This is a genomic window from Pseudomonas sp. GW821-FHT07F01 (genome assembly GCF_059418825.1).
In genome coordinates this window covers 560,943-617,213 of sequence record NZ_JBWKQO010000003.1, presented here as the reverse complement: position 1 = coordinate 617,213, position 56,271 = coordinate 560,943, and the positions used below count along the sequence as shown (strand labels likewise).

Genomic DNA, 56,271 nt, shown 5'->3' with positions numbered 1-56,271 from the left:
TTCTGGCACGAGCCGCTGCTGCTGGTGGCCGGCGCCGCCTGGTACGGCCTGCTGTCGGTGCTGTGGCAGGCGCTGTTTTCCAACCAGCCGGTGCAGCAGAGCCTGGCCCGGCTGTTTCGCGAACTGGGTTACTACCTCAAGCTCAAGTCCTCGCTGTTCGAGCCCATCCGCCAGCTGGACGTGGAGGCCCGGCGCCTGGAACTGGCCAAGCAGAACGGCAAGGTGGTGGCGGCCCTCAACGTCGCCAAGGAAATCATCCTGCACCGGGTGGGCAACGGCCGGCCGGGGTCGAAGGTCAGCCGCTACCTGAAGCTGTACTTCCTGGCCCAGGACATTCATGAGCGCGCCAGCTCTTCCCACTACCCGTACAACGCCCTGACCGAGGCGTTTTTCCACAGCGACGTGCTGTTCCGCTGCCAGCGCCTGCTGCGCCAGCAGGGCAAGGCCTGCCGTGCCCTGGCCGAATCCATCCAGTTGCGCCAGCCGTTCGTCTATGACGCCACCTTCGCCGAGGCCCTGGGCGACCTGCACGCTTCCCTGGAACACCTGCGGATCCAGAGCAACCCGGCCTGGCGCGGGCTGTTGCGCTCATTGCGAGCCCTGGCGGCCAACCTCGGCACCCTCGACCGCCTGCTCAGCGACGCCAGCAACCCCGACGCCCTGGCGGACGCCACCGACAGCAGCCTGCTGGACCGTTCGCCACGCAACTTCAAGGATGTCTGGACCCGCCTGCGCACCCAGCTGACGCCAACCTCGCTGCTGTTCCGCCATGCCCTGCGCCTGCCCCTGGCGCTGAGCATCGGCTACGGCATGGTGCATTTGATCCACCCTTCCCAGGGTTACTGGATCATCCTCACCACCCTGTTCGTCTGCCAGCCCAACTACGGCGCTACCCGGCGCAAGCTGGGCCAGCGGATCATCGGCACCGCCATCGGCCTGACCATCGCCTGGGCGCTGTTCGACCTGTTCCCCAGCCCCTTGGTGCAGTCGCTGTTCGCCATTGCCGCCGGGGTGGTGTTCTTCACCAACCGCACCACCCGCTACACCCTGGCCACGGCGGCCATCACCCTGATGGTGCTGTTCTGCTTCAACCAGGTGGGCGACGGTTATGGGCTGTTCCTGCCGCGGCTGTTCGATACGCTGCTGGGCAGCCTGATCGCCGGGCTGGCGGTGTTCCTGTTCCTGCCGGACTGGCAGGGCCGACGCCTGAACAAGGTGCTGGCCAACACCCTGACCTGCAACAGCATCTACCTGCGCCAGATCATGCAGCAGTACGCCGCCGGCAAGAGCGACGACCTGGCCTACCGCCTGGCCCGGCGCAACGCCCACAACGCCGACGCCGCGCTGTCCACCACCCTGGCCAACATGCTCATGGAACCCGGGCATTTCCGTAAGGAAGCGGACGTGGGCTTCCGCTTCCTGGTGCTGTCCCACACCTTGCTCAGCTACCTCTCGGGCCTGGGCGCACACCGCGAGACCCGGCTGCCGGACGAGGTTCGCGAGCACTTGATCGAAGGCGCCGGGGTCAGCCTGGCGGCCAGCATCGACGAGATTGCCCAGGGTCTGGCCAACAAGACCCCGATCGATATCCAGAGCGATGCCGAAGAAGCCCTGGCCAATGAGCTGGAGCAGATGCCCGACGAGGTCGACGAAGGCCAGCGCCTGGTGCAGACCCAACTGGCGCTGATCTGCCGTCAGCTGGGCCCGTTGCGGACCCTGGCGGCGCATCTGATCAAGGACACCAGCGACAACGCAAAACCGTAGGAGCCGGCTTGCCGGCGAAAGGGGCCGCAAGACTCATGCACGGTCCGGAGTCGCTTTCGCTGGCAAGCCAGCTCCTGCACCTTCGGTTACATGCCGTGCTGGCGCAGCAGGCGGTCGTAGCTGCCGTCAGCTTTCATGGCAGCGATTTCCTTGTCGAACCTGGCCACGATCTGCGCATGCTCGGGGTTCTTCAGGCTGACCAGGATATGCAGGCTGTTCTCGCTCAGGGGCTTGGGCAGGAACTCCACCGCATTGCGTACCCGCGGTGACTCCCGGGCCAAGTAGTAGCGGGCCACGTATTCGTCCTCCAGGGTCAGCTTGACTCGATCCGCCGCCAGCATGCGCACCGCCATGGCGAAGTTGTGCACCGGCACCTTCTGCAGGTCGGGGTCATTGTCGAATTCGGGGGAATAGGCGTAGCCACGCACCACTGCCACCGGGTACTCATGCAGCTGCTTGAGGTTGCTGTATTCCAGCGGCGCGTCCTTGCGCTTGATGAAGCGCACGCGGTTGACCATGTATTCCGCGGAGAACTGCCCCAACTGGGTGCGCTCTTCGTTGTACCAGGCATTCACCAGCACGTCGTAGCGCCCCTCGCCGATGCCCAGCAGGGCCCGGGCCCAGGGCACCTGCTCGAATTCGCTGGAATAGCCGGCACGGGACAGGGCGGTGCTGACAATGTCGGTGGCCACGCCGCCATTGACCAGGGTCGCGTCGGTAAAGGGTGGCCAGGCATCGGCGACCAGCCGCAGCCTTTCGGCAAAAGCGCTCTGGCCCAGCAACAGCAATCCGATCAAAGCCAAAGCTCGATGCAGTCGCAGCATGCTAATAGATCCTTAGCGGGCCCTGGGCCCAGCGCGTTCCAGCCCATACTCCAGGGTCGCGGCCTGTGCGGCACAGGTCGGCCCAGCTCCTAACATTAGCTCATCAGAACCCATGCACAGGTCTTGAAAACAGATTACACAAAGAAGACAAATACCAGTGATCTCAGTAGTGGCATTTTGACCCATCTCACAGAAACAATTTCTGCGTGACAACCGGCAAGACATCCCGTGGCGATGTGCTTACTATTTCGCGCAGCACTCAATACAGGATATGAAGATGACCATCGAATGGGTCTGCAAACACCACACCGACCTGGGCAAGGAACAGTTGTACGCGATTCTGCAATTGCGCACCGAAGTCTTCGTGGTGGAACAGAAATGCCCTTATCAGGAAGTCGACGGCCGCGACCTTGAAGGCGATACCTGCCACCTGATGGCCTGGGACGGCGACCGGTTGCTGGCCTACCTGCGCCTGCTGGACCCGACTTCCCAGGGCGGCGACGTGGTCATCGGCCGCGTGGTCATCGCTGAACAGGCCCGTGGCCAGGGCCTGGGCCACACCCTGATGGAGCAGGCGCTGAAGCAGGCCGAGCGGCACTGGCCGCAAACGCCGATCTACCTCTCGGCCCAGGCTCATCTGCAGGCCTATTACGGCCGCTACGGTTTCGTGGTGGCGGGCGAAGCATACCTGGAGGACGGTATTCCTCACATCGGCATGCGTCGCTCCTGAGCCTCAGGGATAGCCCAGCACGGCCTTGATCTGCCGCAGGTTGGGCTCGATCCAGCCCTTGTCGATGGCGCCCCAGTTGTGGATCCGGTAACGCCCGGCATGGTTGCGCGCGCCGTCCTGCTGCTCGAACTCGCAGAGGATGTCCAGGTCCGCCAGGGCCGCGATGGTGTCCTGGGCGGTGCGCCGCGGCATACCGGTGACCTCGGTCAGCGCCGGCACGCTGCTGGCCAGGCCGCTGTCGATCAGGTACGCCACATACAGGCGGCGGTAGAAACTGCTCTTGGTCTTGCTCACATCCATCGCCCACTCCTTGCCTTCAGGGGTTAATCCGGCGCTCCCGCCTTGCCTTGCAGGTCGCGCCAGGTCAGGTAGACCCGCAGGTCGAACTCCAGCTGGTGATAGCCCGGCAGCATATGCTCGCAGAGCTTGTAGAACGCCTTGTTGTGATCCGATTCCTTGAAGTGGGCCAGCTCGTGCACCACGATCATCCGCAGGAATTCCGGCGCCGCCTCCTTGAACAGCGAAGCGATGCGGATCTCTTTCTTGGCCTTGAGCTTGCCGCCCTGCACCCGGGAAACCGTGGTATGCAGGCCCAGGGCACGGTGGGTCAGGTCCAGACGGTTGTCGAACAGCACCTTGTCGATGGCCGGCGCATTGCGCAGGTATTCCTGCTTGAGCTCCAGAGCGTAGCTGTACAGCGCCTTGTCGCTCTGTACGGCGTGCCGGCCCGGGTAACGCTGGCTCAGGTAGTCGCCCAGGCGCTGTTCATCGATCAACTGGCGCACTTGCTGCTGCAAGGCAACGGGATAGGCCTGGAGGTATTTGAGTGCGGTCATGAAGGGGCAACGCAGGGCATAAAAGGCGCCAGTGTAGCGAATTCAGGCCTGTAGCGCGCTCCAGTCAAAGGGCTGGGAAAACTGGCTGGCGATACTGGCGGTCAGCGGCCGAGCCACCAGGAAACCTTGCACATACTCGCAGCCATTGGCCTTGAGCCACTGGTATTGCTCGAGGGTTTCCACGCCCTCGGCGATCACCAGCAGGTCGAACTGCTTGCACAGGTCGATCACGCAGCGGGCAATGGCGGCATCCCTTGGCGAGGTCAGCAGGCGGGCAATCAGGTGGCGATCGAGCTTGAGGGTGTCCAGTTGCAGGTCACGCAGGTAGGCCAGGCAACAACTGCCCGAGCCGAAGTCATCCAGGGCCACCCGCACCCCCAGCTGACGCAGGAGCTGCAACTGTTTGCGGGTGTCATCCAGGTTCTGGGTCAAGGCGGCCTCGGTAACCTCCACCTCCAGTTGGCGCGGTTGCAGGCCATGGCGCGACAGCACCTGGCGCAGCTCGGCCACCAGGTTGGGCATGTTGAACTGGGTGGCACTGAGGCTGACGCCCAGCACCAGGTCGGGGCTGAACACCTGCTCCCAGTCCTTGCGCTGGGCCGCGCCCTGTTGATAGATCCAACTGCCCAGGCGGCTGATCAGCCGTGCCTCCTCAAGCAGGGGCAGGAACAGCCCCGGAGGCACGTCGCCCACACTCGGATGACGCCAGCGCAGCAAGGCTTCGAAACCGCGCAGGCGCCCGTCGGCAATGGCCACCTGGGGCTGGTACACCAGGGTGAATTCCTTGCGCTCCACGGCGCTGCGCACGCTTTCCTCGAGCATCAGCCGCGAACGGGCGCGGCCATTCATCTCGTGATCGTAGTAGCGGTACTGCTGGCGGCCGGCGCGCTTGGCTTCGTACATGGCGATGTCCGCCGCCCGCAACAGGCCGTCCAGGTTGGAGCCGCAATCGGGGTAGATGGCGATGCCGATACTCGCCCCCAGCACCACCTCCAGGCCATCGATCTGCTGGTTGATGGACAGGCGTTCGATCAGCTTCTCGGCGATCTTCGCCGCTTGCTCGGGGAAGCTCAGCTCCAGCAGCGCGGTGAATTCGTCGCCGCCCATGCGCCCGAGAATGTCGAAGGAGTGCAGGCAGTCCTTCAGTTGTTCGGAAACCCAGCGCAGCACCCGGTCGCCGGCGTCGTGCCCCAGGGAGTCGTTGACCCGCTTGAAGCCGTCGAGGTCCAGGTAGAGCAGGACCAGGGACTTTCCCGAGCGGTCGCTGCGCAGCAGGATGTTTTCCACCGTCTGATAGAAGCCGCGGCGGTTGAGCAGGCCGGTCAGCGGGTCGGTCACGGCCTGGTATTCCAGTTGCTGGTGCAGGTGACGCACTTCGGACATGTCCAGCAGGGTGACCACCATCGCCTTCTGGTCACTGGGCAAGGGCGCACAGGACAAGGCCACGCTGATCAACTGGCCGGGCACGGTGCGCATCTGAGCGTCGTGCAGGCGATAGGTTTCGCCCCGGCGATAACAGGCGTAGAGCTCGGAGTCGCTCCAGTCGGGAACGTGGGGCTTTTGCAGGTAGTCGAGAAAGGGCGAGCCTTCCAGCTCCTTGACCTGGGCATTGAGCAGGCGCGAGGCCGCCGGATTGGCGAAACGCACGCACCCGCCCTCGTCCACCACCAGGATGCCCTCGGCAGCGTTGTCCAGCACCGAGGCATTGAAGGCCCGTGCCACCTCCAGGTCGTGGCTGAGGTGCTGCAGGGCCCGGCGGTTGCGCTGATGCTCCAGCAGGGCCTGGACCTTGGGCTTGAGAATCTGTGGGTCGAACGGTTTGAACAGGTAGTCCACGGCGCCACTGGCATAGCCCTTGATCACAGCGTCCTGAGACTGTTCGTTGGCGGTGAGAAAGATGATCGGGGTCAGCCGGGTACGTTGGCTGCCACGCATCAGGCGGGCGACTTCGAAGCCATCCATGCCGGGCATCTGTACATCCAGCAACACCAGGTCCACTTCATGTTCGAGCAGCAGGCCCAGGGCCTCGACCCCCGAGGCGGCGGTCATCACCTGCCAGTCCTGGCGCTGCAACAGAGCACGCATGCTGAGGAGGTTTTCAGGATAGTCATCGACGATCAGAAGAGTGGAGTGGCCTTCGGCTGCCTCTGGTTGCACGCATTCCATGCTGCTTCTCTTGTCTGTAATAAGACTGAACGGATTTAAAAACCCGGTAAAACCTGAGGTTTCACTCTAGACCCGGATCCTCAAAAGCAGAAGCTGTCAGCACGCCATCACTTCGCCAATGGCCGCAGCTCCCGACTAACGGTCACAGAGTTGCCGCATAAAAACCGGGATAGATGGCATTTCGACATTTTGCTGACGCCATATATCCGCCATACGGGCCTCGCCAAGCGCCGCTTCTGCGCTATAAAGACCCCCTAAGAAGCGCAGGCTAAAGCCTTCGGCCACCTGCATCAGCCATGCCTTGCGGAAAACCACCATGATCGACCTGGCAACCTGGAACCTCAGCGTTCCCGTCGGCAGCCCGCCGGCGACCATCGACACCCCGACACTGGTCAAGGGGTTCAAGGACCAGTATTTCCACTCCGATACCGGCACCCTGTTCTTCTGGTCGCCGGTGACCGGCTCGAAAACCGAGAACGCCATCTACCCGCGCACCGAGCTGCGCGAGACCTACTCCAACGGCACCTTGCGCAACTGGACCTACCCCGAAGCGGACAACCTGCTGTACGCGACCCTGGCGGTGAACCAGGTGCCCTCCTCGGGCAAGATCGTCATCGGCCAGATCCACGCCTACAACAGCACCAAGCCGCTGGTGAAGGTCGAGTACCAGTACAAGACCAGCAAGGGCAGCGGCAACATCGTGGCCAAGGTGCGCCTGCACCCGGACGACGAGGAAGGCCGTGTCATCACCATTGCCGAGAACGTACCCATGGACCGGGAGTTTTCCTACCTGATCCACCTGAGCCCGGGCGGCGCCCTGGGCGTCAGCGCTGCCGGCTATCAGTGGGACAGCCAGTTGAGCGCGACCTGGCGCGACAAGCCGCTGTACTTCAAGGCCGGGGTTTATGTGCAGGACAACACCGGCTATACCAGCGAAGGCGGCAAGGTGACCTTTTCCAAGCTGGACATCGACCACAACAAGACCTGACACCCCTCCCTGCGTAGGAGCCAGCTTGCCGGCGAAGGCGCCCTTGAGCCCGACATCCGCCCAAAGGCGCTCATCGCTGGCCAGCCAGCGCCTACGAAGGCAAGAATTCCGGATACAAAAAAGCCCGCATCGCTGCGGGCTTCTTCGTTCGACGCTTAGGCTCAGTTGACCTTGGCGTTCAGCTCACCCTTGAGGTAACGCTGGAACATGGCTTCCAGGGAGATCGGCTTGATCTTCGAGGCGTTGCCGGCGGTGCCGAAGGCTTCGTAACGGGCGATGCAGACATCGCGCATGGCGGTCACGGTGGCGCCGAAGAACTTGCGCGGGTCGAACTCGCTGGGGTTGGTGGCCATCAGGCGGCGCATGGCACCAGTGGATGCCAGGCGCAGGTCGGTATCGATGTTGACCTTGCGCACGCCGTACTTGATGCCTTCGACGATTTCTTCAACCGGCACGCCGTAGGTTTCCTTGATGTCGCCGCCGTACTGGTTGATGATCGCCAGCCACTCTTGCGGAACCGACGAAGAGCCGTGCATCACCAGGTGAGTGTTAGGGATGCGCTTGTGGATTTCCTTGATACGGTCGATGGCCAGTACGTCACCGGTAGGCGGCTTGGTGAACTTGTAGGCGCCGTGGCTGGTACCGATGGCGATGGCCAGGGCATCCACCTGGGTCTTCTTGACGAAGTCCGCGGCTTCTTCCGGGTCGGTCAGCATCTGGCTGTGATCCAGCACGCCTTCGGCGCCAATACCGTCTTCTTCACCGGCCATGCCGGTTTCCAGGGAACCCAGGCAGCCCAGTTCGCCTTCTACCGACACGCCGCAGGCGTGGGCCATGGCTACGGTTTGCTGGGTAACACGGACGTTGTATTCGTAGTCGGTCGGGGTCTTGCCGTCTTCACCGAGGGAGCCGTCCATCATCACCGAGGAAAAGCCCAGTTGGATGGAGCGCTGGCAGACGTCAGGGCTGGTGCCGTGGTCCTGGTGCATGCACACCGGGATATGCGGAAACTCTTCGATGGCAGCCAGAATCAGGTGACGCAGGAAAGGCGCGCCGGCGTATTTGCGGGCGCCGGCCGAAGCCTGGACGATCACCGGGGAGTCAGTCTTGTCAGCGGCTTCCATGATGGCGCGCATCTGCTCAAGGTTGTTGACGTTGAAGGCTGGAACGCCGTAGCCGAACTCGGCTGCGTGGTCCAGCATCTGGCGCATGCTGATGAGTGCCATTGTGTGTGTCTCTCCCGGTCGAGGGTCGTTAATCGTGCAAGCCTGCCGTAGCGGCGACTGCTATTCAAGTGATTGCAGATCGGGGGTCAACCCGCTCTGTTCCATTCGTTAAAACCAAATCTCTACAGCCACGCAGGAGCCGGCTCGCCAGTGAAAGGGGCCTTGAACCTTGCACAGGTCTGGAGGCCGCCTCCGCTGGCAAGCCTGCCCCTACATGGCCTTGCAGCCGCGGCCGATCAGGTCATTGGTGGCGACCCAGTAGACCAGGCCCTCCTCGCCCTTGACGTGAAACGCCAGCATGTCGTCGCTGTACAGCGAGCCCGAACCGCTGGGCTCAAGCTTCAGGCGGCGTACCTGGTCGTCGCCCCCCAGGCGCACGTCGACGGCCTTGCGGCTGTCGTCGGTGTAGCGCCAGAGCACCTGGGCCTGGCTGTCGCAGGTCCAGGTGGTCCAGTTGTCAGTGGTCGGCGACTTGAGCAGGTTCAGGTTGGCACAACCTGCCAACAAGCCCAGCATCGCCACGGCGATCAAACCTTTCATCAATGTTCCTCGGCGGGCGGCCAACAGGCCCCGGCGCGTTGCGTTAACCCATCTGACCCGTCAAGGGCAACCCTGTTCCCTGGCCTTTGACGGCGTCTCGTACTTCTCCAGGCCCTCAGGGCCCAGGCGCTTGTTGATCACCGGAGCCGTCTCGGCCTGCCAGTCAGCCTGGTAGCAGCCTTTCTGTACCTCGCCGGCATCCTCCGCAGGCGTTGCCTTGGGGGCACTGGAGCAGCCCGCCAGCAACGCCACGGCGATCAACAGTGGCAACGTCTTGACCATCAGAACACTCCTTTGCCCGGCCAATCGAGGCCTCAGGCCTTGGCCCGGGCTTCCAGGACTTCAACCGCCGGCAGCACCTTGCCCTCGACGAATTCGAGGAAGGCGCCGCCACCGGTAGAAATGTAGGAGATCTGCTGCGCTACGCCATATTTGTCGATGGCTGCCAGGGTGTCGCCGCCGCCGGCAATGGAGAACGCGGCGCTGTCAGCGATGGCCTGGGCCAGGACCTTGGTGCCATTGCCGAACTGGTCGAATTCGAACACGCCCACCGGGCCGTTCCAGAGGATGGTCCTGGAGGATTTCAGCAGTTCGGCGAACTGCGCGGCAGTCTGCGGGCCGATGTCGAGAATCATGTCGTCATCGGCCACATCGGCGATCAGCTTGACGGTGGCCGCAGCGCTCTCGGCAAATTCCTTGGCCACCACCACGTCCACCGGCAGCGGTACGCTGACCTTGGCGGCGATGGCGCGAGCGGTGTCCAGCAGGTCCGGCTCGTACAGCGACTTGCCCACCGGATGCCCGGCAGCGGCGAGGAAGGTATTGGCGATGCCGCCACCGACGATCAACTGGTCGCAGATCTGGCTCAGGCTGTTGAGCACGTCCAGCTTGGTCGACACCTTGGAGCCGGCAACGATGGCCGCCATCGGCTTGGCCGGGTTGCCCAGGGCCTTGCCCAGCGCGTCCAGCTCAGCGGCCAGCAAAGGACCAGCAGCAGCCACTTTGGCGAACTTGGCCACGCCATGGGTCGAACCCTCGGCGCGGTGCGCGGTGCCGAAGGCGTCCATCACGAACACGTCGCACAGGGCAGCGTATTGCTGGGCCAGCTCGTCGGCGTTCTTTTTCTCGCCCTTGTTGAAGCGCACGTTCTCGAACAGCACGATGTCGCCGGCCTTGACCTCGACACCACTCAGGTAATCGGCCACCAGCGGTACTTCGCGACCCAGGGCGCGGCTCAGGTAGTCGGCCACCGGCTTGAGGCTGTTCTCGGCGGAAAACTCGCCTTCGGTCGGGCGGCCCAGGTGCGAGCAGACCATCACTGCCGCGCCTTTTTCCAGGGCCAGCTTGATGGTCGGCAGCGAAGCCAGGATTCGCGCATCGCTGGTGACAACACCGTCCTTGACTGGGACGTTGAGGTCTTCACGGATCAGCACGCGCTTACCTTGCAGATCGAGGTCGGTCATCTTCAACACGGTCATGGGTCGCAATTCCTGGGTTACTGTTCTTCAGAAACAGAGAGTTGAGTGTCAGTGCGTGGAGCGGCTGTGTGCAGGTAGTGCCCAGCTACGTCCAGCATTCGGTTGGCAAAGCCCCATTCGTTGTCGAACCAGGCCAGGATGTTCACCAGCCGGGGGCCGGAAACACGGGTCTGACTGGCATCGACGATCGCCGAATGGGGATCATGATTGAAATCACAGCTGGCATGCGGCAGCTCGGTGTAGGCCAGCAGGCCCTTGAGCGGACCGCTGGTGGCAGCCTCGCGCAGGATCCGGTTGACCTCGGTGGCGTCGGTATCGCTCACGGTCTGCATGGTGATGTCCAGGCAGGACACGTTCACCGTCGGCACCCGCACTGCTTTGGCCTGAATTCGCCCGGCAAGTTCCGGCAACAGGCGCTCGATACCCCGCGCCAGACCGGTGGACACCGGGATCACCGACTGGAAGGCCGAACGGGTACGCCGCAGGTCTTCATGGTGATAGGCGTCGATCACCGGCTGGTCGTTCATCGCCGAGTGAATGGTGGTGATCGATACGTACTCCAGGCCAATGGCCTGATCCAGCAGGCGCAACAGCGGCACGCCGCAGTTGGTGGTGCAGGAGGCGTTGGACACCAGCCGTTCGTCGCCGCTCAGGCAGTCCTGGTTCACCCCATAGACGATGGTGGCGTCGACATCCGCCTCGCTGGCCATCGGCTGGGAGAACAGCACCCGCGGCGCGCCCGCGTCGAGGAAACGCTGGCCGTCTTCGCGGGTGTGGTAGGCACCGGAGCATTCCAGCACCAGATCGACGCCCAGGGACGCCCAATCGATGCCTTCGGGGGTGGCACTGCGCAACACTTTCACGCAGTTGCCATTGATATGCAGACAATCGCCATCGACCTTCACCTCACCGGGAAAACGCCCGTGGGTGGAATCGAAGCGTGTCAGGTATTCAACGCTGGCCATGTCGGCCAGATCGTTGATGGCAACGATCTCGAACCCGGCCGCAGCCCCTCGCTCGAACAGAGCACGCAAGACGCAACGACCAATCCGGCCGTAGCCGTTGAGTGCAACTTTGTAGGGACGCGGTTGAGGCATGGGGTTCTCAATGACCGGTGGTGAAACCATCAGCTTCGTGCTGCCTGCGCCATCGTCATCGCGAGCAAGCTCGCCCCCACAAGGACGGTATACATCCCTGCAGGAGCGAGCTTGCTCGCGATTGCGTCAGTACAGACAACCCGGCTTCCGGGTTTAGTCTTCCAGCAACTCTTCAGCCTGGCCCAGGATGTTGTCCAGGGTGAAGCCGAACTCTTCGAACAGTGCCGAAGCCGGAGCCGATTCGCCGTAGGTGGTCATGCCGATCACGCGACCTTCCAGACCCACGTACTTGAACCAGAAGTCGGCATGAGCCGCTTCGATCGCGATACGTGCGCTGACCTGCAGCGGCAGAACCGATTGCTTGTAGCCAGCGTCCTGAGCATCGAACACGCTGGTGCAAGGCATGGAAACCACGCGCACCTTGCGGCCTTGCTCGGTCAGTTTGTCGTAGGCCTGAACGGCCAGGCCGACTTCCGAACCGGTGGAGATCAGGATCAGTTCAGGCTCGCCTGCGCAGTCCTTCAACACATAGCCACCGCGGCTGATGTCGGCGATCTGGCCGGCATCGCGGGTTTGGTGCTGCAGGTTCTGGCGCGAGAAGATCAGCGCCGAAGGGCCGTCTTTACGCTCCAGCGCGTTTTTCCAGGCCACCGCCGATTCAACGGCATCGGCCGGGCGCCAGGTGTCGAGGTTCGGCGTGGTACGCAGGCTGGTCAGTTGCTCGATCGGCTGGTGCGTCGGGCCGTCTTCGCCCAGACCGATGGAGTCGTGGGTGTAGACATGGATCACACGCTTCTTCATCAGCGCCGACATGCGCACTGCGTTGCGGGCGTATTCCATGAACATCAGGAAGGTCGCGCCGTAAGGCACCAGGCCGCCGTGCAGGGCAACGCCGTTCATGATGGCGGTCATGCCGAACTCGCGCACGCCGTAGTACATGTAGTTGCCGCTGGCATCTTCAGCGCTGACACCCTTGCAACCTTTCCACAGGGTCAGGTTGGAACCGGCCAGGTCGGCCGACCCACCGAGCACTTCCGGCAGCAGGGGGCCGAAGGCATTCAGGGTGTTCTGGCTGGCCTTGCGGCTGGCGATGGTTTCGCCCTTGGCGGCCACTTCGGCGATGTAGGCGTCGGCCTTCTCGGCGAAGTCGGCAGGCAGGTCACCGCTCAGGCGACGTACCAGTTCGTTGGCTTCGGTTGGGAAGGCAGCGGAATAGGCCGCGAAACGCTGGTCCCACTCGGCTTCGGCAGCGCGACCTTTTTCCTTGGCATCCCACTCGGCATAAATGTCGGCCGGGATTTCGAACGGGCCGTAGTTCCAGTTCAGCGCCTGGCGGGTCAGGGCGATTTCCGCGTCGCCCAGTGGCGCGCCGTGGCAATCTTCCTTGCCCTGCTTGTTCGGCGAACCGAAACCGATGGTGGTCTTGCAGCAGATCAGGGTCGGCAGCGGGCTCTTGCGCGCGGTGTCGATGGCGGTCTTGATCTCTTCCGGATCGTGGCCGTCGACGTTGCGGATCACTTGCCAGTTATAGGCTTCGAAACGCTTGGGCGTGTCGTCGGTGAACCAGCCTTCGACTTCGCCGTCGATGGAGATGCCGTTGTCATCGTAGAAGGCGATCAGCTTGCCCAGGCCCAGGGTGCCGGCCAGGGAAGCGACTTCGTGGGAAATGCCTTCCATCATGCAGCCATCACCCAGGAACACGTAGGTGTGATGGTCGACGATGTTGTGGCCTGGACGGTTGAACTGCGCCGCCAGGACTTTCTCCGCCAGGGCAAAGCCCACAGCGTTGGCCAGGCCCTGGCCCAGCGGGCCAGTGGTGGTTTCCACGCCTGGGGTGTAACCGAACTCCGGGTGGCCCGGGGTGCGGCTGTGCAGCTGGCGGAAGTTCTTCAGGTCATCGATCGACAGGTCATAGCCGGTCAGGTGCAGCAGCGAGTAGATCAACATCGAGCCGTGGCCATTGGACAGCACGAAGCGGTCGCGGTCGGCGAAGGATGGGTTGCTCGGGTTGTGCTTCAGGTAGTCACGCCAAAGTACTTCGGCGATATCCGCCATACCCATAGGGGCACCTGGATGGCCGCTGTTGGCTTTTTGCACGGCATCCATGCTGAGGGCACGAATGGCGTTGGCACGCTCACGACGGCTTGGCATCGCTGATCTCCTGGGGATTGAATAAAACGAAACGGAAAAAAGGCCTGCATTTTCCCTCAGGCGTCAGGCGGGGGCAATGACAGATAGTCACTCAGGCATGTTTTTCCCCTGTTGAAGACACAATCCATTGATGAAACCCCTTCGCCACTCGTTGACTGTAGAAGCAGAGGCTCTGGAAAACCCCCTACAGGCACCAATATCAAAACTTTTTGATATTGGCCTTGCGAGCATTTGCGGGCATCTCTAGACTGCTGCCCCATGAACCTGCCCGCGCCTGCCATCAGCCATGACGATTGCGACGAACTGGCGGCCCTGTGCAAGGCCGGCGGCGACCCCCTGCGGCTGAATGTATTGCGTGCGCTGAGCAACGATTCGTTTGGTGTGCTGGAGCTGGCGCAGATCTTCGCCATCGGCCAGTCGGGCATGAGCCACCACCTGAAGGTCCTGGCCCAGGCCAGCCTGGTGGCGACCCGCCGTGAAGGCAATGCGATTTTCTATCGCCGTGCCCTGCCCCATACCGGGCTCCTGGGCGGCAAACTGCACGCAGCCTTGCTGGAAGAGGTCGACCAGCTGAACCTGCCGGGCGAGGTACAGGCCCGGATCAGCCTGGTGCACCGGCAGCGGGCTGCAGCCAGCCAGGACTTCTTTTCCCGGGTGGCGGAAAAATTCCGCGCCCAGCAGGACCTGATCGCAGGACTGCCCCAGTATCGCGACAGTGTGCTGGCGCTGCTGGACAAACTGAGTTTCGACCCAGTGGCCACGGCCATTGAAGTCGGCCCCGGCGACGGTGGATTTCTCCCCGAGCTGGCCCGACGCTTTGCCCGGGTTACCGCGCTGGACAACAGCCCGGCGATGCTGGAGCTGGCACGCCAGCTGTGCGAACGCGAAACATTGGCTAACGTCAGCCTGCAATTGGCCGATGCACTGAACGGTGTACAGCTGCAGGCCGATTGCGTGGTGCTGAACATGGTCCTGCACCATTTCGCCGCGCCGGCCGAGGCCCTCAAGCAGATGACCCAATTGCTGCAACCAGGCGGCAGCCTGTTAGTGACAGACTTGTGCAGCCACAACCAGAGTTGGGCCAAAGAGGCTTGCGGCGATCTCTGGCTAGGGTTCGAACAAGATGATTTGGCCCGTTGGGCCACCGCTGCGGGACTGACTCCCGGGGAAAGCCTGTATGTAGGCTTACGTAATGGTTTCCAGATCCAGGTTCGCCATTTTCAGCGACCGGCTGGCGACACTCACCATCGGTAAATTTAGGAAACCTTCAAGATGAGCGAATACTCCCTTTTCACCTCCGAGTCCGTGTCTGAAGGGCATCCGGATAAAATCGCTGACCAGATTTCCGATGCGGTGCTGGACGCCATCATTGCCCAGGACAAGCACGCCCGCGTAGCGGTCGAGACCCTGGTCAAGACTGGCGTGGCCATTGTTGCCGGCGAAGTCACCACCAGCGCCTGGGTCGACCTGGAACAGATCGTTCGCGATGTGATCTGCGATATCGGCTACACCAGCTCCGACGTCGGCTTCGACGGTGCTACCTGCGGCGTGATGAACATCATTGGCAAGCAGTCCCCCGACATCAACCAGGGCGTCGACCGCGCCAAGCCGGAAGATCAGGGCGCTGGCGACCAGGGCCTGATGTTCGGCTACGCCAGCAACGAAACCGAGGTGCTGATGCCGGCGCCGATCACCTTCTCGCACCAACTGGTCCAGCGCCAGGCCGAAGCCCGCAAATCGGGCCTGCTGCCTTGGCTGCGCCCGGACGCCAAATCCCAGGTCACCTGCCGCTACGAAGGCGGCAAGGTGGTCGGTATCGATGCCGTGGTGCTGTCGACCCAGCACAACCCCGAGGTGTCCTACAACGACCTGCGCGAAGGCGTGATGGAGCTGATCGTCAAGCACGTGCTGCCTGCCGAGTTGCTGAGCAAGGACACCCAGTTCCACATCAACCCGACCGGCCAGTTCATCATCGGTGGCCCGGTAGGTGACTGCGGCCTGACCGGCCGCAAGATCATCGTCGACAGCTACGGCGGCATGGCCCGTCACGGCGGTGGCGCGTTCTCCGGCAAGGATCCATCCAAGGTCGACCGTTCCGCCGCTTACGCCGGTCGCTACGTGGCCAAGAACATCGTTGCCGCCGGCCTGGCCGAGCGCTGCGAGATCCAGGTGTCCTACGCCATCGGCGTGGCCCAACCGACCTCGATCTCGCTGAACACCTTCGGCACCGGCAAGATCAGCGACGACAAGATCATCAAGCTGGTACGCGAAGTGTTCGACCTGCGCCCCTACGCAATCACCACCATGCTCGACCTGCTGCACCCGATGTACCAGGAAACCGCTGCCTACGGTCACTTCGGCCGGGCTCCGCAAACCAAGACCGTGGGTGACGACACCTTCACCACCTTCACTTGGGAAAAGACCGACCGCGCCGACACCCTGCGCGCCGCTGCCGGCCTGTAAGCTTCACCTGGCAACATCCAAAGCCCCGCCCGGCTCGCCCGGCGGGGCTTTTTTGTCGCCTGAGGTTTCTTGCACATCCCGCAAACCGCTGCTGGTACGGGGCCGAGCGAGCAAGGACACAGGTGTTCCCTGACGGGGAAACACCTCGCAACCACCTTCGTCCCGGCCGTCAGCCAATCCCCTCTAGCCTTTAGCGCATGACCCACAGAGCAAGGATGCTCCCCATGCTGCCAAGAGCCGTTGTGCTGCTGAGCCTCACTCCATTCTTCGCCCAGGCCGCCTGCCCCGACTGGCCGGTTCCCCGTGCCACCGATGAAATCACCACCCTGCAGCAGCAACTGCAGCGCTGGGATAGCAGCTATTACCGTGACGGCCGATCACTGGTGGCGGATGAGCTCTACGATCAGGCCCGCCAGCGCCTGCTCACCTGGCGCCAGTGCTTCCCCCAGGCTCCCCGGGCAACGGACCAGCCCCTGCTCGGCGCCGGGGGCAGCATCCGCCACCCCATCCCCCACACAGGAGTGGAAAAACTCGCCGATGCCAATGCCGTGACGGGGTGGCTCAAGGGCCGCGACGACATCTGGGCGCAACCCAAGGTCGACGGCGTAGCGGTGACCCTGATCTACCACCAGGGGCAGTTCCAGCAAGCACTCAGCCGTGGCGACGGCGTGCATGGCCATGACTGGACCCGTGCAGCCTGGCAAATCGAGGCCATACCCAAACGACTGCCACGGCCCGTTGACCTGTTGCTGCAAGGAGAGCTCTATCTGCGCCTGGAGCAGCATGTCCAGGCTCGCTCCGGCAGCCTCAAGGCGCGCAACCGGGTGGCAGGCTGGATGGCGCGCAAACAGCTGACGGCGGCGGAGGCCGCGCAGATCGGGCTGTTTGTCTGGGACTGGCCCCAGGGCCCGGCTACGTTGAGCGAACGCCTGGAGCAACTGGCAGACCTGGGCTTTGTCGAACCCCGCGAGTACAGCCGGCCCGTAGGCGGCTTCGCCGATGCACAACAGTGGCGGGCCCGCTGGTATCGCTCGCCACTGCCCTTTGCCAGTGACGGCATCATCCTGCGGCAAAGCCGGCGTCCCGTCGCCGAACGCTGGCAGGCCAAGGCCCCATACTGGATTGCCGCCTGGAAGTACCCCTACGCCCAGGTGCTGGCCAGCGTTCGTCAAGTCGATTTTCGTATCGGGCGCACGGGGCGCATCACTCCCCTGCTGGAGATCGAGCCGGTGACCCTGGACGACCGGCAGATCCGCCGTGTCAGTCTCGGCTCACTGCAACGCTGGCGATCCCTGGATATCGTTCCCGGCGATCAGGTAGCCATCAGTCTCGCCGGGTTGAGCATCCCGCGCCTGGATGAAGTGGTACTCAGAAGCACTCTGCGCCAGAGCATCCAGCCCCCGCGAGAAGCCGACTTTCACTTCCTGAGTTGCTGGCAGCCATCACCCGGCTGCGAGGAACAATTTCTGGCCCGACTGACCTGGCTCAGCAGCAAACAAGGCCTGAACCTGCAGAATATCGGCAGCCGGACCTGGGCCCGGCTGGTTGAAACAGGCCGTATCAAAGGCCTGCTGGATTGGCTGACCCTGGATCAGGCAGAGCTTGCTAACATTGCCGGCTTTGGTGATCGCAGCAGCAAGCGTTTGCTCGAGAGCCTGCACAGTGCCAGGCAACAGCCTTTCCCTCGCTGGCTCAAAGCCCTCGGCATCCCGCCCAGTGGCTCGGCCGACCTGAGCGGGCCATGGCAGGCCCTGGCCATGAAAAGCAGCCTGGACTGGCAGAATGAAGCCGGTATCGGAGCGGAGCGGGCCGCACAACTGGTGGCGTTTTTTCGCGCTCCAGAGGTCCTGGCCTTGCAAGGCGCCCTGAACAGCGCCGGTATCGAAGGTTTTTAGCCCGATGGCACGTGGAACCACCCAAGCCGGAATACGCTCCAACAGCCCATTCCCGGTACAACAGTCAGTATTTTTATTGGTTATTTCTTGATCTTTTTCACCTGGAGCCTTCAATGAAACTTTTTCCATCGCTCGCCACCCTGACCCTCTGCAGCCTGATGAGCGCGCCACTGCTGGCCGCCGAGCAGGCCCCCGAGCTGACCGGCTGCGCCGCCAAGCGCCAGGCCATCATGAACCAGATCGAACAGGCCAAGGCCCACGGCAACAGCAATCAGCAGGCCGGCCTGGAGCGCGCCCTGAGCGAAGTGACCGCCCACTGCACCGACGCCTCGCTGAAGAAAGAGCGGGAAAACAAAGTGCTTGAGGCCAAGCATGAGGTCAGCCGGCGCCAGGCCGACCTGGAAAAAGCCATGAAGAAAGGTGACTCGGAGAAGATCAACAAGCGCAAGGACAAGCTTGCCGAGTCCCGCAAGGAACTGCAGCAAGCCCTGGACGAACTGGACAAGTAATCAACCTGATGCCGCGGCCCTGCTCAGCAGAGCCGCCAATCAGTGATTGCGAAACTCTTTGTGGCAGGCGCTGCAAGCATCCTCGACCTTCTGTACCGCCGGCCCCAGATTGCTGGCCTTGTAGGGCTGGACCTGGCTGATCGTCACCAGCTCACCGGTGGAGGCTTCCAGGGTGCGGGCCAACTCCTGGAAACGCGCCTGCTTGCGCCAGACGTCATCGGTGGCGCTGCTGTGATCCTCTTCCTTGACCTCGGGGAAGTGCTTCCACGGCTCATGGGACAGGCTGTCGAGTTTCACCGCGCCTTCGGCAAAGCGCGCGCCGTCGAAAGGAATCCGCCCACGCAGCATGCCCCCCAGGTCCTCGCCGGTCTTGAGCATCTGCTTGAAGATCGCCTTGCGCTGGCCCAGGGGAGAATTGGGATCGACACCGCCACAGGCGGAAAGCATCAGGCAGGCCAGCAATACAACAGAAAGTCTTTTTAGCGTCATGGTGGCTTCAGGTCTGGTCACGGAAACGGCGGCCAGTATCCTCGCCTCCCCGGCAAAGACCAATAGCCCTATTAATAATATGGGTTGTCCCCCATCACCAATGCGGCGGGCAGCCTCTCAAGGAAATACAGCATGAACCCGAGCCCGCTCCGCTGGCCTCGCCATCTGCTCTGGGCCCTGCCGGCCCTGGCGCTGCTCGCTGGCTGCAACGGCGGCGACAATACCAAGCCAGCCCCCACCCACGCCCTGGCCACCTACAACAGCGCCACCTGGGACGCCCTGCCCAACGTCGCCGACAACGACCTGCTGGCCGGTTTCGGCTCCTGGCGCAGCGCCTGCACCCGCCTCAAGGCCGACCCGGTGTGGGGCGCCACCTGCGCCGCAGCCGCGACGGTGCCGCAAACCCCCGAGGCCATCCGCGGCTTTCTCAAGGAGCACCTGCAGGTCTACGGCCTGCGCTCGGGCAGCGGCAGCAGTACCGGCCTGATCACCGGCTACTACGAACCGGTCTATCCCGGCAGCCTGACCCAGACCCAGGTTGCCAATGTGCCGGTATACGGCGTGCCGGAGGACATGATCATCGTCGCCCTGGACAGCCTCTACCCGGAGCTCAAGGGCAAGCGCCTGCGTGGCCGGCTCGAAGGCCGGGTACTCAAGCCCTATGACGATGCGGCGACCATCGAAAGCAAGGGAACCAAGGCCCCGGTGATTGCCTGGCTGACCGACCCCATGGACCTGCAATTCCTGCAGATCCAGGGGTCCGGGCGAATCCAGCTGGATGACGGGCGCCAATTGCGGATCGGCTATGCCGACCAGAACGGCCACCCCTACCGTCCCATCGGCCGCTGGCTGGTGGATCAGGGCGAGCTGAAGAAAGAGGACGTGACCATGGGCACCATTGCCGCCTGGGCCAAGGCCCACCCGGCGCGGATTCCCGAGCTGCTGGGCAGCAACCCCAGCTACGTGTTCTTCAACCGCAACCCGGATAGCAATGAAGGCCCGCGGGGCTCGTTGAACGTACCGCTGACGTCAGGCTATAGCGTGGCCGTGGACCGCAAGGTGATCCCCCTGGGCAGCCTGCTGTGGTTGTCCACCACCCGCCCGGATGGCAGCAGCCTGGTACGGCCGGTAGCCGCCCAGGACACGGGCGGCGCAATCACCGGTGAGGTGCGCGCCGATCTGTTCTGGGGCACGGGCGATGCGGCGGGGCAGCTGGCCGGAGACATGAAGCAGCAGGGCCAGATCTGGATGCTCTGGCCCAAGGGCGTAGCGCTGCCCAAGGTGCCGGAAGTGCCCGACGCCCCTTGAGCCCCTGCGGGAGCCGGCTTGCCGGCTCCTGCAAAAGGGTGTCTCAGACTGAAACGAAGAAGAAACTGGCGATCAGGCCCATGCCCACGAACCACACCAGGGACCGCAGGATCGCCCAGTCCGCCAGGTAGCAGATCATGTACAGCAGGCGGCTGGTGATAAACAGCACCGCCAGCACGTTGATCGTCACCAGCTCGGCGTTACCTGCCACATGGGCGATGATCACCGCCGCAGCGAATGCCGGGGTCACCTCGAAACCGTTGAGCTGCGCGTTGTGGGCACGCTTGGGCAAACCCTCCAGAGTACTCAGGAACGCCCGTGGGTCATGGTTGTAGCGAAGCCCGTATTTGCCGGCGCCCTTGGCGATGGCAGTACAGAGATAGGGCAGGATGATTGCAATCAACACACACCAGAAAGCGACAGTCATGGAGCAAATCCTTTTTTAGAGTTTTTAGGGAGCCTTCAGAACTTCATCACCAACATGCCAATCAGCACCAGTCCACAGGCTAAGAGCCGTGGCCGGCCGAAAGGTTCTTTCAGGTAGCGCATGCCGAACAGCACCACCAGGATCACACTGATTTCACGCAACGCAGCCGCTTCGGCGATCGATCCCAGTTGCATGGCCCAAAGCACCAGAGCGTAGCTGAACAACACGCAAAACCCGACGCTCAGCCCCAGGCGCCACTGCTCGCGCCAGAACAGGGCAAAGGCCGGGCGCTTCCAGACCACCGCCACCAGCGGAAAGGGCCAGGCGCTGAGCAGCGTGACCCAGGTCAGATAATCCAGCGGGTGCGACCAGCGGCGCAGCGCCTGGCCGTCAATATAGGTGTAGCAACCGATGCACAGGCCGATCAGCGCCACCACCGGCAGCATCGACCAGGGCAACCGCGCCCCACCGCCGCCCTGCCAGAGCAGGCAGAGCATGCCGAAGGGAATCAGCAGAATGCCCAGGACCTGCTGAGTGCTCAGCGCCTCGCCGGCGAAGACCAGGGTCAACGCCAGCACCACCAATGGCGAAAGTCCGCGCATCAACGGGTACACCAGCCCGAGATCCCCCACGCGATAGGCCTGGATCAGCAGATATCGATACAAGAGCTCGAATGCCGCCGAGGCGATGATCCAGGGCCAGATCTCCAGTGGTGGGGATTCGAGAAAAAACAGCATGATGGCCACGAACAGCAGGGCCACGGTGTCCATGCAGGCCACCACCAGCAAGCGCTCGCCACTGAACTTGATCAGGGTGTTCCAGGCTGCGTGCAACAACGCCGCCACCAAAACCAGACTTGTCGCCAGCACCTTGCACTCCCTGGTTGCCTGAAAAAGCCGGATACCGCACATCCGGGCAGAAGCCGGGAATCCTCGCATGCCTGCGGCCCTGCTTGCACGGGCTACCGGCGCATTTGGCAGTGCCAGCAGCCAATTCGGCAACATGGGCATGTTCGAGGTACTTTTCCCCCACGTGCCTGCAACGTCGGGTCGAGGCTGTGGTCAATGGCTGCGGTCAGGCGACGATGGCGAAAACTGTGTCCCTCGCCGACGCCGGTACATCAAACCCTTAGCCTGAAAGCATTCAGGTCGCTTTTTCTGTAATCATCCAAAGGAGTCCGGATGCTTGAACTTGTCGCTGCCTTTATCTGCCTGACGACGCTGCTCACCTACGTCAACTTCCGCTTTATCGGCTTGCCACCGACCATCGGCGTGATGGTCACCGCCCTGCTGTTCTCGCTGCTGCTGCAAGGCCTGAGCTACCTGGGCTACCCCGGCCTGGAAGAACATGTGGAAGAATTGATTGGCAAGATCGACTTCGGCGATCTGCTGATGAACTGGATGCTGTCGTTCCTGCTGTTCGCCGGCGCCCTGCACGTCAACCTCAACGACCTGCGCAGCTACCGCTGGCCCATCGGCCTGCTGGCCACGGTCGGCGTGCTGATCGCCACCTTCGTCATCGGCAGCCTGGCCTACTGGATCTTCGGCCTGTTCGGCTGGCACGTGAGCTTTCTCTACTGCCTGCTGTTCGGCGCGCTGATTTCCCCCACCGACCCGATTGCCGTGCTGGGCGTGCTGCGTACCGCCAACGCTTCCAAGCCACTGAAGACCACCATCGTCGGCGAATCGCTGTTCAACGACGGCACCGCGGTAGTGGTGTTCACCGTGCTGCTGGGCATCGCTCAACTGGGGGAAACCCCGACCGTGGCTGCCACGGCCTGGCTGTTCGTGCATGAGGCCATTGGCGGCGTACTGTTCGGCGGGCTGATCGGCTACCTGGTGTATCTGATGATCAAGAGCATCGAGCAGCACCAGATCGAAGTGATGCTGACCCTGGCCCTGGTCATCGGTGGTTCGGCGATGGCCAGCGAGCTGCACGTCTCGGCGCCGATTGCCATGGTGGTGGCCGGCCTGATCATCGGCAACCTGGGACGCAACCTGGCGATGAACGACATGACCCGGCGCTACCTGGACGGTTTCTGGGAGTTGCTCGACGACATGCTCAATGCCCTGCTGTTCGCCCTGATCGGCCTGGAGCTGTTGCTGCTGCCGTTCAACTGGCTGCACCTGGCGGCCGCCAGCCTGCTGGCCGTGGCCATCGTGCTCTCTCGCGTGCTCACCGTGGCCCCGGCAATCCTCCTGTTGCGGCGCTGGCGCAGCGTGCCCCGGGGCACTATCCGCGTGCTGACCTGGGGCGGCTTGCGCGGTGGCGTCTCGGTGGCGCTGGCGCTGGCCCTGCCCCTGGGGCCGGAGCGTGACCTGGTGCTGAGCATCACCTACATCGTGGTGCTGTCGTCGATCCTGCTGCAGGGTCTGACCATCGGCAAACTGGTGCGCCATGTCACACAGGATGCCCCGGCGGCCAAGGCCGAGGCCCACTGATCATTTCTTGATCTGCCGCGGATCGGGCGCCGGTGCCCGGTCCGCGTTCCTGTTCGGCTTGCCACTTTCACTGCGCACCTGGGCATGGCTGATCAGGGCGAAGATGAAACTGCCTCCAATGATGTTCCCGGCCAGGGTCGGCCCGGCGAACACCATCCAGAAATCCCGCCACGGCAACTTGCCGGCAAATACCAGGTAGGACACTTCCGCCGAGCCCACCACGATGTGAGTGAAATCCCCCAGCGCCATCAGGTAGGTGATCAGGATGATGATCCACAGCTTGGCGCTCTCCATGGACGGGATCATCCAGACCATGGTGGCGATCATCCAGCCGGAGATGATGCCCTTGGCGAACATCTGCGCTCTGTCGTTCTCCATGACCTTGCGGCCGATTTCCAGAAAGGCCTGATCGGTCTTGCCGTCGAAAATCGGCAAGTGCAGCATCACATAGGCCACCAGCAGGGTGCCGCACAGGTTGCCCACCAGCACCACGCCCCACAAGCGCAGCAAGCGCCCGAAGTTGTTCAGGCTCGGCTTGCTCATCACCGGCAGCACGGCAGTCAGGGTGTTTTCCGTAAACAGTTGCTGGCGCGCCAGAATCACCGCCAGAAAACCCGCGCAATAGCCAAAGCTGGCAATGACCTTGAAGGCCTCGCCGTCGGGCAGGCGGGAGTTGAGCAGGCCCATGCCCATCAGCGACAGGCCCATGGTCAGGCCGGCAGCCAGGGCCGACCACCAGAGGGCTGCGACACTGCGCTCCAGTTCCTGGTCGCCCTGGGTGCGGATGATTTCATGCAGGACCGCCGCGCGGGGCGGCTGGTTATGGTCGACCTCATGCTGCTCTTGAGCAGAGAGGCCGGGGGTCTTGCCATCTTTTTGCGCGTCCATAAGGCTCCTGAACCAGGCGGGTCATTTAGCTACGACACGCTGGGCTCAGGGCTGTTCCTTTCTGCGCAAGGCATCAGGCGTCGGAAGCGTCATCCTTGAACTGGTCTTTGACGTATTTGATTTCGGTGCGGCCGTGAGGCGCCGGCAGGCCGTCTTCCCCCAGGTTGACGAAGACCATCTTCTCCACCGTGAGAATGGATTTGCGAGTGATCTTGTTGCGCACTTCGCACGTCAGGGTGATCGAGGTGCGACCGAATTCGGTGGCGGTGATACCCAGCTCGATGATGTCGCCCTGGCGCGAGGCGCTGACGAAGTTGATTTCCGAGATGTACTTGGTCACGACTCGCTGGTTGCCCAGCTGGACAATGGCGTAGATCGCCGCTTCTTCGTCGATCCAGCGCAACAGACTGCCGCCGAACAGCGTGCCGTTGGGGTTGAGGTCTTCGGGTTTTACCCACTTGCGGGTGTGGAAATTCATATGCACTCCTGACCGTCCTGCCAATTGATGCCCGGCATAATGGCAGACCGGGCAGTCATGCTCTATGCAACATCGACTATGGTCGCGATTAACGATCTTCATCCAGGTGACATAAACACTTTTGGAAGTCTGGCTCAGGCGGCTATAATCGCCACCGTTTCAAAACGGTCATCTGCACTTGGTACCGTTTTCCCGCCACCTGTCCGAGGGGCGCTGCAGCAGGCATGACCTGTCAGGCTCGGATGGGGCGTTGTTGGTACAGGGCTCCCTGTATGGACACTAAACGCACAACGGCGCCCATTCGCACACTACGAATGGAGGCTCTTGATGAGCGCTGTAAACACGCCTGCAGGTTTTACCGACTACAAAGTCGCCGACATCTCCCTGGCTGCCTGGGGTCGTCGCGAAACCATCATCGCCGAATCGGAAATGCCGGCCCTGATGGGTCTGCGCCGCAAGTACCTGGCTGAACAGCCACTCAAGGGCGCCAAGATCCTCGGCTGCATCCACATGACCATCCAGACCGCCGTGCTGATCGAAACCCTGGTTGCCCTGGGTGCCGAAGTACGCTGGTCGTCCTGCAACATTTTCTCGACTCAAGACCAGGCCGCAGCCTCCATCGCCGCTGCCGGCATTCCTGTGTTCGCCTGGAAAGGCGAGACCGAAGAAGAGTACGAGTGGTGCCTGGAGCAGACCATCCTCAAGGATGGCAAGCCTTGGGACGCCAACATGATCCTCGACGACGGCGGCGACCTGACCCAGCTGCTGCACGACAAGTACCCACAAGTACTGGACCGCGTTCACGGCGTGACCGAAGAAACCACCACCGGCGTGCACCGCCTGCTGGACATGCTGGCCAAGGGCGAGCTGAAGGTTCCTGCGATCAACGTCAACGACTCGGTGACCAAGAGCAAGAACGACAACAAGTACGGCTGCCGTCACAGCCTGAACGACGCCATCAAGCGCGGCACCGACCACCTGCTGTCCGGCAAGCAAGCGCTGGTCATCGGCTACGGTGACGTGGGCAAGGGCTCGGCCCAGTCCCTGCGTCAGGAAGGCATGATCGTCAAGGTTTCGGAAGTGGACCCGATCTGCGCCATGCAAGCCTGCATGGACGGTTTCGAGCTGGTTTCGCCGTTCATCGACGGTATCAACCACGGCACCGAAGCCAGCATCGACAAAGCCCTGCTGGGCAAGATCGACCTGATCGTGACCACCACCGGTAACGTCAATGTTTGCGACGCAAACATGCTCAAGGCCCTGAAAAAGCGTGCCGTGGTCTGCAACATCGGCCACTTCGACAACGAAATCGACACCGCTTTCATGCGCAAGAACTGGGCATGGGAAGAAGTGAAGCCACAGGTGCACAAGATCCACCGCACCGGCCCTGGCGATTTCGATGCACAGAACGACGACTACCTGATCCTGCTGGCCGAAGGCCGCCTGGTGAACCTGGGCAACGCCACCGGTCACCCAAGCCGCATCATGGACGGTTCGTTCGCCAACCAGGTCCTGGCACAGATCTTCCTGTTCGGCCAGAAGTACGCCGACCTGTCGCCGGCCCAGAAAGCCGAGCGCCTGACTGTTGAAGTACTGCCGAAGAAACTCGACGAAGAAGTGGCCCTGGAAATGGTTCGCGGCTTCGGCGGCGTGGTCACTCAACTGACCAAGCAACAGGCTGAATACATCGGCGTAACCGTCGAAGGCCCGTTCAAGCCAGACGCCTACCGCTACTAAGAGCAGCTGCAGGCGGCAAGTCATCAGCGGCAAGCAAAGAGCCAAAAGCTCTGCTTGCTGCAACTGACCTGGTGCTTGCCCTAATCGCTATAGCAGTTTCAAGCAGCAGGCTGCAGGCACGAGAAACCAGCGCACCTCCGCTTTTTCTTGGCGCTTGCCGCCTGTTACTTGCAACTGGAGGTCCCCTCCATGTCCAAAGATCGTCGCTACAGCTTCGAGTTCTTCCCCACCAAGACCGATGCTGGGCATGAAAAACTGCTCGCCACTGCCCGTCAGCTGGCCGGCTACAACCCCGATTTCTTTTCCTGCACCTACGGTGCCGGCGGCTCGACCCGTGATCGCACGGTCAACACCGTGCTGCAACTGGAGAGCGAAGTTAAAGTCCCTGCGGCGCCGCACCTGTCCTGCGTCGGCGACAGCAAGGACGACCTGCGCGGCCTGCTGCAGCAGTACCAGGCAGCCGGCATCAAGCGCATCGTCGCCCTGCGTGGCGACCTGCCTTCGGGCATGGGCATGGCCAGCGGTGAACTGCGCTACGCCAATGACCTGGTGAGTTTCATCCGCGAGGAAACCGGCAGCCACTTCCATATCGAAGTCGCCGCCTACCCGGAAATGCACCCGCAAGCGCGCAACTTCGAGGAAGACCTGGTCAACTTCGTGCGCAAGGCCAATGCCGGTGCCGACAGCGCGATCACCCAGTACTTCTTCAACGCCGACAGCTACTTCTACTTCGTCGAGCGCGTGCAGAAGATGGGCGTGAACATCCCGATCGTGCCGGGCATCATGCCCATCACCAACTACAGCAAGCTGGCGCGCTTCTCCGACGCCTGCGGCGCAGAGATTCCGCGCTGGATCCGCAAGCAGCTGGAAGCCTATGGCGATGACAGCGCCAGCATCCAGGCCTTCGGTGAACAGGTAATCAGTGACATGTGCGAACGCCTGCTCCAGGGCGGCGCCCCCGGACTGCACTTCTATACCTTGAACCAGGCCGACCCGAGCCTGGCGATCTGGAACAACCTCCAGCTGCCACGCTGACAGGCTGCAACCCAAGCTCCGGGCCCTGGTGAAAACCGGGGCCTTTTTGTTTGCAGCAGCCTTGAGCTAGAGCGTCCGGAACTGCCTCTAGCAATTGCATGATCTCTCGTCGTAATCTCCAGCAATGTCCGTCATAGCCCGGTTGCTGACCACCTTTCTCTGCACTTGCCTGAGCCTTGCCGCCCATGGCGAGAAGCTGCGCATTGTCACCGAACCCTGGGCGCCCTATGTCTATGAGGAAAATGGCACGGCCAAGGGCCTGGACTACGAAACCACCGCCATTGTCTTCCAGCGCCTGGGCATAGAGGTGCAGTGGCAGTTCCTGCCCTGGAAACGCTGCCTGGCGATGCTGGAAACCGGCCAGGCCGATGGCGCCCTGGACATCTTCCACAGCGACCAGCGCGACGGCACCCTGCTCTACCCCAACGAGCCGCTCTCGGACGTGGAGTTCGTGATGTTCTATGCCAACCAGCGCCCACACCCGTTCAAGCGCCTGAACGAACTCAAGGGCCTGACCATCGGCACTTCCCCCGGCTATCTGTACAGCGACGATTTCAGCAACTCGACCCTGTTCAACCGCGAACCGGCCCCCACCCACGAAGCCAATTTCGGCAAGCTGCTGCTGGGGCGGATCGACCTGCTGATTACCGACAAACGGGTCGGCCAGCACCTGCTGGACAGCCTGGGGCTGCGTGACCAGGTCAGCCAGAACCCCACTGTCATCAGCCGCCAGAGCCAATACCTGGCCGTGCGCCGCAATGCCGGCATGGACCTGCTGGTACAGCGCTTCGGCGCCGAACTGAAGCGCTTCAAGCGCGAACCGGCCTATGCCCAACTGAGCGCCAAGTACGGTGCTGAACCTGCTCTGCCGCCGGTCAGGTCTTCATCAACCCGCGAGTCAGAAAAAACCGTTGAGCAGCAGGAAAGCAGCGCACACTGATTGCTCTGTTATACTCCGGCCTCCCGCCAGGCTCACGCCCGGACGCTGGACCCTGTTCAAGGCCTCTCCACCCCGCTACGGCGCAGCCAACCGGCCCGCGCGAGCCGCCGGTGAATGACCCTTCAGGCCAGCAGGACCGGACGGGATTGCGTCCTCTTAAACGCCATTCACGCCCGGCAAGATTATCCCTTTGGGCCAAGCCCTCACTAAAACAGGATTACTCATGTCCTTTGCTTCCCTCGGTCTCTCCGAGGCTTTAGTCGGCGCCATCGAAGCCGCCGGCTACACCCAGCCTACTCCGGTGCAACAGCGGGCCATTCCCGCCGTGTTGCAAGGTCGCGATCTGATGGTCGCGGCACAGACAGGTACTGGTAAAACCGGCGGTTTCGCCCTTCCGATCCTGGAACGGTTGTTTCCCAACGGTCATCCGGACAAATCCCAGCGTCATGGCCCGCGCCAACCCCGCGTACTGGTCCTGACCCCCACTCGCGAGCTGGCCGCGCAAGTGCATGACAGCTTCAAGCTGTACGCCCGCGACCTGAAGTTCGTCAGCGCCTGCATCTTTGGCGGCGTCGGCATGAACCCGCAGGTCCAGGCCATGGCCCGTGGCGTCGATGTGCTGGTGGCGTGCCCCGGCCGTCTGCTGGACCTGGCTGGCCAGGGCAGCGTCGACCTGTCCCACGTGGAAATCCTGGTTCTCGACGAAGCCGACCGCATGCTCGACATGGGCTTCGTCCATGACGTCAAGAAAGTCCTCGCCCGCCTGCCGGCCAAGCGCCAGAACCTGCTGTTCTCCGCGACCTTCTCCAAGGACATCACGGACCTGGCCGGCAAGCTGCTGCACAACCCCGAGCGCATCGAAGTGACCCCGCCGAACACCACGGTGGAGCGTATCGAGCAGCGGGTCTTCCGCCTGCCGGCCAGCCACAAGCGTGCGCTGCTGGCGCACCTGATCACCGCCGGCGCCTGGGAACAGGTCCTGGTGTTCACCCGGACCAAGCACGGCGCCAACCGCCTGGCCGAGTATCTGGACAAGCACGGCCTGAGCGCTGTGGCGATCCACGGCAACAAGAGCCAGAACGCCCGTACCAAAGCCCTGGCCGACTTCAAGGCTGGCGAAGTGCGGATCCTGGTCGCCACCGATATCGCCGCCCGCGGCCTGGATATCGACCAATTGCCTCACGTGGTCAACTTCGAACTGCCTAACGTCGACGAAGACTACGTGCACCGTATTGGCCGTACCGGCCGTGCCGGTCGCTCCGGCGAAGCCATCTCCCTGGTGGCTCCGGACGAAGAGAAACTGCTGAAAAGCATCGAGCGCATGACCAAGCAGAAGATCGCCGACGGTGACCTGATGGGCTTCGATGCCAGCGCAGTGGAAGCCGAGAAGCCGGAAGTGCGCGAGCGTCCGGACGTGCGCAACCCGCGCAATCCCCGTGGCCCACGCGGCGATGGCCCGAACGGCGGTGGCGGTGGTGGCGGTCGCAAGGACAAGGGCAAGGACAAGGGCGGCAAGGAAAAACCCGCCCGTGGCGAACGCCCGGCCCGCGAGCAGAAGCCTCGTGAAGGCACCCCGGCCCGCGAACAGCGTCAACCGACGCCCCGTGCCGATCGCGCACCGGACGAGTTCCTCGACGACGACGTGGACAACTTCGGTAACCGCGCTGACTACGTCAGCCCGTACCAGAACAAGAACAACCAGGGCCGCGGCCGCCGCCCAGGGGCTCCGGCCCAGGGTGCAGGCGCTGGCAATCCGCCACGCGGCGGTGCCGGTGGTGGCCAGGGTCGCTCCGGCAACCCGCGCAACAGCAACGGCAGCACCACCGGCACCGCGCCGGCCAAGCGCAGTGGCGGCCCGCGCAACGGCGCCCCTCGTGACAGCCAGGGCCGTCGCGACGAGCCGCGCAATCGCCGCCCGAACCGTGACGATCAGCCACGCCAGGAACCGGCCGTGCAGAATCCTCGGGGCAACCAGCCGAAGATCATGCACAAGGAATCCAAGGCCGATCGTTTCCCGACGCCTGAGCAGCTGGATCAGTTGCCAAGCCGTCCACGGGGCGAAAAGCCGGCGCTGCTGACCCGCAACCGCTGAGCCTCGCGCTGAAATGAAAAACGCCCCTGGCCGCAAGGCCCGGGGCGTTTTTCATGGCGGCTGGTCGAGGGCGTTTCTGTAGCCGCTGCCGCAGGCTGCGAACGACGGGTAACCCGGCGCGAGGATCTGACCGGTTTACCGCATTTCATGACGGGCAATAAAAAACGCCCCCGGTTTGTGGTCGGGGGCGTTTTTTTGCTTTCGCAGGTTGCGACCAGTCCTATAAGGGCTGTGCGGGGGAGATCGCGAAGGCCCTGCGGGCCTTGTCGCAGCCTGCGGCAGCGGCTACAGACGAAGCATTACTTCGCTTTCACGCCTTCGAAGCTGATGTACAGGTCAACATTGTTGGAGGCCGGGCCCAGGTCCATCATCTTGCCGAAATCCTGGCGATTGATGCTGGTGGTACCTTCGAAGCCGGCACGGTAGCCGCCCCATGGGTCCTTGCCTTCACCCAGGAAGGTGGCCTTGACCACGACTGGCTTGGTCACGCCATGCAGGGTCAGGTCGCCGGCCACGTCAGCGGTCAGCTTGCCGTCGGCGTTCTTGCCGGTGGGCTTGACGCTGGTGGAGACGAACTTGGCGTCGGCAAACTTGCCAGCGTCCAGGAAGTCCTTGCTGGTGATGTGCTTGTCACGTTCGGCGTGGTTGGTGAACACGCTGGCGGTGCGCACGTTGACTTCGATCTTGGCGTCTTCCGGCTTGGCCGCGTCAAAGCTGAACTTGCCGTCCAGGTCCTTGAAGGTACCGGTGATGAAGCTGTAGCCCAGGTGGCTGATCTTGAAGTCGACGAAGGCGTGCTGGCCTTCCTTGTCGATCACGTAGTCCGCTGCCATCACTTGACCGGCCGCCAATACAGCAGATCCGATTGCCAGAGCGGCGAGAGTCTTTTTCAACATGCTTTCTATTCCTTTTGAGTCAAGGTTGAACATCAGGCTTTGCGACCCAGCATACGGGTAAGGGTCGCATCACGATCGATAAAGTGGTGCTTCAGCGCAGCCAGGCCATGGATACCGGCAAAGATCACCAGTGCCCAGGCCAGGTACAGATGCACCACACCTGCTACATCTGCCTGGTCCGGTAGTCCGGAGATCAGGGCAGGAACTTCAAACAAGCCAAACACCGGGATACCCACGCCGTCGGCGGTGGAGATCAGGTAACCGGCAATCATGACCGCGAACAGGCCGAGGTAAAGGAACGCGTGCCCCAGCTTGGCCCCCAGGCGGGTCAGCGGCCCATGGTTGGCCGGGGCCGGCGGCGGTGGGCTGACCCACCGCCACAACACCCGCAGCAGCATGATTGCAAACAGTGTCAGGCCGATACTCTTGTGCAGGTCCGGCGCGTCTTTGCGCCAGGTGCTGTAGTAGTCGAGGCCGACCATCCACAGGCCCAGGGCGAACAGACCAAACACCGCCAGGGCCACGCCCCAGTGCAGAACAATGCTGACCCAACCATAGCGAGAAGAAGAATTACGTAACTGCATCAGTTGCATCCTGTAAGAAACGCAGATCAAGACTAGCGATTTACCTATCGAATTAAAGCGGAATTTTTTGCTTTGAAATATCGAGAAATACGATCAGTAGTCTGGACCGAGCGCGTTAAGAAAAGATTAAGCCTCACGCCAAGCCAGCCTCCTTGCTCCCTCATGCCGTGCCCTGGGTCTTGCAGGCGGCGTCTTTGCACCTGACGCATCACGCCGTGGCGCGTCTTGCACAATAGGTTGTCCCGCGGCCATGCATTGCATAGGCTTGCCCGATTGTTCGCCCGCGCCGTTGGTGGGCCGCTTCCAGGAGACTGTACATGGGCCTGAATAACCAGTGGATGCAACGCGATCTTGCGGTGCTGTGGCATCCCTGCACCCAGATGAAAGACCACGAACAGCTGCCGTTGATCCCCATCAAGCGAGGCGAAGGCGTCTGGCTGGAAGACTTCGAAGGCAAACGCTACCTGGATGCGGTCAGCTCCTGGTGGGTCAATGTGTTCGGCCACGCCAACCCGCGCATCAACCAGCGCATCAAGGACCAGGTGGACCAGCTGGAACACGTGATCCTCGCCGGCTTCAGCCACCAGCCGGTGATCGAGTTGTCCGAGCGCCTGGTCAAGATCACCCCCGAAGGCCTGACCCGCTGCTTCTACGCCGACAACGGTTCGTCATGCATCGAAGTGGCGATGAAGATGAGCTTTCACTACTGGATCAACCGCGGCCAACCGAACAAGAAGCGCTTCGTCACCCTGAGCAACAGCTACCACGGCGAAACCATCGCCGCCATGTCAGTGGGCGATGTGCCGCTGTTCACCGAGACTTATAAGGCCCTGCTGCTGGACACCCTCAAGGTGCCGAGCCCGGACTGCTACCTGCGGCCCGAAGGCATGAGCTGGGAAGAACACTCGCGGAACATGTTCGCCGCCATGGAGCAGACCCTGGCCGAGCACCACGAAACAGTGGCCGCGGTCATAGTCGAGCCGCTGATCCAGGGCGCCGGCGGCATGCGCATGTATCACCCGGTGTACCTCAAGCTGCTGCGCGAAGCCTGCGACCGCTATGGCGTGCACCTGATCCATGACGAGATCGCCGTGGGTTTCGGCCGCACCGGCACGATGTTCGCCTGCGAGCAGGCCGGCATCCGCCCGGATTTCCTGTGCCTGTCCAAGGCCCTGACCGGCGGCTACCTGCCCCTGGCCGCATGCATGACCACCGACGATGTCTACAGCGCCTTCTACGACGACTACCCGACCCTGCGCGCCTTCCTCCACTCCCACAGCTACACCGGTAACCCGCTGGCCTGTGCCGCGGCCCTGGCGACCCTGGATATCTTCGAGCAGGACAATGTGGTGGAGATCAACCACGCGCTTGCCCGGCGCATGGCCAGCGCTACCGCGCACCTGGTGGACCACCCCCACGTTGCCGAAGTACGCCAGACCGGCATGGTCCTGGCCATCGAGATGGTCCAGGACAAGGCCAGCAAGACCGCCTACCCCTGGCAGGAACGCCGCGGCCTGAAAGTCTTCCAGCACGCGCTGGAACGCGGCGCCCTGTTGCGTCCCCTGGGCAGCGTGGTGTATTTCCTGCCGCCGTACGTGATCACCCCGGAACAGATCGACTTCCTCGCCGAAGTCGCCAGTGAAGGCATCGATATCGCCACCCGCGACCAGGTCAGCGTGGCGGTGCCCAAGGACTTCCACCCCGGCTTTCGCGATCCGGGCTAGAGCAGGTCGTTAGTTGTGGGGAGGGAGCTTGCTCCCTCGCCACAGAACGCTTTCCACCGATTCACATTCAACAGAGAACCCAGATGAGATTGTCCCGCTTTTTTATCGACGCCCCCCTGAGCCTAGGCGAACACGAGTTGCCGGAAGCCCAGGCACACTACATCGGGCGCGTACTGCGCATGGCCGAAGGTGCTGCCCTGCAGGTGTTCGATGGCTCGGGTACCGAGTTTCGCGGGGCTCTGGTGGAAGTGGGCAAGAAGCGGGTTCGGGTCCAGCTGAATGAAAGCTTCGCCGGCCAGCAAGAATCACCGCTGCGGATTCACCTGGGCCAGGGCCTGTCCCGGGGCGAGCGCATGGACTGGGCGATCCAGAAGGCCACGGAGCTTGGGGTCAGCGAAATCACCCCGATCTTCAGCGAGCGCTGCGAAGTGCGGCTCAAGGACGAACGCGCCGACAAGCGCCTGCTGCACTGGCGCCAGGTGGCCATCAGCGCCTGCGAACAGTGCGGCCGCTCACAGGTCCCGGTGATCCACCCACCCGTGCTGCTGGCGGACTGGATCAAGCAGGCCCGGGCCGACCTGAAGCTAGTGCTGCACCCCGTGGCCCAGCCCCTGGAAAGCCACGCCAAGCCTGCCAGCCTGGCGTTCCTCATTGGCCCTGAAGGCGGCCTGACAGACGCCGAAGTGGAACTGTCCCACAGCGCCGGTTTCCTCCCCGCACGCCTGGGGCCGCGGGTGCTGCGTACCGAAACCGCACCGGTGGTGGCCCTGGCCGTGGCCCAGCAACTGTGGGGCGACTTCTAACCCCTCCTGGTGGTGGCTATTGCACCGGGTCGCTGGTGGGTTGGGCGATGATCGCTTTGAGTTCACTGGTCATGGGGAATTCCAGGTTCAGGCCCTTGGGCGGAATCGGCTGCTGGAACCAGCGCTGGTAAATGCCGTTGATCTCCCCGGAGCGGTACAGGTCCGCCAGGGCGCCATTGACCAGGGCCAGGAACTGCGGGTCATCCTTGCGCACCATGCAGCTGTAGATCTCCCGCGACTGTTCTTCCCCCACCACCACCCAGTTGTGCGGATCCCGGGCCTTGGCCCGCTCGCCGTACAGCAACGCATCGTCCATGTAGAACGCCGCCGCACGCCCCGACTGGAGCATCTGGAAGGCCTCGCCGTGGTCCTTGGCGCTGATCACGAACATGTCGATCTTGTGCTCGACGTTGTAGCTCTTGAGAAAGCGCTCGTTGGTGGTCCCCGCCGTGGTCACCACGTTCTTGCCCCGCAGGTCGGCGAAGCTCTTGATCCCGCTGTCCTTGGCGGTCAGCAACTGGCCTTTGACGTAGATGAAACCGTAGGAAAACGCCACCTGCTTCTGCCGCTCGGCCGTCACCCCGGTGGAACCGCACTCCAGGTCCACGGTGCCGTTCTGCACCAGGGGAATGCGGGTCTGCGAGGTCACCAGGTTGTATTTCACCTTCAGGTTGGGCAGGTGCAACTGCTGCTGGATGCGCTCCACCACCTTGCTCGCCAGCTCCACGGAATAACCCATGGGCTTGCCGCTGTTATCCCCCACGTAGGAAAAGGGCACCGAGGCATCGCGATAACCCAAGGTAATACTGGCGCTGTTGGCGATCTTCGCCAGGGTGCCCTGCAGAGGCGCTTCATTGGCCTGGGACATGGCGCTGAACAGCAGCCCCAAGGTGCAGCCGAGCAACGTGATCTTATGCATTGTTATTCTCCGTTGTGGGTAAGGGCAGTTAGCGGCGGGCCGCGATGATGCTGATTTCGACAAGGATCTGCGGGCGCGCCAGGGCCGCCTGCAAGGTGGTGCGCGCCGGCGCCTGGCCGGGGGACAGCCAGGCCGACCAGACTTCGTTCATCACCGCGAAATCGGCCTGGATGTCCTTGAGGTAGATCGTCGCGCTGAGCAGGTGCTCCTTGTCGCTGCCGGCCTCGGCCAGCAAGGCGTCGATCTTCTCCAGCACCTCGCGGGTCTGGCCGCCGATATCGCTGCTGGCCCCCGGCACCTGCCCGGAAAGAAACACCAGTCCGGCAAAGCTCACCGCGCCACTCAGGCGCTCGTTGCTGTGGATACGCTGGATACTCATCTGAAGACTCCTTTTAACGTTCAGGCAACGCGGGGCGCCAGGCCCTGCATGTCGATACTGGTGCAACGCTGGCCGATCAGTTCGCCCAGCAATTGGCCGCTGCCACAGGCCAGGGTGAACCCCAGCGCGCCGTGGCCAAGGTTGAGCCACAGGTTGCGGTAGGCGGTGGCCCCGATCAGCGGCACGCCGCTGGGGGTAGCCGGACGCATGCCGGCCCATTCCACGGCTGCCTGATAGTCACCGGCCTCGGCGAAGGTCTGGGCCGCCTGACGGCGCATCAGGGCCAGGCGGCCGGGGTCTGGCGCCGGGTCGAAACCGACGATGTCGACCATGGCCGCCACCCGCAGTTGCTGGCCGATACGCGCATAGACGATCTTGCGGTTGTAGTCGGTGATGCTGATGTCCGGCGCCCGGTGCTGCGGGCCGATGGGCACGCTGAGGCTGTAGCCCTTGAGCGGATACAGCGGCAGTTGGAGCCCGGGCAGGCGCAGTTCGGCGCTGCGGTGCCCGGCCGCCAGCACCAGTTGGTCCACCGGCAACACGCGCTCCCCCAGGTCGATGGCCTGGACCTTATCCCCCCCATGGTGAATGCCCCGCACCCGCTGGCCCAGTAGGATTTCGCAGCGCCCGGAAGCGCGCAGCCGCGTGGCCAGTTGCTGGCAGAAGGCGTGGCAGTCGGCCACTTCTTCATCCGGGGTATAGATACCGCCGACGAAGGGCGTATCCCCCAGGGCCGGTTCCAGGGCCGTGCATTCGGCGGCGCAAAGCACCTGTTGCTGGCCGCTGTCCGCCAGGTTGTGCCGGGCGTGCTCGAAGCTTTTTTGCTCGCGGAAAGTCACCAGCTTGCCGTTGCGCCGCCAGTCGAAGCCTTGTAGGCCATCCTCTTCGCGCCAGCTTTGCAGGGTGCTCTGGCTGAGCAGCGCCAGGCGCAACAGGTGCGCGCCATTGCGCCGGTTCACCGAGTGCCGGCAAGCACCGAGGAACCCCGCCAGCCAGCGCCACTGCGCCGGGTCCAGGCGTGGCCGCAGCTTGAGCGGAGAGTCGCCCTTGAGCATCCAGCCCAGGGCCTGCCAGGGCACCCCGGCATCAGCCAGAGGCGCCACATAGCGATAGGACAGCTGCCCGCCGTTGGCGAAACTGGTCTGGCTGCCCAGGGACTCCTGAGCCTCCACCAGGGTCACCTCAAAGCCCTGGCGGACCAGGGCGTAGGCACTGGCCAAGCCGATGACGCCCCCTCCAATGATGCAAACCCGCTGACTCATGACTGCCCCTGGCCTGTTGGTCGATGGCCCAAGGTTAGGGGCAGGTGACAGGCGCCGGACAATGAATAAAGATGGACCTCCCATAAACAAAGGTTATGGACTGCCCCATGCGCCTTCGTCATATCGAGATTTTCCAGGCCATCCGCCAGACCGGCTCCATCAGCGGCGCAGCGCAGTTGCTGCATGTCTCCCAGCCGGCAGTGACCAAGGTTTTGCAGCACGCCGAACTGCAGCTGGGTTTCCCGTTGTTCCTGCGGGTGCGGGGCAAGTTGCAGCCAACCCCGGAAGCCCTGGAGCTGGAGCGCGAAGTGGACAAGGTTAGCGAGAGCCTGCAAGGGGTACGGCGCCTGGCCCAGAACCTGCGCCGGGCTCCGGGCCACAGCCTGCGCATCGGCGCCACACCGGCCCTGGCCCTGGCCTTGCTGCCGCCCGCCATCAGTGAATGGACCCGCCTTTACCCGGACAGCCTGTGCGAACTGTCCAGCGCCCATAGCCGCGAGCTGGTACAGAACCTGCTGATGCGCGAAATCGACCTGGCGCTGACCCTGCAACCCCCGGATCACCCGGGCCTGAGCGCCCAACCCCTGGCTCAGGGCGTGCTGGTGGCCCTGGCGCCGCTGGGCTTCTGGCCCGAACACAGCCGCGGCCAGCCCCTGGCGCTGCAGGAGCTGGCGGACGCACCACTGATTGGCCTGAGCAGCGCCGACCCGTTGTCAGCCCGGCTCGACAGCTACCTCAAGTCGGTGGAGCCGCCGCCGCGGGTGAGCATTGCCGTGCAGACCTATTCCCTGGCCCGGGCCATGGTCGAGTCCGGCGCCGGGCTGGCTCTGATCGACCCCTTCACCGCCCTGGGCGCCTCAACGGCCAACACCGCTATCCGCCCCTTGAGCCCGCCGCTGCCAATCACCCTGTACGCCGTGACCCGCGCCGCAGAACCGCCGCCCCACACCCTGGCCAGCCTGCTGGAAATCTTCGCCCGCCAGGCCCAGGCCCAGCTCGACCGCCACTTGTAGGAGCTGGCTTGCCAGCGAAGGCGTCCGCCAGCACGGTGCTAATCCAGAGGACCCGCTGCGCCGGCCAGCCGGCCGCTACAGGACGTAGAACAGGATCGCGACGAAATGCAGCAGGCTGCCGGCGATCACGAACAGGTGCCAGATGCCGTGGGCATGGCGCAGGCGGCTGTCGAGGGCAAAGAAGATGATGCCCACGGTGTACAGCACCCCGCCCGTGGCCAGCCAGGCGAAGCCGGCTGGCCCCAGGGCCGCCAGCAGCGGCTTGACCGCCACCAGGACGATCCAACCCATCACCGCGTAGATCACGATGGAGAGAATCCGCGCCTCGGAGCGCGGCTTGATCTCCTGGAGGATGCCGATCAGCGCCAGCCCCCAGACGATGCCGAACAGGGTCCAGCCCCAGGGCCCGCGCAGGGTCACCAGGCAGAACGGCGTGTAACTGCCGGCAATCAGCAGGTAGATCGAAAAATGATCAACCTTCTGCATGATGTTCTTCGCCCGTCCGCGCACGCTGTGGTAGACCGTGGACACGCTGTAGAGCACCAGCAAGGTGAAGGAATAGATCGCCACGCTGACGATCTTCCACGGGCTGCCATCCAGGCTGGCCAACACCACCAGCCAGATGCCGCCGATAAACGCCGCGATTGCCCCCAGCAGGTGGGTCCAGGCGTTGAATCTTTCTCCGTGATACATCAGTCGCTCACCCTTGAAACATTGAAAAAACACGCAAGGCTCAGGCCTGCAGCTTGAAAGCGCAATATGTCTATTGGGGCGCGGCCGAGAAAAAACCAGCGGCCACGTCCTGACCGATCGGGCATCATCAGCCCCTCCTCAGCAGAGTCCGGACCATGCTCATCGACGAAGAGTTGACCCTGAAAAAGCTCGAAGTGTTTCTGGCCTTCATGCGCACCGGCAACCTGGCCCGCGCCGCCGCCGAGTTGCAGACCAGCAATGTCAGCGTGCACCGGGCCATTCACTCCCTGGAAAATGCCCTGCGCTGCCCGCTGTTCAAGCATGAAGGGCGCAACCTGACGCCCCTGGAAAGCGCCTTCGTCCTGGAGGAACGGGCACAGAAGCTGGTGCAGGACGTGGTCGAGAGCGTGCGCCTGACCCGCGAAGCGGCGGGCTTTTCAGCAGAACGCTTCAAGCTCGGCGCACTTTACTCGCTGACGGTGAAAACCGTGCCGCAGCTGATCATGGGCCTCAAGCTGCGCCGCAGCGAGCTGAACATCGACCTGATCCTGGGCTCCAACATCGACCTTTTGTACAAGCTCAAGAACATGGAGGTGGACGCCATCCTGATTTCCCTGGACGACAGCGCCCATGACCCGGACTGCGAGCAACTGCCGTTGTTTTCCGATGACATTTTTCTCGCCACCCCCGCCGATTCGCCCTTTGCCCAGCAGAGCGAAGTGGACCTGGCCGACGTGCGCGACGCCACCTTCATCACCCTGACCCAGGGCTTTGCCACCCATCAGGACGGGGTGCGAGTGTTCAAGCAGGCGGGGTTCGAACCCAAGGTGGCGATGCAGGTCAACGACATCTTCACCCTGCTGAGCATGGTCAGCTCCGGGGTCGGTTATGCGTTGCTGCCGGGGAGGATCGCGGCGGTGTATGAGAACCGCGTGAAACTGATACCACTGCAGGCGCGCTACCGCCTGCAGCAGCATATCGGCGTGGTGTTTCTCAAGGCCAAGGAGCGCGACCCGAACCTGTTGGCGCTCCTGGCCGAATGCCGGATGTACGCCAACCGCCAAACCCCCTAGAAGCCGGCTCCTGCACGAAATCCGCGATGCACTCGCCCCGTAGGAGCTGGCTTGCCAGCGAAGGCGTGCGCAAGAACAGCGCATGCCTCACGGGCCTCTTCGCCGGCAAGCCGGCTCCTGCGGGGGTTAGCCCACCAGGCCGCGGACGATGAAGAACAGCAGCGATGGCCCCAGCAGGCAGCCCAGCCCGGTGTGGAAGGTGGCGGTCAGGGCTCCGTAGGGCACCAGCCGCCGGTCCGTGGCTGCCAGCCCCGCGGTCACGCCGCTGACGGTGCCGGCCAGGCCACCGAAGACCATCGCCGAACGCGGATTGTCCAGGCCCATCCAGCGCGCGGCCATGGGCGTACCCACCATCACCAGGATCGCCTTGATCAGGCCCGTGGCAATCGACAGGGCCACCACGTCGGAGCTGGCACCAATGGCTGCGCCGGTCACCGGGCCGACGATATAAGTCACCGCGCCGGCACCAATGGTGGTCATGCTCACCGCATCGCGATAGCCGAAGGCCCAGGCGATGCTCGCGCCGACAATGAACGGCAGTACCGTACCCAGCAGCAGCGCCACGGCACCGATCATCCCGGCCTTGCGCGCCTCGGTGGCTTGTACTTCAAAGGCCGTGGCGACGATGGCGAAGTCCCGCAGCATGGCGCCCCCCATCAGGCCGATGCCGGAAAACAGCGCCAGGTCCGCCAGGCCCTTCTGACCACCGGTCAGGGTGCCGCCAACCCAGGCCAGGACCAGGCCGATGACAATGGCAATGGCCGATCCGTGTACCCGGCCGAACGTCAGGCGCTTGGACAGCAGCACCGAGACCCACATGATCACTCCGACGAAGGCGAAGGCGGTGACCAGACCGTTGTGCTCCAGGCCTTTCTCGATCAGATCCCACATCTCAGCGCCCTCCTGCCGGTGCGGCTTTCACACCCGGCTCCAGCGGCTCGGCCGGCAGTGGCTCGCCCTTGTGGGTGCGGCTGATGAGGGCGATGGTGCAACCGCAGAGCACCACCGAACCGATGGCCGCCAGCACCGCCACCGGGCCGCCGTGCAGCGCCGTCACCACGTTCTGCTGGGCGGCCATGGCCACCACCACCGGAATGTACATGGCGCCCCAGAAACCCACGCCCATCTCGCAATCCTTGGTCATGCCGCCGTGCCTGTGCATCCACAAACGGGCGCAGATCAGCAGGATCATGGCGATGCCGACTCCGCCGACATTGGATTTCACCCCCAGCAACACGCCGAGCATGTCGCCGATAATCACACCCGCTAGCGTACAGATCGCCAGCAATGCCACACCGTAGATAATCATTGTCGTAGTCCTCAAAGTGCATCGTCGAAGTTGTTGTTCTTGTGCTTCGTCAGCCTGAGTCGGTGCTCTATCGGTCGCGGCTTCCCTCCTCACTCAACAGGGCTTGCAGGGTGTCCAGGCGCGCGCCGTCGAAGGCGATCACCGTCCCTTGGGCAAACACCCGGCGGGCCAGCCCGGTCAGTACCGCGCCGGGAGGCAATTCGATCTGCAGGCGCACCCCGCGCTCGTAGGCGCTTTGCACCGTGCCGCGCCAATCGACGACGCGGCACATGTTGAAGGCCAGGTCGTCGCGCAACGCTTCCACGGAGCGCATGGGCCGCGCTCGGCTGCCACTGAGGTAGGCCAGCTTCGGCAGTTGCAGGGGTACCTCGGCAAAGGCGGCAGCCAGGGCCTGGGCCGGTTGTTCCAGCAGTGGGCAATGGGACGGCACGCTGACCGCCAGGCGCTTGGCCACGCCGACCCCGCAACCCCGGGCCAACTCGGCCACGGCATGCATCGCGGCATCGCTGCCGGCGATCACCACCTGGTTGTCGGCGTTGATATTGGCCAGGTACACCGGCCTCTGCGAGCTGTGGACCTGGGCCAGCAGCCCTTCCACCGCCGCCAGTTCCAGGCCGATCAATGCGGTCATGCCATAGCCCTGTGGATAAGCCTGCTGCATCAACTCACCCCGCAGGCTCACCAGGCGCAAGGCGTCGGCAAACTCCAGGGCCCCGGCCACCACCGCCGCCGGATAGGCGCCGATGGACAGGCCCGCCACGTAGTTCACCCGAGTATCGGGCTGCAACAGAGTGCGCGCCGCCGCCACGCCGGCGATCAGCAGGCACAGCTGCACCGCCCGGGTGCTGGCCAGGGCTTGGGGTGAATCCAGCGTCAGTACGTCCTGCCCCAACACATCGCTGGCCTCTTGCAGGCAGGCCCGCGTTTGCGGGCTTTGCGGCAGACGCTGGAGCATCCCCGGCTGCTGCGCGCCCTGGCCCGGAAACACCAGCAGGCTGCTCATGCCGCCTGCTCCTGAGGGTTCCAGGGGTCGCTGACCAGGCGCGCGCCACTGGCGCTCTTGAGCAGAACCCGGGCAGCCGGCCCGGCCCATTCGCGCAGGGCCAGGGCGCCGCCGGGCACCTGCAATTGCATATCCACCGGGCAACCGGCGCCGTCCAGCAGCGCCAGCAATTCACGGGCCCGGGCCCGTGGCAGAAGCTCCGGGGTACGCAGGATCAGGTCCAGGTCGCTGTGCTGATGCAAGGCCGCCACGCCGCTGGCCAGCTCGAAACCGGCACTGCCACTCACGCCCCAGATCCACTCCTGGGCATCCAGTTCATCGCGCAAGTGCTGCAACGCCTGCAACGCCGGCCATGGGCCCTGGGGCGGTACATGACACAGCTGCTCGGGGCGCACCCCGCGCTGCACGGCTTGCAGATCCAGCAGCGCCGGATAGCGCTGTTCCCGGGAAACACCGCGCAAACCCACCGCAACCTGCCCCGGTGCAGTCAGGGCCCGGCGCACCACCACCGGCTGCCCGGCCTCCAGCACCGCATGGGCCCAGGCCGGCGCATCGCCCGGCAACTGCGCCGGGGTCATGCCCCACAGCAGGTCGTGGGGCAGCCAGGGGCCGCACCCGCTCACCACTGCTCCCGCAGCAACTGCCGGACTCGGCTCGACGCCGCCCGGTTCACCGCGCCCAGACGGCTGCCGAGGTCGACGCCCTTGGCCCGCACATCGGCAATCGCCGCCAACAGGCATTGATTGACCCGGGCCAGATCCTCCGCCGTCGGCTGCTCAATCTGCCGCACCGACAGGGTTTCCCACAGCAGGCCCAGGCCCGCGTAGCTGTCGATGTCATAGGCCATGGGCGGCACGCTGGCGGCCAGGGCTTCCAGCTCCTCGACGCTGCGCAGGGTCACCCGCGCCGCCGAGGCCTTGCCCATGGCGTGCACCATCACCCCCGGGTCACGCAGGGCGATCAAGCGGTTGGCCTGATATCCATGGGCCAGAAAGGCCCCGGACATGGCCTTGCCCACCAGCAGGGCGATCACCGGGTGCCCGGCCAGGCGGGCCCGGGCATAGCTGTCGGCGGCGCCCGCCAGGGCCTGATGAATGCCCAGCGCCTCTTCGCGCCGGCCATAGGCCTGGCTCGGCACATCGACAATGGCGATCAGCGCCCGCTTGTGCTCCTGGTCCTGATCGGCGCGGATCACCTCATCCACTGCCTTGGCCAGCCCCCAGCCTTCCAGCAGGCCGACCTCGCCCTGGCGTGCGCGGGGAAAACGGTTGTCGGGGTCAGGCACTACCGCAATGAAGCGCGCCGGCTGCCCGTCCAACTGGCCGTCGGCAACCTTCAAGGAAGGTGGCAGGCCGCTCACGGGGGTCGCATCGCCACTCAAGGCGTCGAACCAGTTCAGGCCCCGCAGGGAACTAGCAGTCATGGGCGGTCTCCTTGATACAGGTCGCGAACCGTCGCCGCATCGATTTGCGGCGTCGTGTCCAGGCGGGACAGACGTTGCAGGTACAGCTCGGCCTCGCGGCTGCGTTGCCGCGACGGCAAGCCCAGGGCCAGCAGCTCACGGACCTGGGCCTGGATCAGTGCCACATCGTCAGCCACGTAGCGGTCCACCAGGCCAGTGGCGAAACGCTGCTCGCCGCCGGTCAGGCTCCAGATGAAAGGCCGGTCCCGGGAGTCGTATTCCTCAAGGCCCGCTTCCTGCTCGATCACCTGCGGGCCGTTGAGCCCCAGGCGCGCTTCCTGGGTGACCAGCAGATAACTGCACAAACCGGCGGCAATCGACATGCCGCCAAAGCAGCCGACGCTGCCGGCCACCACGCCGACCACCGGCTGGTACTGGCGCAGGTCGACAATCGCCGCATGAATGTCGGCAATCGCCGCCAGCCCCAGGTTGGCTTCCTGCAGGCGCACGCCGCCGGTTTCCAGCAGCAACACGGCGCGGGTCGGGATGCCGTTGCGGTTGTCCTCGGCGGCCAGCTCCAGGGCGCCGGCAATCTTCGCCCCGCCCACTTCACCGAGGCTGCCGCCCTGGAAAGCGCCTTCGATGGCAGCAATCACCACCGGCGAACCCGCGATGCTGCCCTTGGCGATCACCACCCCGTCATCAGCCTGGGGCACTACGCCCTGGCGCTCCAGCCAGGGCGACATGACCCGCTGGAACGGGTCCAGCAACTCACGAAAGCTGCCGGCATCCAGGAGTGCCCGGGCCCGCTGCCGAGCACCCAGCTCGACGAAGCTGTGCTTGTTCAACAAGCGTGCGCTGTCAGTCATGGCCGATCTCCTCGAAGCCCTGTTCCAGGCGCAGGCGCACCACCCCGGGGGTGGCGCCGAAATCATGGATGTCGATCAACAGCGCCGGCGGCGTCTGGCCGTCGAACATGCGCTCGAACAGGTGCTGCCAGCGCGATGCGCTGCCGTTTACCGAGGTCTGTACCTGGATGCTCAATTTGCCGGGCTGCCCCGGCTCCAGCAGCACTTCCAGGTCGCCGGAGCCGACACAGCCCACCAGGGCGCGGCCACGGCCGGGCTGGCCGGCGGGGAATTCAAAGGACAAGGTTTCCATCAGTTCGCTCCCTGGTTAACAGCATCGCCGGATTCGATCCGGTCCAGCAGCAGGCTGGCCGCCAGCAAGTCGGCAGCGCCGCCGGGCGAGGCATTCAAGGTCAGTAGTTGCAGATCCAGTTCATGCAGGCGACGACGCCCGGCCAGGGTGGCGCTGCCACCAGCATCAAGCACCGCCCGGGCCCCCTGCTGCATGGCCTGCAGGCCCAGCTCACCGGCGCGATAGAGCACGCAGGTGTCCGCCAGCCGGCTCATGATCGCCAGCAAGGCATCGAGCCGGGCATTCTGTTCGCCATGGCCCTGGGCGCGGCTGCGCTTGAGCTGCGGCAGCCCCAGTTGCAGCACGGCGGGAAAGCCTTGCTGGGCTTCTTCGCGGGCACCGCGCACGCCGTAGCGCAGCGCCACCTGGGCGCCATGGCTCAAGGGGCGTGGTGCATAACGGTCTTCGAGCAAGGCCAGGCGCGCGGCCCGCAGCGCGACACTTCCGGCACTCGTGGCTTGAGGTTCCAGCGCGGCGGCGGCCACCAGCAGCCCCAGGGCCCAGATCGCCCCGCGATGGGTATTCACCCCACCAGTGGTGGCGAGCATGGCCTGCTCGCCTTCTCGGCCAATGCGCCCCAGGGCTTCACGCAGGGGCAGGCCCACTTCCCCGAGCAGCAGGGCAGCGTCGGCCATTTCCTTGAAGGCCGGCCACAGCGACAGCGCCGAGGCATGCATCAGGCCCAGGTGCAGGTCGGTGTGGGCGCCATTGCCACGGCGGTCCACCAGGGCCGGCTTGGGCGACAGGTCGGCCTCGTCGATCAGCGCGTCCACCGCCAGGTCCGCCAGGCGCTCGGCCAGGCTCGGGGTGGGTGATTGCAGGTTGAATGCGTGCATTACCAGCTCCTGAACTTGGCGGGCGGGTTGTACAGGCCACCGGACCACTCCACCAGGTCGGCCACGCTTTTCGCCGCCAGCAGCTCGCGGCTGGCGTCGGTGCGGCGAATGCCCAGGTCTTCCGGCAGGGCAATCAGGCCTTCACGGCGCATGCGCGCGGTGTCCTTGGGGTTGTGGCGCAAGCCGATGGCGGTAACCCCGGCCACGGCGGCGATCATCGCCTGGCGCTCTTCCAGGGAACGGGCCTTGTACAGGTAGGCGATGCCTTCCTCGGTCAGCAGGTGGGTGACGTCGTCGCCGTAGATCATGATCGGCGCCAGGGGCATGCCGCTCTTGCGCGCCACGTCCACCGCGTCGAGGGTTTCGACGAAGGTCGGTTTGCCGCCTTCCTGGAAGGTTTCCACCATCTGCACCACCAGCTTCTTGCCGCGTTCGAGCATGGCCTGGGGTGCATCGCTCTGATCCTGGCGCATATCCAGCCAGGCTGGAGTGCCGTGGCGGCGCCCGCGGGGGTCGTGGCCCATGTTCGGTGCCCCGCCGAAACCGGCCAGGCGGCCACGGGTCACGGTGGAGGAATGGCCGTCGCCATCCACCTGCAAGGTGGCGCCGATAAACAGGTCCACCGCGTACTGCCCGGCCAGCTGGCAGAACATCCGGTTGGAACGCAGGGAACCGTCGCGACCGGTGAAGAACACGTCCGGACGCGCGGCGATGTAGTTTTCCATGCCCAGTTCGGTGCCGAAGCAATGCACGCTTTCTACCCAACCGCTTTCAATGGCCGGGATCAGGGTCGGGTGAGGATTGAGGGTCCAGTTGCGGCAGATCTTGCCTTTCAGGCCCAGGGATTGGCCGTAGGTGGGCAGGATCAGTTCGATGGCCGCGGTGTTGAAACCGATGCCATGGTTCAGCGACTGCACGTTGTGTTTTTCGTAGATGCCGCGAATCGCCATCATCGCCATCAGCACGTGCACCGGCTTGATATGGCGCGGGTCGCGGGTGAACAGCGGCTCGATATAGAACGGCTTGTCGGCCACCACCACGAAATCCACCCAGGACGCGGGAATGTCGACCCGGGGCAGCTCGCTGACATCGTCCACCAGCTGGTTGACCTGGACGATGACAATGCCGTCGCTGAAGGCCGCCGGCTCGATCAGCGCGGGCGTGTCCTCGGTACTGGGGCCGGTGTAGATGTTGCCGGCGCGGTCGGCCATGAACCCGGCAGAGAGCACCACATTGGGGATCAGGTCCACCACCAGCCGCGCATAGAGTTCGATGTAGGTATGGATGGCGCCGATTTCCAGCAGCCCGTCTTCCAGCAACTGGCTGATGCGCAGGCTCTGGGTGCCGGCAAAGGAAAAGTCCAGCTTGCGGGCGATGCCGCGCTCGAACAGGTCCAGGTGCTCGGAACGGCCGACGCTGGGCATGATCATGTGCAAGTCATGCAGCCTGGCCGGGTCGGCCTTGGCCAGGGAGCGGGAGAGAAAGTCCGCCTGTTTCTGGTTGTTGCCTTCCAGAACCACCCGGTCGCCGGGCAGGATCAGCGCTTCCAGGGCCGCGACGATCTTGTCGGTCGGCAACACCACGCCATCGGCGATGGCCCGCACCTGCTCGAGGCGCCGCTGCTTTTCGCTGCGCCGCCGCGACCAGCGCGCGTCGGGGGAAATTATTGTTGTCATGCTCACTCCACGGGTTCGCTGTCGTGGCAGTCACCTTAGGAGTGAAAACGGGGAGCATCAATCAAGCACGGCGTTGGATCGTTACGCTCAGCGTAATGATTTGCGGAGAAATGGCACTCTCATGCTCTCTCGGTACACAATGCCCGCCGTACCGGCCCATGAGCGGCCTGGGCAGACCAAGATGAGAGTCAGCATGGACACACCGATTCGCTCGAACCAGGCGCTGCTGGAGCAGCTCAAGCATGGCCTGAAGCCCGACTACCTGATGTTCTGGGGGCACCAGCCCACCCGGGACGGACGCATCTCCCAGAGCTGTTTCAGCCAGTGGTTCGACGCAGGTCTGGAACTCGATGGCATTCAATACCCCAGCGCCGAGCATTTCATGATGGCCGGCAAGGCCCTGCTGTTCGGCGACCAGGAAACCCACGGGCGGATCCTCAAGGCCGTGACGCCCGCCGACGTGAAGCAACTGGGCCGCGAGGTGCGCGGCTTCGATGACGCCCGCTGGACCGAAGCACGCCTGGATATCGTGGTGCAGGGCAACCTGGCCAAGTTCAGCCAACATCAGGCGCTGGGTGAATACCTGCTGTCCACAGGCGACCAGGTACTGGTGGAAGCCAGCCCGGTGGACCGGATCTGGGGCATCGGCCTGGCCGCCGAGGACGCCAGGGCCAGCCGGCCGGAACAGTGGCGCGGCCTGAATCTGCTGGGCTATGCGCTGATGGAGGTGCGGGACAGGTTGCGCATTGGCTGAGGGGTTGCCTTCGCTGGCAAGCCAGCTCCTACCGGCGGTGTTGTGTAGCGGCCGGCTTGCCGGCCAAGAGGCCTAGAGCCCCGTCACCAGCAGCTCTTCCAGGGCCAGCAGGTCCGGCACCTTGGCCACCTGCTCGACCACCTGCACCGCGGCCTTTTCCAGCGCAGCCAGGGGCACGTCGACATAGCTCAACTGGCTGTCGAGCTTGCAGGAGCGGGGAATGCCCTGCACCAGCAGGGCCATGAACTTCAGCTCCGGGCGCCCGCCCAGGGCATTGAGCACGACGATCCGCGCCCGCTCGCCAATCACGGTCCTGCCACCGCAGGCCGACTCGAAGCTGATCAGCGGAATCCGCCGCTCGCGCCACAGCACCCGGCCCAGGTACCAGGGCGGTGAATCCAGGTCGAAGGTGCCCTGCTGATAGTCGATCAGCTCGGCCACGGCCACGTTGGGCAGGATCAGGGTACGGTCGGCCAGGGGCAGCAGCAGCCCGGTGAGAGTGCTGGCGCGGTGATCAAGCATGGGTCTTGCTCCACAGGGCGATGCTTTCCAGCAGCACCGACTCTTGATAGGGCTTGCCGAGGTAGTCGTTGACACCGATGGCCATGGCCCGGTCGCGGTGTTTCTGGCCGGTGCGGGAGGTGATCATGATGATCGGCAGGTGTTGCAGGCGCGGGTCGTTGCGTACCTGGATCGCTACCTCGAAGCCATCCATGCGTGGCATTTCGATGTCCAGCAGCATCAGGTCCGGGGTGTGCTCGGCCAGCAGCGCCATGGCGTCGACCCCATCCTTGGCGGTGAGCACATTCATGCCGTGGCGCTCCAGCAGGCGGCTGGTGACCTTGCGCACCGTGACCGAGTCGTCCACCACCAGCACCAGCATCGGCCGCGGCGGTTGCACCTCGCTGGCCGGCTCATCGCCCGCCAGGCGCGGCAGCGGTGCCTGGGCCTGCAAGGCGCGGATATGCGCCAGCAGGTCGAGAATCAGCACCACCCGACCATCGCCGAGAATCGTCGCCCCGGACAGCCCCTGGACCGCGGCGAACTGCGGCCCCAGGCTCTTGACCACGATTTCCCGGGTACCGGCGGTGGCATCCACCTGCACCGCGATGCGCTGCTCGTTGCAGTGCACCAGCAGCACCGGCAGCGGCTGCACCTGGCCCAGCAGCTTCGGCCGAGGCACGGTGTGCAGCAGCTCCCCCAGGTAGCACAGCTGATAAGACTGGCCGGCGTACTCATAGCGCGGTGGGTCGAGCTGGTAGTAGCCGTCCAGCTCTGCGGGCAGCACCCGGACAATGCCCTCCACGGTATTCAGCGGAATCGCGTACTGCTCGTCGGCGCACTGCACCATCAGCGCGCGGTTGACCGACACCGTGAACGGCAGGCGAATGCGAAAATGCACGCCCTGGCCGGAAACCGAGTCGATGCTCATGCTGCCGCCCAACTGGCGCACCTCTTCATGGACCACGTCCATGCCCACCCCGCGCCCGGAAATCTGAGTGATCTTCTCGGCGGTGGAAAACCCCGGCTGCATGATGAATTGCAGCACTTCGCGGTCGCTGAGCTGCGCCTCGGGGTCCAGCAGGCCGCGCTTGATGGCTTTTTTGCGCACGGCTTCCAGGGGCACCCCGGCGCCGTCGTCGCGCATGTCGAAAATCATGTCGCCGCCCTCGCGGGACAGGTCCAGGCTGATCCGCCCCTGTGCCGGCTTGCCCGCCGCAAGGCGCGCCTCGGCCGATTCCAGGCCGTGGTCCACGGCGTTGCGCAGCATGTGTTCCAGGGGCGCGACCATGCGTTCGAGGACGTTGCGGTCCATTTCCCCTTCGGCGTTGCCGACCACGAACTCCACGTCCTTGCCCAGCTCTTCGGCCACCTGGCGGACGATACGCTTGAGCCTGGGCACCATGCGCTCGAACGGCACCATGCGCGTGCGCATCAGGCCTTCCTGCAATTCGGTGTTGATCCGGCCCTGCTGCTGCAACAGGTTCTCGGCGTCGTGGTTGCGCCGGTCCAGGGTTTCCTTGAGGTCCAGCAGGTCCGAAGCCGATTCGAACAGGGCCCGGGACAATTGCTGCAACTGCGAGTGGCGGTCCATTTCCAGGGGGTCGAACTCTTCGTAGCCCAGGCGCTCGGCCTCCACCTGCTGGCGGCTGAGAATCCGCCCCTGGGTTTCGGTGTCCAGGCGGCGCAACTGGTCGCGCATGCGCTCGATGGTGGTTTCCATCTCGCCCAATGCCGTGCGTGCATCGTTGACCTGCTGTTCGATACGGCCACGGAAGATCGAGGTTTCCCCGGCCAGGTTCACCAGGTCGTCCAGCAGCTCTGCCGAGACCTTGACCATGTCCCCCGCCACTGCCGCTTCCGCCGCGGGCGCAGCGGGCTCGGGCTTGGTGCTGGGCAGTGCAGCTTCTGCGGCAACGCCGGTCGCTACCCGCGGATGGCTCAGGTCGTGGATCGCATCAATGAGCTTCTGGGCCGGCTCGATGGGCTGGCCGGCACGGGCCGCATCGAGCATCTGGGCCAGGCGGTCGTGGCTCTTCTGCAACAGGGTGAACAGCACCGGGCTGGGTTGCAGCAGGCCGGCGGACAGGCCTTCGAAGAGAAATTCCAGTTCATGGGCCAGATCGCCGATGGGGGCGATTTCCACCATGCGCGCACCGCCCTTGAGGGTGTGCAGGTCGCGCAGCAGGGTTTCCACTTCCTGGCGACCCTGGGGCTCGGCCTGCCAGCGGGCCAGGGCCGCGGCAGAGCTGTCGATGATGTCGAAACCTTCTTCGAGGAAGATTTCCAGCAGCTCCGGGTCCTGGGCCGCGCGGTCTGCCTCGATCGTGCCCTGGGCCACTTCGCCGGTGCTGGCGGCCTGCTGCCGGTACGACCGCACGGCCTCGATCTGCGCCCGGGATTCGTCCAGGGGATGCTGCCCCTGCAACTGTTCCAGCAGCAGTGCCAGTTGCTCGTGGCTGCTGCGCAACAGCAGGCCCAGGTGCTGGCTGTGGCTGTAGCGCCGGTCCACCAGCCCCTCGTACAGCGACTCCAGCTCCTGGGCCAGTTCCGCCACCGGTGCCACTTCGGCCATCCGTGCGCCGCCCTTGAGGGTGTGCAGGTCTCGCTGCAGGGAAGACAGCGGCGCGCCATTGTCCGGGTCGGCCAGCCAGCGCTGCAGGGCCTGGTCGGCGCTTTCGAGGATATCCACCGCTTCTTCGAGGAAGATCTCGACAATTTCGTCGTCCGCCTGCATCGGGGCCTCGGCCTGCTCCAGGCGGGCCGTGGCCGCGCCCAGTTCGCTGATGCTCAGGGCGCGGCTGCCATCGCTCTTGATCAGGCCCGTGGCAGAAGGGTCCAGACCTTCATCCAGCAGCTCGCGCAAGGCCTGCACCCGTTCCGGGCGCGGGCTGACTTCCTGGCCAGCGGCCAGCTCGTCGAGCATGTTGATCAAGGCATCATGGGCGCTTTCGGCTTCGTGGAAGAAACGCTCGCTGACGGCCAGGCTGCTCTCTTCCACCGCGCCATAGAGATCGAGCAAGGCTTCGCACAGCTCGTCCACCGGGTACAGGTCGGCCAGGTGCGCGCCCTCGCCCAGGGTGGTCAACTCATCCAGCAGGGCGCTGAGTTCCTGACGCTCGCCCGGGTGCTGCTGCCAACGGCGCAGCAGGCTTTCGGCATCCAGCAGGATGTCCATGCCCTGGGCCAGGAAGTTGTTGATCAACTGCGGGTCGCGCTTGGCCCGGGGCGCGCTGTCCGGGGCGCTGAGCAGGGTTTCCAGGCGCTCCCCCAGCAGGGCCAGGGCGCGCCCCACCAGGGAGCGGGCGCCATCGATAGGCGCCAGCGGGTCGCTGTCCAGCTGCCGCAGGCCCCGGCGCAGCAGGCCTTCGGCTTCCAGCAGCAGCTCCACCTCGTCCAGGTCCAGGGGGATCAAGTGCGCCCGGTATTCCCGGGCCAATTGGTCCAGAGGGCCGGCCAGCTCGGCAATCGGCAGCACTCCGGCCATGGAGGCGCTGCCCTTGAGGGTGTGCAGGGCCCGTTGCAGTTCGTCGCTGGCCTGCAGCGGTACGTGTTCGGCGGCCTGCTCGAGAAAGCGGTTGATGCTGTCCAGGTGGGTCTGGGCCTCGGTGCGGAAGATCTCCAGCAACTGCGGGTCCAAGGCCTCGGCCGGCACTGGCGCCGAGCCTTGCGCGCCATTGGCCAGGGCATGGGCCCGGGCGGCCAGGCGGTCGACATCGTCGCGCTGGCGCTGGGCCTGCTGGGCGAACTCGGCGATCAGTTCCGGCAACAGTTGCAGGGTGTCGGCCACCAGTTGCCGGGCTTCGACACCGGGCTCCACGCTGTGCTCCAGCACCCGGTTGAGAAGGTTTTCCACCGCCCAGGCCAGCTCCCCCAGCACCAGCGCGCGCACCATGCGCCCGCTGCCCTTGAGGGTGTGGAAGGCCCGGCGCAGTTCGCTCAGGGCAGATGTGCCATGGGGGTCCGCGGCCCAGCGCGGCAGGTACTCGCGCAGCATCTCCAGCACTTCCTCGGTTTCTTCGAGGAAGACTTCCCGCAGTTCATCGTCCACCGGCTCCTCGTCCCCTGGAGGCGGCAACAGGCTGCCCGGGGTAATCAGGGCCGGCGGGTTGAGGGCCGAGACCGGCACCGCCAGGACATCCGCCAGGGACTGCGCCACCCGGGGATCGTCCAGCTCTTGCAGGTCCTGCATCACCAGGGCTTCGCTGGGGCTCAGGGGCTGATCGAGCAACGGCACCTGCTCCACCGGCACATAACCCAGGGCGAGCAGGCCCTGCTGGGCCACATCGAGGATCTTCTCCCCCGGCGCCTCGTGGTCCTCGCTCAGGCGTTCCAGGTAGTACTCCAGGCTGGTGAGCACATCCGCCAGGTGGTCCAGTTGCTGCCAGTCGGGCCGGGAACGGGCCGCCAGCAGGTGTTCGACGACAAACTGCTGGCAGGCGTGCATCAGCCCCGCCGCGCGGGGCAGCGGGATCATCGCCAGGGCGCCGCGCACCTGGGTCAGCAGCTCGGGCAGCGCCTGCAGGTGTTCGGCGTCCCAGTCGGCCTCGATGCACTCGGCGATCAGGTCCTTGGCCTGGTGCAGGCAAACCCGCGCCTCCTGGATCACCAACTGGTGGATCTGGGTCAGGTCGGTGGTGGGCAGGCGGCTTTCCTCACGGCTTTCGGGCTCCACGGTGCCGGCCATGCCGGCCAGGGTCGCTTCCACGTACAACAGGGCCCCCGCCACATCCATCAGCACCGCGTCGTCCGGCGCGCGCTGGCCCTGGGCCAGGCTCTGGACCACCGCCAACTGATCGATGATGACCTTGCGCGGCTGGCCGAAGCCCAGCACCGCCAGGGTGTCGGCGATCTGCCGCAGGGGCGACAGCAGCCCTTCGAGGTCGTCGGTGTGCTGGCGGTCGCTGCGCACGAACAGGTCGAGGCGTTCCTTGACCCGCACCAGGCCATCGCACACCGCGGTCAGCACCGAGCGCATGGCATCCCGGTCGGGGCCGGCCAGGCGGGCCCGCTCCTCGTCCACCACCGCGCTGTCGGGCAAGGCGTCATCCAGTCCGTAACGTTCTTTCATGGTCAGCATCAATGGGGTGGGATGGCGCGCCTTGGCGATATAGAACAGCAGGCTCTTGAGCAATTCATCGGGGGCCGGCCGGTTGATCCCGGCCATGCCCTGTTCCAGCAGACGCTTGAGCTCCTTGTCGGCATCCTTGAGCAGGCTGCGCACCGCCGGGCTGTTGGCGATCTCGTCGTGGCGCATGCCTTCCACCAGGGCCGAGGCGATATGCCACAAGGGCGCCAGCGGGGCGTCCTGGCACAAGGCTTCCAGGCGTTCGAAGACCTTGGCCATGTAGCCCAGGCTCTGCTCGTCATCCTGCTCGCGCAGCAGATCCACCAGGGCGGTCTGCAACATGTGTCGCAGCTTGCGCAACTGGTTGGGCAATTCCAGGGGTTCCAAAGCCGCCAGGGCCTTGTCGCTCAGGGGCGGCAGGCTGGGCAGTTGCGGGCTGAACAAGCTGGTTTCCGAGAGCAGGCTCTCGCCCCGGGCACTGCGCAGGTCGTTGAGCAGCGGCAGCACCACCAGCGGCAGGTCGCGCCGCGCGCTCTGCACCCGGTCCAGGTACTGGGGCAACTGGCCGATGGCCTGGCGCAGCAGGCGCAGGGCTTCGTCGCGCTGGGCCACGCGCCCCTGCTGCAGGGCCAGGGCGAGCTTTTCCATTTCTTCAGCCAGCAGCGCGGCGCCGTAGAACTCCACCATCTGCAGGCTGCCATGGACCAGGTGAATGCCTTCCAGGCACTGGTCGATGGCCTCCAGGGCCTGGGGATCGTCCGCCAGATGCTCCAGCGCCTGATGCGCCTGCTTCAGGGTCTCGGCAATTTCGCCCTTGACCCACTCCAGGGCTACATAGTCGTGCCGATCAACCATAACCACTCCAGTCAAAGCCTTGTGTCAGCGGTTGTCATTCGGGGCCGGGCCCCGGGTGGCCGGCAGGGTGAAGCCGGACACCGAGCGGCGCAGCTGGCTGGCCATCTTCGCCAGATTGCCGATGCTCTCGGCGGTGGCGGTGGAACCGGACGAAGTCTGCGAGGTGATCTGCTGGATCACGTTCATGGTCAGGGAAATCTGCCCGGCCGAAGAGGTCTGCTGCTGGGCCGCGTTGGAGATGCTCTGGATCAGCGCCGCCAGGGTCTTGGACACGCCTTCGATCTCTTCCAGGGCCACCCCGGCGTCCTGGGCCAGGCGCGCGCCGCGCACCACTTCGGTGGTGGTCTGCTCCATGGAGATCACCGCCTCGTTGGTGTCGGTCTGGATCGCCCGCACCAGGGTCTCGATCTGCCGCGTGGCTGCCGAGGAACGCTCCGCCAGCCGCTGCACCTCGTCGGCCACCACGGCAAAGCCGCGCCCGGCGTCACCGGCCATGGAGGCCTGGATCGCCGCGTTGAGGGCGAGGATGTTGGTCTGGTCGGCAATGTCGTCGATCAGGCTGACGATATCGCCGATCTCCTGGGAAGACTCGCCCAGACGCTTGATCCGCTTGGCGGTGTCCTGGATCTGCTCACGAATGTTGTCCATGCCGTGAATGGTGTTGTGCACCACCTCGTTGCCCTTGTTGGCGATTTCCACCGAGCGCTCGGCCACCGCCGAGGATTCCGCGGCGTTGGCCGATACCTGGTCGATGGACTGGGCCATTTCGTTGATCGCCGTGGAGGCTTCGGAAATCTGCTGGGCCTGATGCTCCGAGGCTTCGGCCAGTTGCATGGCGGTGGCCTGGGTTTCCTGCACTGCGCCGGCCACCTGGCCGGCGGTGAGGTTGATGGTGGCCACCAGGTCACGCAGCTGGTCGACGGAATAATTGATGGAGTCGGCAATGGTGCCGGTGAAGTCCTCGGTCACCGAAGCGGTGACCGTGAGGTCGCCGTCGGCCAGGTCCTCGATCTCGTCCAGCAAACGCATGATCGCGTTCTGATTGCGCTCGTTCTTCTCTGCGGTCTCGCGCAACTGGCGGTTGGTCTCGCGCACCATCACCAGGCCGATGAGGATGATCGAGGCCAGGGCCAGCAGGCCCAGGACGTAGCCGCCGATGGTGTCCAGCTTGCGGCTGCCGGCCAGGTTCTCGAAGCCGCTGGCCAGCAGCGAAGCTTCGTCCAGCAGGGTCTGGGACAGGCTGAAGATGTTGCTCGCCGACTCGCGGACCTGGAACAGCTCGGGGGAGGTTTCGAGGATCTCGTCCACGGAGCCGGAGACGAACTCGAACAACTCGGAAATCTCCGCCAGCCGCCCCCGGGCATCCGGGTCTTCCACCTGGCTGATCTTCAGCCCCGGGTTGCCCTGCAACATGCCGTTGAGCACCTGGCCGAAGCGCGCGGCATCGCGACCGAAGGCATCGGCGGCCTGGACCGCGTTTTCGTCGCCGGCCAGCACCGTGTTGACCGCACCGAGAATCCGCTCGGCCAGCAGCGACTGGCGCTGGGCCATGGCCACCTGGGCCGCCGGGGCGCCACGCTGGAGCAGGATCTCGACGACCTTTTCATACTCCACCTGCAATTGCGGCACGGTTTCCGCCAGGGTTGCCGCCACCTGGTGCAGGGACAGCACGGTCTGCTCGCTGGCGAGAATCGCGTCGGTGTTTTTCAGCAGTTTTTCCCAGTCCAGCTGCACCGCGCGCATTTCCTGGCGCAAGGCCACCGGGGCCCCGGGCAGCCCGGTGTCCGGGTCACCCTTTTTCAGGTAGCCCCAGCGCCGG

At 64.3% G+C, this 56,271-nt stretch carries 51 protein-coding genes and 1 riboswitch (2 of these 52 running past the window's edge); of the genes, 18 read left to right on the top strand and 33 right to left on the bottom strand.

Going from position 1 to position 56,271, the window contains the following annotated elements:
• A protein-coding gene (yccS, locus tag AC07R1_RS13450) for a YccS family putative transporter (protein ID WP_019095267.1) crosses the window boundary here: on the top strand, positions 1–1,764 show its 3' portion. It extends 429 nt beyond the left edge of the window; only the last 1,764 of its 2,193 coding nucleotides appear in the window; its start codon lies beyond the left edge, outside the window; it ends in the stop codon at positions 1,762–1,764.
• A gap of 86 nt (positions 1,765–1,850) precedes the next feature.
• Here the strand turns inward: yccS and AC07R1_RS13445 are convergent, their stop codons facing one another.
• On the bottom strand, positions 1,851–2,588 hold the full coding sequence (locus tag AC07R1_RS13445) for a substrate-binding periplasmic protein (protein ID WP_011063950.1): 738 nt from the start codon (positions 2,586–2,588) through the stop codon (positions 1,851–1,853).
• A gap of 277 nt (positions 2,589–2,865) precedes the next feature.
• On the opposite strand from AC07R1_RS13445, the gene AC07R1_RS13440 reads away from it, so the two are divergent.
• Positions 2,866–3,318, top strand: coding sequence for a GNAT family N-acetyltransferase (locus AC07R1_RS13440; RefSeq protein WP_011063951.1), 453 nt, complete (start codon positions 2,866–2,868; stop codon positions 3,316–3,318).
• A gap of 3 nt (positions 3,319–3,321) precedes the next feature.
• Here the strand turns inward: AC07R1_RS13440 and AC07R1_RS13435 are convergent, their stop codons facing one another.
• Genes AC07R1_RS13435 through AC07R1_RS13425 form a run of 3 tightly spaced genes read right to left on the bottom strand, consistent with a single transcriptional unit; the run spans position 3,322 to position 6,320 of the window.
• The gene (locus AC07R1_RS13435) at positions 3,322–3,618 is read right to left on the bottom strand and encodes a winged helix-turn-helix domain-containing protein (RefSeq protein WP_011063952.1); all 297 of its coding nucleotides are present in this window, start codon (positions 3,616–3,618) and stop codon (positions 3,322–3,324) included.
• Positions 3,619–3,641: 23 nt separating this feature from the next.
• Entirely contained in the window at positions 3,642–4,154 is a 513-nt protein-coding gene (locus AC07R1_RS13430; protein WP_011063953.1) for a M48 metallopeptidase family protein, read from the bottom strand.
• A gap of 42 nt (positions 4,155–4,196) precedes the next feature.
• Positions 4,197–6,320: a putative bifunctional diguanylate cyclase/phosphodiesterase gene (locus AC07R1_RS13425; protein WP_495110602.1), complete on the bottom strand. Its 2,124-nt coding sequence runs from the start codon at positions 6,318–6,320 to the stop codon at positions 4,197–4,199.
• A gap of 316 nt (positions 6,321–6,636) precedes the next feature.
• On the opposite strand from AC07R1_RS13425, the gene AC07R1_RS13420 reads away from it, so the two are divergent.
• Entirely contained in the window at positions 6,637–7,308 is a 672-nt protein-coding gene (locus AC07R1_RS13420; protein WP_011063955.1) for a polysaccharide lyase family 7 protein, read from the top strand.
• A gap of 161 nt (positions 7,309–7,469) precedes the next feature.
• On the opposite strand, the gene fba is transcribed toward AC07R1_RS13420, so the two are convergent.
• From fba to tkt, 6 genes are all read right to left on the bottom strand, one after another.
• Positions 7,470–8,534 (bottom strand): class II fructose-bisphosphate aldolase, encoded by a 1,065-nt coding sequence (gene fba, locus AC07R1_RS13415; RefSeq protein WP_003229012.1) that lies wholly within the window; start codon positions 8,532–8,534, stop codon positions 7,470–7,472.
• A gap of 210 nt (positions 8,535–8,744) precedes the next feature.
• Positions 8,745–9,074 (bottom strand): MliC family protein, encoded by a 330-nt coding sequence (locus tag AC07R1_RS13410; protein WP_011063956.1) that lies wholly within the window; start codon positions 9,072–9,074, stop codon positions 8,745–8,747.
• A 60-nt stretch (positions 9,075–9,134) separates the two neighbouring features.
• The gene (locus AC07R1_RS13405) at positions 9,135–9,356 is read right to left on the bottom strand and encodes a hypothetical protein (protein ID WP_011063957.1); all 222 of its coding nucleotides are present in this window, start codon (positions 9,354–9,356) and stop codon (positions 9,135–9,137) included.
• A gap of 32 nt (positions 9,357–9,388) precedes the next feature.
• On the bottom strand, positions 9,389–10,552 hold the full coding sequence (locus AC07R1_RS13400) for a phosphoglycerate kinase (RefSeq protein WP_053160289.1): 1,164 nt from the start codon (positions 10,550–10,552) through the stop codon (positions 9,389–9,391).
• A 17-nt stretch (positions 10,553–10,569) separates the two neighbouring features.
• The gene (gene epd, locus AC07R1_RS13395; protein WP_011063959.1) at positions 10,570–11,649 is read right to left on the bottom strand and encodes an erythrose-4-phosphate dehydrogenase; all 1,080 of its coding nucleotides are present in this window, start codon (positions 11,647–11,649) and stop codon (positions 10,570–10,572) included.
• A gap of 153 nt (positions 11,650–11,802) precedes the next feature.
• Positions 11,803–13,800 carry a transketolase gene (gene tkt, locus AC07R1_RS13390; RefSeq protein WP_011063960.1) on the bottom strand — a complete coding sequence of 666 codons (1,998 nt, stop codon included), beginning with the start codon at positions 13,798–13,800 and terminating at the stop codon, positions 11,803–11,805.
• Positions 13,801–14,058: 258 nt separating this feature from the next.
• On the opposite strand from tkt, the gene AC07R1_RS13385 reads away from it, so the two are divergent.
• The 4 genes from AC07R1_RS13385 to AC07R1_RS13370 all read left to right on the top strand — a co-directional run bounded on the left by AC07R1_RS13385 (position 14,059) and on the right by AC07R1_RS13370 (position 18,667).
• Complete coding sequence (locus AC07R1_RS13385; protein WP_495110601.1) at positions 14,059–15,054, top strand: ArsR/SmtB family transcription factor; 996 nt, start codon at positions 14,059–14,061, stop codon at positions 15,052–15,054.
• Positions 15,055–15,072: 18 nt separating this feature from the next.
• Positions 15,073–16,263 carry a methionine adenosyltransferase gene (gene metK, locus AC07R1_RS13380; protein WP_015637335.1) on the top strand — a complete coding sequence of 397 codons (1,191 nt, stop codon included), beginning with the start codon at positions 15,073–15,075 and terminating at the stop codon, positions 16,261–16,263.
• A 224-nt stretch (positions 16,264–16,487) separates the two neighbouring features.
• Positions 16,488–18,158, top strand: coding sequence for an NAD-dependent DNA ligase LigB (gene ligB / locus AC07R1_RS13375; protein WP_495110600.1), 1,671 nt, complete (start codon positions 16,488–16,490; stop codon positions 18,156–18,158).
• 113 nt (positions 18,159–18,271) lie between these two features.
• Positions 18,272–18,667, top strand: a complete 396-nt coding sequence (locus AC07R1_RS13370; RefSeq protein ID WP_011063964.1) for a DUF1090 domain-containing protein — start codon at positions 18,272–18,274, stop codon at positions 18,665–18,667.
• Between the two features lie 39 nt (positions 18,668–18,706).
• Here the strand turns inward: AC07R1_RS13370 and AC07R1_RS13365 are convergent, their stop codons facing one another.
• On the bottom strand, positions 18,707–19,156 hold the full coding sequence (locus tag AC07R1_RS13365) for a c-type cytochrome (RefSeq protein ID WP_495110599.1): 450 nt from the start codon (positions 19,154–19,156) through the stop codon (positions 18,707–18,709).
• Positions 19,157–19,288: 132 nt separating this feature from the next.
• Between AC07R1_RS13365 and mltA the strand changes: the two genes are divergently transcribed.
• Entirely contained in the window at positions 19,289–20,464 is a 1,176-nt protein-coding gene (gene mltA, locus AC07R1_RS13360; protein ID WP_019095271.1) for a murein transglycosylase A, read from the top strand.
• Positions 20,465–20,507: 43 nt separating this feature from the next.
• Here mltA and AC07R1_RS13355 read toward each other — a convergent pair whose 3' ends face one another.
• Both AC07R1_RS13355 and AC07R1_RS13350 read right to left on the bottom strand, forming a co-directional pair.
• A complete protein-coding gene (locus AC07R1_RS13355; RefSeq protein ID WP_011063967.1) occupies positions 20,508–20,891 on the bottom strand; it encodes an MAPEG family protein in 384 nt (127 codons plus the stop codon).
• A gap of 35 nt (positions 20,892–20,926) precedes the next feature.
• Entirely contained in the window at positions 20,927–21,760 is an 834-nt protein-coding gene (locus AC07R1_RS13350; protein ID WP_011063968.1) for an EamA family transporter, read from the bottom strand.
• A gap of 312 nt (positions 21,761–22,072) precedes the next feature.
• Between AC07R1_RS13350 and AC07R1_RS13345 the strand changes: the two genes are divergently transcribed.
• Positions 22,073–23,332, top strand: a complete 1,260-nt coding sequence (locus tag AC07R1_RS13345) for a cation:proton antiporter (RefSeq protein ID WP_011063969.1) — start codon at positions 22,073–22,075, stop codon at positions 23,330–23,332.
• Here AC07R1_RS13345 and AC07R1_RS13340 read toward each other — a convergent pair whose 3' ends face one another.
• Positions 23,333–24,220: a formate/nitrite transporter family protein gene (locus tag AC07R1_RS13340; protein WP_053160298.1), complete on the bottom strand. Its 888-nt coding sequence runs from the start codon at positions 24,218–24,220 to the stop codon at positions 23,333–23,335.
• 73 nt (positions 24,221–24,293) lie between these two features.
• Positions 24,294–24,698 carry an acyl-CoA thioesterase gene (locus tag AC07R1_RS13335; protein ID WP_011063971.1) on the bottom strand — a complete coding sequence of 135 codons (405 nt, stop codon included), beginning with the start codon at positions 24,696–24,698 and terminating at the stop codon, positions 24,294–24,296.
• A 199-nt stretch (positions 24,699–24,897) separates the two neighbouring features.
• Positions 24,898–25,004: riboswitch (S-adenosyl-L-homocysteine riboswitch) on the top strand.
• A gap of 21 nt (positions 25,005–25,025) precedes the next feature.
• On the opposite strand from AC07R1_RS13335, the gene ahcY reads away from it, so the two are divergent.
• The 4 genes from ahcY (at position 25,026) to rhlE2 (ending at position 30,502) form a co-directional block, all read left to right on the top strand.
• Entirely contained in the window at positions 25,026–26,435 is a 1,410-nt protein-coding gene (gene ahcY, locus AC07R1_RS13330) for an adenosylhomocysteinase (protein ID WP_011063972.1), read from the top strand.
• 189 nt (positions 26,436–26,624) lie between these two features.
• A complete protein-coding gene (gene metF, locus AC07R1_RS13325) occupies positions 26,625–27,470 on the top strand; it encodes a methylenetetrahydrofolate reductase [NAD(P)H] (protein ID WP_011063973.1) in 846 nt (281 codons plus the stop codon).
• Positions 27,471–27,594: 124 nt separating this feature from the next.
• Positions 27,595–28,410, top strand: a complete 816-nt coding sequence (locus AC07R1_RS13320) for a substrate-binding periplasmic protein (protein WP_011063974.1) — start codon at positions 27,595–27,597, stop codon at positions 28,408–28,410.
• Positions 28,411–28,633: 223 nt separating this feature from the next.
• Positions 28,634–30,502, top strand: a complete 1,869-nt coding sequence (rhlE2, locus tag AC07R1_RS13315; RefSeq protein WP_011063975.1) for an RNA helicase RhlE2 — start codon at positions 28,634–28,636, stop codon at positions 30,500–30,502.
• A 299-nt stretch (positions 30,503–30,801) separates the two neighbouring features.
• On the opposite strand, the gene AC07R1_RS13310 is transcribed toward rhlE2, so the two are convergent.
• Both AC07R1_RS13310 and AC07R1_RS13305 read right to left on the bottom strand, forming a co-directional pair.
• Complete coding sequence (locus AC07R1_RS13310; protein ID WP_011063976.1) at positions 30,802–31,398, bottom strand: YceI family protein; 597 nt, start codon at positions 31,396–31,398, stop codon at positions 30,802–30,804.
• A gap of 32 nt (positions 31,399–31,430) precedes the next feature.
• On the bottom strand, positions 31,431–31,982 hold the full coding sequence (locus tag AC07R1_RS13305) for a cytochrome b (protein WP_011063977.1): 552 nt from the start codon (positions 31,980–31,982) through the stop codon (positions 31,431–31,433).
• 317 nt (positions 31,983–32,299) lie between these two features.
• Between AC07R1_RS13305 and AC07R1_RS13300 the strand changes: the two genes are divergently transcribed.
• Together AC07R1_RS13300 and AC07R1_RS13295 are read left to right on the top strand one after the other, a co-directional pair.
• The gene (locus tag AC07R1_RS13300; RefSeq protein WP_495110598.1) at positions 32,300–33,706 is read left to right on the top strand and encodes an adenosylmethionine--8-amino-7-oxononanoate transaminase; all 1,407 of its coding nucleotides are present in this window, start codon (positions 32,300–32,302) and stop codon (positions 33,704–33,706) included.
• 83 nt (positions 33,707–33,789) lie between these two features.
• Positions 33,790–34,509, top strand: coding sequence for a 16S rRNA (uracil(1498)-N(3))-methyltransferase (locus AC07R1_RS13295; RefSeq protein WP_011063979.1), 720 nt, complete (start codon positions 33,790–33,792; stop codon positions 34,507–34,509).
• A gap of 16 nt (positions 34,510–34,525) precedes the next feature.
• Here AC07R1_RS13295 and AC07R1_RS13290 read toward each other — a convergent pair whose 3' ends face one another.
• Genes AC07R1_RS13290 through AC07R1_RS13280 form a run of 3 tightly spaced genes read right to left on the bottom strand, consistent with a single transcriptional unit; the run spans position 34,526 to position 37,069 of the window.
• A complete protein-coding gene (locus AC07R1_RS13290) occupies positions 34,526–35,428 on the bottom strand; it encodes a transporter substrate-binding domain-containing protein (RefSeq protein WP_011063980.1) in 903 nt (300 codons plus the stop codon).
• Positions 35,429–35,456: 28 nt separating this feature from the next.
• Positions 35,457–35,807: a RidA family protein gene (locus tag AC07R1_RS13285; protein WP_011063981.1), complete on the bottom strand. Its 351-nt coding sequence runs from the start codon at positions 35,805–35,807 to the stop codon at positions 35,457–35,459.
• Positions 35,808–35,827: 20 nt separating this feature from the next.
• On the bottom strand, positions 35,828–37,069 hold the full coding sequence (locus AC07R1_RS13280; protein ID WP_072443595.1) for a D-amino acid dehydrogenase: 1,242 nt from the start codon (positions 37,067–37,069) through the stop codon (positions 35,828–35,830).
• Positions 37,070–37,176: 107 nt separating this feature from the next.
• Here AC07R1_RS13280 and AC07R1_RS13275 point away from each other — a divergent pair, with 107 nt between their 5' ends.
• A complete protein-coding gene (locus AC07R1_RS13275) occupies positions 37,177–38,082 on the top strand; it encodes a LysR family transcriptional regulator (RefSeq protein WP_495110597.1) in 906 nt (301 codons plus the stop codon).
• 75 nt (positions 38,083–38,157) lie between these two features.
• On the opposite strand, the gene trhA is transcribed toward AC07R1_RS13275, so the two are convergent.
• Positions 38,158–38,775, bottom strand: a complete 618-nt coding sequence (gene trhA, locus AC07R1_RS13270) for a PAQR family membrane homeostasis protein TrhA (RefSeq protein ID WP_011063984.1) — start codon at positions 38,773–38,775, stop codon at positions 38,158–38,160.
• A 155-nt stretch (positions 38,776–38,930) separates the two neighbouring features.
• Between trhA and AC07R1_RS13265 the strand changes: the two genes are divergently transcribed.
• A complete protein-coding gene (locus AC07R1_RS13265) occupies positions 38,931–39,848 on the top strand; it encodes a LysR family transcriptional regulator (protein WP_015637350.1) in 918 nt (305 codons plus the stop codon).
• 126 nt (positions 39,849–39,974) lie between these two features.
• On the opposite strand, the gene madM is transcribed toward AC07R1_RS13265, so the two are convergent.
• The 9 genes from madM to mdcA all read right to left on the bottom strand — a co-directional run bounded on the left by madM (position 39,975) and on the right by mdcA (position 47,274).
• Positions 39,975–40,739 (bottom strand): malonate transporter subunit MadM, encoded by a 765-nt coding sequence (gene madM, locus AC07R1_RS13260; protein ID WP_011063986.1) that lies wholly within the window; start codon positions 40,737–40,739, stop codon positions 39,975–39,977.
• Position 40,740: 1 nt separating this feature from the next.
• On the bottom strand, positions 40,741–41,157 hold the full coding sequence (gene madL, locus AC07R1_RS13255; protein ID WP_015637351.1) for a malonate transporter subunit MadL: 417 nt from the start codon (positions 41,155–41,157) through the stop codon (positions 40,741–40,743).
• A gap of 67 nt (positions 41,158–41,224) precedes the next feature.
• Positions 41,225–42,160 (bottom strand): malonate decarboxylase subunit epsilon, encoded by a 936-nt coding sequence (gene mdcH, locus AC07R1_RS13250; RefSeq protein ID WP_495110596.1) that lies wholly within the window; start codon positions 42,158–42,160, stop codon positions 41,225–41,227.
• The gene (locus AC07R1_RS13245; protein WP_011063989.1) at positions 42,157–42,783 is read right to left on the bottom strand and encodes a malonate decarboxylase holo-ACP synthase; all 627 of its coding nucleotides are present in this window, start codon (positions 42,781–42,783) and stop codon (positions 42,157–42,159) included. Before AC07R1_RS13245 ends, mdcH begins: the two co-directional genes overlap by 4 nt.
• On the bottom strand, positions 42,780–43,583 hold the full coding sequence (mdcE, locus tag AC07R1_RS13240; protein ID WP_015637354.1) for a biotin-independent malonate decarboxylase subunit gamma: 804 nt from the start codon (positions 43,581–43,583) through the stop codon (positions 42,780–42,782). Before mdcE ends, AC07R1_RS13245 begins: the two co-directional genes overlap by 4 nt.
• Entirely contained in the window at positions 43,580–44,431 is an 852-nt protein-coding gene (locus AC07R1_RS13235) for a biotin-independent malonate decarboxylase subunit beta (RefSeq protein WP_495110595.1), read from the bottom strand. Before AC07R1_RS13235 ends, mdcE begins: the two co-directional genes overlap by 4 nt.
• Positions 44,424–44,723, bottom strand: a complete 300-nt coding sequence (locus AC07R1_RS13230) for a malonate decarboxylase subunit delta (RefSeq protein ID WP_015637356.1) — start codon at positions 44,721–44,723, stop codon at positions 44,424–44,426. The genes AC07R1_RS13235 and AC07R1_RS13230 overlap by 8 nt, the downstream gene beginning before the upstream one ends.
• Positions 44,723–45,598 (bottom strand): triphosphoribosyl-dephospho-CoA synthase, encoded by an 876-nt coding sequence (locus tag AC07R1_RS13225; RefSeq protein WP_015637357.1) that lies wholly within the window; start codon positions 45,596–45,598, stop codon positions 44,723–44,725. Before AC07R1_RS13225 ends, AC07R1_RS13230 begins: the two co-directional genes overlap by 1 nt.
• On the bottom strand, positions 45,598–47,274 hold the full coding sequence (mdcA, locus tag AC07R1_RS13220) for a malonate decarboxylase subunit alpha (RefSeq protein WP_258611264.1): 1,677 nt from the start codon (positions 47,272–47,274) through the stop codon (positions 45,598–45,600). The genes AC07R1_RS13225 and mdcA overlap by 1 nt, the downstream gene beginning before the upstream one ends.
• 193 nt (positions 47,275–47,467) lie before the next feature.
• On the opposite strand from mdcA, the gene ybiA reads away from it, so the two are divergent.
• The gene (gene ybiA / locus AC07R1_RS13215; protein ID WP_041120239.1) at positions 47,468–48,028 is read left to right on the top strand and encodes a riboflavin biosynthesis intermediates N-glycosidase; all 561 of its coding nucleotides are present in this window, start codon (positions 47,468–47,470) and stop codon (positions 48,026–48,028) included.
• 72 nt (positions 48,029–48,100) lie between these two features.
• Here the strand turns inward: ybiA and AC07R1_RS13210 are convergent, their stop codons facing one another.
• The 3 genes in view from AC07R1_RS13210 to AC07R1_RS13200 are tightly spaced (at most 24 nt apart) and all read right to left on the bottom strand, a layout consistent with a single transcriptional unit that may run on beyond the window.
• Positions 48,101–48,550: a chemotaxis protein CheW gene (locus AC07R1_RS13210; RefSeq protein ID WP_011063996.1), complete on the bottom strand. Its 450-nt coding sequence runs from the start codon at positions 48,548–48,550 to the stop codon at positions 48,101–48,103.
• Positions 48,543–54,452, bottom strand: a complete 5,910-nt coding sequence (locus AC07R1_RS13205; protein ID WP_495110594.1) for a hybrid sensor histidine kinase/response regulator — start codon at positions 54,450–54,452, stop codon at positions 48,543–48,545. The genes AC07R1_RS13210 and AC07R1_RS13205 overlap by 8 nt, the downstream gene beginning before the upstream one ends.
• Positions 54,453–54,476: 24 nt before the next feature.
• Positions 54,477–56,271, bottom strand: the 3' portion of a protein-coding gene (locus AC07R1_RS13200; RefSeq protein ID WP_011063998.1) for a methyl-accepting chemotaxis protein. Its footprint extends 269 nt past the window's final position; the window shows 1,795 of its 2,064 coding nt (coding positions 270–2,064); its start codon lies beyond the right edge, outside the window; its stop codon occupies positions 54,477–54,479.

Bases quoted from the DNA above. Each gene is read 5' to 3' on its own strand.
- AC07R1_RS13210 (WP_011063996.1), bottom strand. From the start codon at position 48,550: ATGCTTGATCACCGCGCCAGCACTCTCACCGGGCTGCTGCTGCCCCTG.
- trhA (WP_011063984.1), bottom strand. From the start codon at position 38,775: ATGTATCACGGAGAAAGATTCAACGCCTGGACCCACCTGCTGGGGGCA.
- epd (WP_011063959.1), bottom strand. From the start codon at position 11,649: ATGCCTCAACCGCGTCCCTACAAAGTTGCACTCAACGGCTACGGCCGG.
- AC07R1_RS13235 (WP_495110595.1), bottom strand. From the start codon at position 44,431: ATGACTGACAGCGCACGCTTGTTGAACAAGCACAGCTTCGTCGAGCTG.
- AC07R1_RS13280 (WP_072443595.1), bottom strand. From the start codon at position 37,069: ATGAGTCAGCGGGTTTGCATCATTGGAGGGGGCGTCATCGGCTTGGCC.
- metK (WP_015637335.1), top strand. From the start codon at position 15,073: ATGAGCGAATACTCCCTTTTCACCTCCGAGTCCGTGTCTGAAGGGCAT.
- AC07R1_RS13310 (WP_011063976.1), bottom strand. From the start codon at position 31,398: ATGTTGAAAAAGACTCTCGCCGCTCTGGCAATCGGATCTGCTGTATTG.
- AC07R1_RS13410 (WP_011063956.1), bottom strand. From the start codon at position 9,074: ATGAAAGGTTTGATCGCCGTGGCGATGCTGGGCTTGTTGGCAGGTTGT.
- AC07R1_RS13405 (WP_011063957.1), bottom strand. From the start codon at position 9,356: ATGGTCAAGACGTTGCCACTGTTGATCGCCGTGGCGTTGCTGGCGGGC.
- AC07R1_RS13285 (WP_011063981.1), bottom strand. From the start codon at position 35,807: ATGAGTATCCAGCGTATCCACAGCAACGAGCGCCTGAGTGGCGCGGTG.
- AC07R1_RS13440 (WP_011063951.1), top strand. From the start codon at position 2,866: ATGACCATCGAATGGGTCTGCAAACACCACACCGACCTGGGCAAGGAA.
- AC07R1_RS13345 (WP_011063969.1), top strand. From the start codon at position 22,073: ATGCTTGAACTTGTCGCTGCCTTTATCTGCCTGACGACGCTGCTCACC.
- AC07R1_RS13320 (WP_011063974.1), top strand. From the start codon at position 27,595: ATGTCCGTCATAGCCCGGTTGCTGACCACCTTTCTCTGCACTTGCCTG.
- AC07R1_RS13425 (WP_495110602.1), bottom strand. From the start codon at position 6,320: ATGGAATGCGTGCAACCAGAGGCAGCCGAAGGCCACTCCACTCTTCTG.
- ahcY (WP_011063972.1), top strand. From the start codon at position 25,026: ATGAGCGCTGTAAACACGCCTGCAGGTTTTACCGACTACAAAGTCGCC.
- mdcH (WP_495110596.1), bottom strand. From the start codon at position 42,160: ATGAGCAGCCTGCTGGTGTTTCCGGGCCAGGGCGCGCAGCAGCCGGGG.
- AC07R1_RS13430 (WP_011063953.1), bottom strand. From the start codon at position 4,154: ATGACCGCACTCAAATACCTCCAGGCCTATCCCGTTGCCTTGCAGCAG.
- madL (WP_015637351.1), bottom strand. From the start codon at position 41,157: ATGATTATCTACGGTGTGGCATTGCTGGCGATCTGTACGCTAGCGGGT.
- AC07R1_RS13335 (WP_011063971.1), bottom strand. From the start codon at position 24,698: ATGAATTTCCACACCCGCAAGTGGGTAAAACCCGAAGACCTCAACCCC.
- AC07R1_RS13435 (WP_011063952.1), bottom strand. From the start codon at position 3,618: ATGGATGTGAGCAAGACCAAGAGCAGTTTCTACCGCCGCCTGTATGTG.
- AC07R1_RS13365 (WP_495110599.1), bottom strand. From the start codon at position 19,156: ATGACGCTAAAAAGACTTTCTGTTGTATTGCTGGCCTGCCTGATGCTT.
- AC07R1_RS13265 (WP_015637350.1), top strand. From the start codon at position 38,931: ATGCTCATCGACGAAGAGTTGACCCTGAAAAAGCTCGAAGTGTTTCTG.
- tkt (WP_011063960.1), bottom strand. From the start codon at position 13,800: ATGCCAAGCCGTCGTGAGCGTGCCAACGCCATTCGTGCCCTCAGCATG.
- AC07R1_RS13225 (WP_015637357.1), bottom strand. From the start codon at position 45,598: ATGCACGCATTCAACCTGCAATCACCCACCCCGAGCCTGGCCGAGCGC.
- ybiA (WP_041120239.1), top strand. From the start codon at position 47,468: ATGGACACACCGATTCGCTCGAACCAGGCGCTGCTGGAGCAGCTCAAG.
- mdcA (WP_258611264.1), bottom strand. From the start codon at position 47,274: ATGACAACAATAATTTCCCCCGACGCGCGCTGGTCGCGGCGGCGCAGC.
- mltA (WP_019095271.1), top strand. From the start codon at position 19,289: ATGAACCCGAGCCCGCTCCGCTGGCCTCGCCATCTGCTCTGGGCCCTG.
- rhlE2 (WP_011063975.1), top strand. From the start codon at position 28,634: ATGTCCTTTGCTTCCCTCGGTCTCTCCGAGGCTTTAGTCGGCGCCATC.
- AC07R1_RS13400 (WP_053160289.1), bottom strand. From the start codon at position 10,552: ATGACCGTGTTGAAGATGACCGACCTCGATCTGCAAGGTAAGCGCGTG.
- AC07R1_RS13305 (WP_011063977.1), bottom strand. From the start codon at position 31,982: ATGCAGTTACGTAATTCTTCTTCTCGCTATGGTTGGGTCAGCATTGTT.
- AC07R1_RS13420 (WP_011063955.1), top strand. From the start codon at position 6,637: ATGATCGACCTGGCAACCTGGAACCTCAGCGTTCCCGTCGGCAGCCCG.
- AC07R1_RS13275 (WP_495110597.1), top strand. From the start codon at position 37,177: ATGCGCCTTCGTCATATCGAGATTTTCCAGGCCATCCGCCAGACCGGC.
- AC07R1_RS13355 (WP_011063967.1), bottom strand. From the start codon at position 20,891: ATGACTGTCGCTTTCTGGTGTGTGTTGATTGCAATCATCCTGCCCTAT.
- fba (WP_003229012.1), bottom strand. From the start codon at position 8,534: ATGGCACTCATCAGCATGCGCCAGATGCTGGACCACGCAGCCGAGTTC.
- AC07R1_RS13230 (WP_015637356.1), bottom strand. From the start codon at position 44,723: ATGGAAACCTTGTCCTTTGAATTCCCCGCCGGCCAGCCCGGCCGTGGC.
- AC07R1_RS13445 (WP_011063950.1), bottom strand. From the start codon at position 2,588: ATGCTGCGACTGCATCGAGCTTTGGCTTTGATCGGATTGCTGTTGCTG.
- AC07R1_RS13370 (WP_011063964.1), top strand. From the start codon at position 18,272: ATGAAACTTTTTCCATCGCTCGCCACCCTGACCCTCTGCAGCCTGATG.
- ligB (WP_495110600.1), top strand. From the start codon at position 16,488: ATGCTGCCAAGAGCCGTTGTGCTGCTGAGCCTCACTCCATTCTTCGCC.
- mdcE (WP_015637354.1), bottom strand. From the start codon at position 43,583: ATGACTGCTAGTTCCCTGCGGGGCCTGAACTGGTTCGACGCCTTGAGT.
- AC07R1_RS13205 (WP_495110594.1), bottom strand. From the start codon at position 54,452: ATGGTTGATCGGCACGACTATGTAGCCCTGGAGTGGGTCAAGGGCGAA.
- metF (WP_011063973.1), top strand. From the start codon at position 26,625: ATGTCCAAAGATCGTCGCTACAGCTTCGAGTTCTTCCCCACCAAGACC.
- AC07R1_RS13385 (WP_495110601.1), top strand. From the start codon at position 14,059: ATGAACCTGCCCGCGCCTGCCATCAGCCATGACGATTGCGACGAACTG.
- AC07R1_RS13290 (WP_011063980.1), bottom strand. From the start codon at position 35,428: ATGCATAAGATCACGTTGCTCGGCTGCACCTTGGGGCTGCTGTTCAGC.
- AC07R1_RS13295 (WP_011063979.1), top strand. From the start codon at position 33,790: ATGAGATTGTCCCGCTTTTTTATCGACGCCCCCCTGAGCCTAGGCGAA.
- madM (WP_011063986.1), bottom strand. From the start codon at position 40,739: ATGTGGGATCTGATCGAGAAAGGCCTGGAGCACAACGGTCTGGTCACC.
- AC07R1_RS13340 (WP_053160298.1), bottom strand. From the start codon at position 24,220: ATGGACGCGCAAAAAGATGGCAAGACCCCCGGCCTCTCTGCTCAAGAG.
- AC07R1_RS13300 (WP_495110598.1), top strand. From the start codon at position 32,300: ATGGGCCTGAATAACCAGTGGATGCAACGCGATCTTGCGGTGCTGTGG.